The 44,752-nt window shown below is 70.6% G+C and carries 39 protein-coding genes and 1 tRNA gene; 28 read left to right on the top strand and 12 right to left on the bottom strand.

Going from position 1 to position 44,752, the window contains the following annotated elements:
- The first annotated feature begins 143 nt into the window (after positions 1 to 143).
- The 6 genes from J7I98_RS20290 (at position 144) to J7I98_RS20265 (ending at position 7,005) form a co-directional block, all read left to right on the top strand.
- The gene (locus J7I98_RS20290; protein ID WP_214922219.1) at positions 144 to 701 is read left to right on the top strand and encodes an ABATE domain-containing protein; all 558 of its coding nucleotides are present in this window, start codon (positions 144 to 146) and stop codon (positions 699 to 701) included.
- 61 nt (positions 702 to 762) lie between these two features.
- Positions 763 to 1,392 (top strand): sigma-70 family RNA polymerase sigma factor, encoded by a 630-nt coding sequence (locus tag J7I98_RS20285; protein ID WP_214922218.1) that lies wholly within the window; start codon positions 763 to 765, stop codon positions 1,390 to 1,392.
- Positions 1,389 to 2,141 carry an anti-sigma factor gene (locus tag J7I98_RS20280; RefSeq protein WP_214922216.1) on the top strand — a complete coding sequence of 251 codons (753 nt, stop codon included), beginning with the start codon at positions 1,389 to 1,391 and terminating at the stop codon, positions 2,139 to 2,141. Before J7I98_RS20285 ends, J7I98_RS20280 begins: the two co-directional genes overlap by 4 nt.
- A 96-nt stretch (positions 2,142 to 2,237) precedes the next feature.
- Positions 2,238 to 4,655: a UvrD-helicase domain-containing protein gene (locus tag J7I98_RS20275; protein WP_374225159.1), complete on the top strand. Its 2,418-nt coding sequence runs from the start codon at positions 2,238 to 2,240 to the stop codon at positions 4,653 to 4,655.
- A 388-nt stretch (positions 4,656 to 5,043) separates the two neighbouring features.
- Complete coding sequence (locus tag J7I98_RS20270; RefSeq protein WP_214922214.1) at positions 5,044 to 6,468, top strand: NAD-dependent malic enzyme; 1,425 nt, start codon at positions 5,044 to 5,046, stop codon at positions 6,466 to 6,468.
- A gap of 255 nt (positions 6,469 to 6,723) precedes the next feature.
- The gene (locus J7I98_RS20265; protein ID WP_028815325.1) at positions 6,724 to 7,005 is read left to right on the top strand and encodes an HU family DNA-binding protein; all 282 of its coding nucleotides are present in this window, start codon (positions 6,724 to 6,726) and stop codon (positions 7,003 to 7,005) included.
- Positions 7,006 to 7,425: 420 nt separating this feature from the next.
- On the opposite strand, the gene murA is transcribed toward J7I98_RS20265, so the two are convergent.
- Complete coding sequence (gene murA, locus J7I98_RS20260) at positions 7,426 to 8,766, bottom strand: UDP-N-acetylglucosamine 1-carboxyvinyltransferase (RefSeq protein ID WP_214922212.1); 1,341 nt, start codon at positions 8,764 to 8,766, stop codon at positions 7,426 to 7,428.
- A 253-nt stretch (positions 8,767 to 9,019) separates the two neighbouring features.
- Between murA and J7I98_RS20255 the strand changes: the two genes are divergently transcribed.
- From J7I98_RS20255 to J7I98_RS20210, 10 genes are all read left to right on the top strand, one after another.
- Entirely contained in the window at positions 9,020 to 9,580 is a 561-nt protein-coding gene (locus J7I98_RS20255; RefSeq protein ID WP_214922209.1) for a YqgE/AlgH family protein, read from the top strand.
- Between the two features lie 30 nt (positions 9,581 to 9,610).
- Positions 9,611 to 9,910, top strand: coding sequence for a DUF3039 domain-containing protein (locus tag J7I98_RS20250; protein WP_214922207.1), 300 nt, complete (start codon positions 9,611 to 9,613; stop codon positions 9,908 to 9,910).
- A 214-nt stretch (positions 9,911 to 10,124) separates the two neighbouring features.
- Entirely contained in the window at positions 10,125 to 11,429 is a 1,305-nt protein-coding gene (locus J7I98_RS20245) for an extracellular solute-binding protein (protein ID WP_214922204.1), read from the top strand.
- Positions 11,426 to 12,319, top strand: a complete 894-nt coding sequence (locus tag J7I98_RS20240; protein ID WP_374225158.1) for a carbohydrate ABC transporter permease — start codon at positions 11,426 to 11,428, stop codon at positions 12,317 to 12,319. Before J7I98_RS20245 ends, J7I98_RS20240 begins: the two co-directional genes overlap by 4 nt.
- A complete protein-coding gene (locus tag J7I98_RS20235; protein ID WP_214922202.1) occupies positions 12,316 to 13,149 on the top strand; it encodes a carbohydrate ABC transporter permease in 834 nt (277 codons plus the stop codon). Before J7I98_RS20240 ends, J7I98_RS20235 begins: the two co-directional genes overlap by 4 nt.
- Positions 13,150 to 13,153: 4 nt before the next feature.
- Positions 13,154 to 14,788 carry a beta-N-acetylhexosaminidase gene (locus J7I98_RS20230; protein WP_214922200.1) on the top strand — a complete coding sequence of 545 codons (1,635 nt, stop codon included), beginning with the start codon at positions 13,154 to 13,156 and terminating at the stop codon, positions 14,786 to 14,788.
- 281 nt (positions 14,789 to 15,069) lie between these two features.
- Entirely contained in the window at positions 15,070 to 15,966 is an 897-nt protein-coding gene (locus J7I98_RS20225; RefSeq protein WP_214922198.1) for a xanthine dehydrogenase family protein subunit M, read from the top strand.
- Positions 15,963 to 17,354, top strand: a complete 1,392-nt coding sequence (locus J7I98_RS20220; RefSeq protein WP_308377870.1) for a 2Fe-2S iron-sulfur cluster-binding protein — start codon at positions 15,963 to 15,965, stop codon at positions 17,352 to 17,354. The genes J7I98_RS20225 and J7I98_RS20220 overlap by 4 nt, the downstream gene beginning before the upstream one ends.
- Positions 17,351 to 19,675, top strand: a complete 2,325-nt coding sequence (locus J7I98_RS20215) for a xanthine dehydrogenase family protein molybdopterin-binding subunit (RefSeq protein ID WP_214922196.1) — start codon at positions 17,351 to 17,353, stop codon at positions 19,673 to 19,675. The genes J7I98_RS20220 and J7I98_RS20215 overlap by 4 nt, the downstream gene beginning before the upstream one ends.
- A 241-nt stretch (positions 19,676 to 19,916) precedes the next feature.
- Positions 19,917 to 21,122 carry a lactonase family protein gene (locus tag J7I98_RS20210; protein ID WP_214922194.1) on the top strand — a complete coding sequence of 402 codons (1,206 nt, stop codon included), beginning with the start codon at positions 19,917 to 19,919 and terminating at the stop codon, positions 21,120 to 21,122.
- A gap of 13 nt (positions 21,123 to 21,135) precedes the next feature.
- On the opposite strand, the gene J7I98_RS20205 is transcribed toward J7I98_RS20210, so the two are convergent.
- Positions 21,136 to 21,210 (bottom strand) — tRNA-Cys (locus J7I98_RS20205).
- A 179-nt stretch (positions 21,211 to 21,389) separates the two neighbouring features.
- Between J7I98_RS20205 and J7I98_RS20200 the strand changes: the two genes are divergently transcribed.
- The 4 genes from J7I98_RS20200 to J7I98_RS20185 all read left to right on the top strand — a co-directional run bounded on the left by J7I98_RS20200 (position 21,390) and on the right by J7I98_RS20185 (position 26,667).
- Positions 21,390 to 22,853, top strand: coding sequence for an MFS transporter (locus J7I98_RS20200; RefSeq protein WP_214922192.1), 1,464 nt, complete (start codon positions 21,390 to 21,392; stop codon positions 22,851 to 22,853).
- Positions 22,854 to 23,020: 167 nt separating this feature from the next.
- Positions 23,021 to 24,802 carry a DEAD/DEAH box helicase gene (locus J7I98_RS20195; RefSeq protein ID WP_214922190.1) on the top strand — a complete coding sequence of 594 codons (1,782 nt, stop codon included), beginning with the start codon at positions 23,021 to 23,023 and terminating at the stop codon, positions 24,800 to 24,802.
- Between the two features lie 301 nt (positions 24,803 to 25,103).
- Positions 25,104 to 25,751, top strand: a complete 648-nt coding sequence (locus J7I98_RS20190; protein WP_214922188.1) for an IclR family transcriptional regulator — start codon at positions 25,104 to 25,106, stop codon at positions 25,749 to 25,751.
- Positions 25,752 to 25,887: 136 nt separating this feature from the next.
- A complete protein-coding gene (locus tag J7I98_RS20185) occupies positions 25,888 to 26,667 on the top strand; it encodes a S16 family serine protease (RefSeq protein ID WP_214922185.1) in 780 nt (259 codons plus the stop codon).
- On the opposite strand, the gene J7I98_RS20180 is transcribed toward J7I98_RS20185, so the two are convergent.
- The 7 genes from J7I98_RS20180 to J7I98_RS20150 all read right to left on the bottom strand — a co-directional run bounded on the left by J7I98_RS20180 (position 26,594) and on the right by J7I98_RS20150 (position 31,778).
- Positions 26,594 to 27,952 carry an MFS transporter gene (locus J7I98_RS20180; protein WP_214922183.1) on the bottom strand — a complete coding sequence of 453 codons (1,359 nt, stop codon included), beginning with the start codon at positions 27,950 to 27,952 and terminating at the stop codon, positions 26,594 to 26,596. The genes J7I98_RS20185 and J7I98_RS20180 overlap by 74 nt on opposite strands.
- Positions 27,949 to 28,146 carry a hypothetical protein gene (locus tag J7I98_RS20175; protein ID WP_214922181.1) on the bottom strand — a complete coding sequence of 66 codons (198 nt, stop codon included), beginning with the start codon at positions 28,144 to 28,146 and terminating at the stop codon, positions 27,949 to 27,951. The genes J7I98_RS20180 and J7I98_RS20175 overlap by 4 nt, the downstream gene beginning before the upstream one ends.
- 25 nt (positions 28,147 to 28,171) lie before the next feature.
- The gene (locus J7I98_RS20170) at positions 28,172 to 28,774 is read right to left on the bottom strand and encodes a transcriptional regulator (RefSeq protein WP_214922179.1); all 603 of its coding nucleotides are present in this window, start codon (positions 28,772 to 28,774) and stop codon (positions 28,172 to 28,174) included.
- An 85-nt stretch (positions 28,775 to 28,859) separates the two neighbouring features.
- The gene (locus tag J7I98_RS20165) at positions 28,860 to 29,858 is read right to left on the bottom strand and encodes a glycine betaine ABC transporter substrate-binding protein (protein ID WP_214922177.1); all 999 of its coding nucleotides are present in this window, start codon (positions 29,856 to 29,858) and stop codon (positions 28,860 to 28,862) included.
- Between the two features lie 20 nt (positions 29,859 to 29,878).
- Positions 29,879 to 30,634 carry an ABC transporter permease gene (locus J7I98_RS20160; protein WP_214922175.1) on the bottom strand — a complete coding sequence of 252 codons (756 nt, stop codon included), beginning with the start codon at positions 30,632 to 30,634 and terminating at the stop codon, positions 29,879 to 29,881.
- A complete protein-coding gene (locus J7I98_RS20155) occupies positions 30,627 to 31,274 on the bottom strand; it encodes an ABC transporter permease (RefSeq protein ID WP_214922173.1) in 648 nt (215 codons plus the stop codon). Before J7I98_RS20155 ends, J7I98_RS20160 begins: the two co-directional genes overlap by 8 nt.
- A gap of 24 nt (positions 31,275 to 31,298) precedes the next feature.
- Positions 31,299 to 31,778: an Lrp/AsnC family transcriptional regulator gene (locus J7I98_RS20150; protein WP_214922318.1), complete on the bottom strand. Its 480-nt coding sequence runs from the start codon at positions 31,776 to 31,778 to the stop codon at positions 31,299 to 31,301.
- 142 nt (positions 31,779 to 31,920) lie between these two features.
- Between J7I98_RS20150 and hppD the strand changes: the two genes are divergently transcribed.
- Positions 31,921 to 33,069 (top strand): 4-hydroxyphenylpyruvate dioxygenase, encoded by a 1,149-nt coding sequence (hppD, locus tag J7I98_RS20145; protein WP_214922170.1) that lies wholly within the window; start codon positions 31,921 to 31,923, stop codon positions 33,067 to 33,069.
- 200 nt (positions 33,070 to 33,269) lie between these two features.
- Positions 33,270 to 34,202, top strand: coding sequence for a Teichoic acid biosynthesis protein C (Precursor) (locus J7I98_RS20140; RefSeq protein WP_214922168.1), 933 nt, complete (start codon positions 33,270 to 33,272; stop codon positions 34,200 to 34,202).
- Positions 34,203 to 34,232: 30 nt separating this feature from the next.
- Here J7I98_RS20140 and J7I98_RS42290 read toward each other — a convergent pair whose 3' ends face one another.
- A complete protein-coding gene (locus tag J7I98_RS42290) occupies positions 34,233 to 35,741 on the bottom strand; it encodes a lipopolysaccharide assembly protein LapB (protein WP_285438057.1) in 1,509 nt (502 codons plus the stop codon).
- 97 nt (positions 35,742 to 35,838) lie between these two features.
- On the opposite strand from J7I98_RS42290, the gene J7I98_RS20130 reads away from it, so the two are divergent.
- Together J7I98_RS20130 and J7I98_RS20125 are read left to right on the top strand one after the other, a co-directional pair.
- On the top strand, positions 35,839 to 37,206 hold the full coding sequence (locus tag J7I98_RS20130) for an FAD-binding oxidoreductase (RefSeq protein WP_214922166.1): 1,368 nt from the start codon (positions 35,839 to 35,841) through the stop codon (positions 37,204 to 37,206).
- A 178-nt stretch (positions 37,207 to 37,384) separates the two neighbouring features.
- Entirely contained in the window at positions 37,385 to 37,768 is a 384-nt protein-coding gene (locus tag J7I98_RS20125) for a VOC family protein (RefSeq protein ID WP_214922164.1), read from the top strand.
- Positions 37,769 to 37,791: 23 nt separating this feature from the next.
- Here J7I98_RS20125 and J7I98_RS20120 read toward each other — a convergent pair whose 3' ends face one another.
- Complete coding sequence (locus J7I98_RS20120; RefSeq protein WP_214922162.1) at positions 37,792 to 38,268, bottom strand: SsgA family sporulation/cell division regulator; 477 nt, start codon at positions 38,266 to 38,268, stop codon at positions 37,792 to 37,794.
- Between the two features lie 233 nt (positions 38,269 to 38,501).
- On the opposite strand from J7I98_RS20120, the gene J7I98_RS20115 reads away from it, so the two are divergent.
- The gene (locus J7I98_RS20115) at positions 38,502 to 40,352 is read left to right on the top strand and encodes an RDD family protein (RefSeq protein WP_214922159.1); all 1,851 of its coding nucleotides are present in this window, start codon (positions 38,502 to 38,504) and stop codon (positions 40,350 to 40,352) included.
- A gap of 90 nt (positions 40,353 to 40,442) precedes the next feature.
- Entirely contained in the window at positions 40,443 to 41,183 is a 741-nt protein-coding gene (locus J7I98_RS20110; RefSeq protein ID WP_214922158.1) for an RDD family protein, read from the top strand.
- Here the strand turns inward: J7I98_RS20110 and J7I98_RS20105 are convergent.
- Entirely contained in the window at positions 41,172 to 41,456 is a 285-nt protein-coding gene (locus tag J7I98_RS20105) for a hypothetical protein (protein WP_214922156.1), read from the bottom strand. The two genes, J7I98_RS20110 and J7I98_RS20105, sit on opposite strands and share 12 nt — an antisense overlap.
- 434 nt (positions 41,457 to 41,890) lie before the next feature.
- On the opposite strand from J7I98_RS20105, the gene J7I98_RS20100 reads away from it, so the two are divergent.
- Both J7I98_RS20100 and J7I98_RS20095 read left to right on the top strand, forming a co-directional pair.
- Positions 41,891 to 44,239: an immune inhibitor A domain-containing protein gene (locus J7I98_RS20100; protein ID WP_214922315.1), complete on the top strand. Its 2,349-nt coding sequence runs from the start codon at positions 41,891 to 41,893 to the stop codon at positions 44,237 to 44,239.
- A gap of 121 nt (positions 44,240 to 44,360) precedes the next feature.
- Entirely contained in the window at positions 44,361 to 44,672 is a 312-nt protein-coding gene (locus J7I98_RS20095; RefSeq protein ID WP_214922154.1) for a hypothetical protein, read from the top strand.
- Positions 44,673 to 44,752: the final 80 nt, after the last annotated feature.

The raw sequence follows: 44,752 nt of genomic DNA, 5'->3' as shown, positions 1-44,752 counted from the left end.
CCCCCCCCCCCGCCCCGCCCCCTTCCCGAACCGGCCTCCAGGGGGCGCACGTGCGGTGGGAGGGGTTCCGGGGCGGCGTGTTGGCGGGCACTCTGGGGGGACGGGACGACACCCACCGGTAACCCCGAGGCGGTGACACGCGCATGCGGTACGACTCCGGACGCGTCTGTCTGGATCTGGTAGCGACAGGGGTGCACCCCGCCGAGCAGCTCGACGACGCCGATCGGCTCCGGGAGTGGCTGGTCGGCGCCGGGCTCGTGCCCTGCACCGTGGCGCTCGATGCTGTCGACGACGGGTGGGTGCGCCGGTTCGTCGAAGTGCGGGAGTACGTCGGCGAATTGGTGCGCGCAGAGCTCGGTGGGCGGCCCGCGCCCCGCGCCCTGGAGTACGTCAACGCCCTGGCCGCCACCGCTCCGCCCGGCGTCAGGGCCGTACGTACGGCGGACGGCGTCCTCGTCAGGGCGCTCAGCGACACCCCCCAATGCGCGGCGCTGCTCGCCGCCGTGGCCCGCGACGCGGTGGACCTGCTGACCGCCCCCGCCGCCCGCGCCGGCCTGCGCCAGTGCGAGGGTGACAACTGCCGTCGCCTGTACCTCGATACGTCCCGGGGGCGCCGCAGGCGCTGGTGCTCCAGCGAGGTGTGCGGCAACCGGGAAAGGGTCGCCCGCCACCGGCGCCGCGCAGTCGCGTCACGCGCCTGAACGAAAGCCTGAAAACTTTCTTCGGATTGCGTTGAGTCGATCCGGCCGTCCTTGCGTAGTGATGGAGGAGGGAGCCACACAGGGTCTCGACCAGGAGGTTCGGGTGCGCGAGGATGCGGCCGTGGCCGATGACCGTCAGCACAGGGCTCGACATCGTTTGGGGGGACCGCGCGCCGTAAAACAGGCTCCTGACGAAGAGTTGATGCGCGCGCTCTACCGCGAACATGCCGGCCCGCTGCTGGCCTACGTACTGCGCCTCGTCGCCGGCGACCGCCAACGCGCCGAGGACGTCGTACAGGAGACGCTCATCCGTGCCTGGAAGAACGCCGGTCAGCTCAATCGGGCCACCGGCTCTGTCCGCCCCTGGCTGGTGACGGTCGCCCGTCGCATCGTCATCGACAACCATCGCAGCCGGCAGTCCCGGCCGCAGGAGGTCGATCCGTCGCCGCTGGAGGTCATGCCCGCGGAGGACGAGATCGACAAGGCGTTGTGGCTGATGACGCTCTCTGACGCGCTCGACGATTTGACTCCCGCTCACCGGGAAGCACTTGTCGAGACGTACTTCAGAGGGCGTACGGTCAATGAGGCGGCCGAAGTGCTGGGCATACCCAGTGGGACGGTCAGGTCCCGGGTCTTCTACGCACTGCGCTCCATGAAACTCGCGCTCGAGGAACGAGGGGTGACGGCATGACGACGCAGGACCGGCACTCCGAGCATGATGCCGTCGGCGCATATGTGCTCGGCATTCTGGACGACGCGGACGCCACCGCCTTCGAAGCCCATCTGGCCGGCTGCGAGTACTGCGCCGCCCAGCTGGACGACTTCGCCGGCATGGAACCGATGATGGCCGCCCTCGCCGAGTACCCGGGCCCGCCCGCGCGGCTGACCGAGCCCACTCCCCAGCTGCTCGACCGCCTCACCGACGAGGTCGCCACCAAGCGCGCGCAGAGCAGACGGCGCGGGTTCTACCTGGTGGCGGCAGCCGCCGTACTGGTCGTCGGCGGCCCGACGATCGCGGTCGTGGCCACGTCGGACGACGGTGGCGGCAGCACCATCGCGGGACCCCACCCGACCAGCCCGGCCGAGGACGCCTTCTTCAACCACATGGAGGAGAAGATCGTCGCGACCGACGCCACCACGAAGGTCAGTGCGACCGTCGGCATGGAGAAGAAGGGCTGGGGCACCCACACCGTCCTGGAGCTCAAGAACGTCAAGGGCCCGCTGAAGTGCAGCCTCATCGCCGTCGCGAAGGACGGCAAGGAGGAGACCGTCACCACGTGGGCCGTCCCGAAGTGGGGATACGGCATCCCGGACAGCACGAACAAGACGGCGAAGGATCCGCTGTACGTGCACGGCGGCGCGGCCATGAACCGCGACGAGATCGACCACTTCGAGGTCCGGACGTTCGACGGAAAGCGCCTGGTCGAGGTCGAAGCCTGACAGATCCACTCAATTCCCTGTTCCGTACAGGTGCGGTCCGGGTCCCCCTTCGCGTACGGTTGACGGCTGCCCGCAGCACGTCAGAAGGGGGCCTCGGTGGCCGTGCAGGATGCCGCTGTCGATTCCGTGGATTCCGCTTCCGACTCCTCCGAGGAGTCGGCGCGGACCCGCGAAATCGGTGTCGAACAGGATCATCTGGATCAGGTGTACCGCCGTCTGGAGGAGAAGATCCACGAGGCGGAATTCCTCATGAACGACGCCGCCAAGCGCGGCCAGGTCGGCACGCCCGGCGCGCTCGCCGAGCGTGACGCGCAGGTCTTCCGCGCCGGAATTCACCTCAACCGGCTCAACAACGAATTCGAGGACTTCCTCTTCGGACGCATCGATCTGCTGCGCGGCAAGGACGGGCAGAAGGGCCCGGACGGCGCGTACACCTCGGTCGAACCCGCCGACGACGCGGTACGCCCCGAACTCACGGCCGAGATCGCCGAGACCCTGCACATCGGGCGTATCGGCGTACTCGACGCCGACTACTCCCCGCTGGTCATCGACTGGCGCGCGCCGGCCGCCGCGCCCTTCTACCGCTCCACGCCCAAGGAGCCCGGCCGGGTCGTACGCCGCCGGGTCATCCGCTCCAAGGGCCGCAAGGTGCTCGGCGTCGAGGACGACCTGATGCGCCCCGAGCTGACGGCGACCCTGAACAACGCCCCGCTGGCAGTCATCGGCGACGGCGCGCTGATGGCCGCCCTCGGGCAGGCCCGCAGCCACACCATGCGCGACATCGTGTCGTCCATCCAGGCCGAGCAGGACCTGGTCATCCGCGCCCCCGCCGCCTCCGTCACCGAGGTCTCCGGCGGCCCCGGCACGGGCAAGACCGCCGTGGCCCTGCACCGCGCCGCCTACCTGCTCTACCAGGACCGGCGGAAGTACGCGGGCGGCATCCTCATCGTGTCGCCGACGCCGCTGCTCGTGGCGTACACCGAGGGCGTGCTGCCCTCGCTGGGCGAGGAGGGCCAGGTCGCGATCCGCGCGGTCGGCTCGCTCGTCGACGGCGCGGAGGCATCGACGTACGACGAACCGAACATCGCCCGCATCAAGGGCTCCTCGCGCATGCTCAAGGTGCTGCGCAACGCGGCACGCGGCGCCCTCGACGCGCCGCCCGCCCCCGCCCCCGCCGATGAAGGACAGCTGGCCTTCGGCGAGGAGGAGCCGCAGGAGTCACAGGCAGCCGCGACCCCGGACAGGCTGCGCGTCGTCGCCTTCGGCGCCCGCGTGGAGCTGAACGCCGACGACCTGAGCCGCATCCGGCACAACGTCCTCAGCGGCACGGCCCCCGTCAACCTGCTGCGCCCCCGCGCACGCAAGCTGCTGCTCGACGCCCTGTGGTCCAAGTCGAGCGGCCGGGGCCGCGCTGCCGACTTTTCACGAGGGGACCCCGAACTGGTCGCCGAGCTGCGCTCCGGCTTCGACGACGACATCTCGACCGAGACGGAGTTCATCGACTTCCTCGACGCCTGGTGGCCCGAGCTCACGCCGCGCCGGGTGCTCGCCGCCATGGCCGACGAGAGGCGCCTGGGCCGCTGGGCCCGCCGCGTACTGAACCCGCGCGAGACCCGCCAGCTGGCCCGCTCCCTGCGCCGCCTCGACGCGGAGGGGCAGGGTCCGCTGTCCGTCCACGACGTGGCGCTGCTCGACGAGCTTCAGACGCTGCTCGGCACCCCGGCCCGCCCCAAGCGGAAGCGCGAGTACGACCCTCTCGACCAGCTCAGCGGCCTCGAAGAGCTGATGCCGCAGCGCGAGGAGACGCAGTGGGAGCGCGCCGAGCGGCTGGCCCAGGAGCGCACGGAGTACGCGCACGTCATCGTCGACGAGGCGCAGGACCTGACGCCCATGCAGTGGCGGATGGTCGGCCGCCGTGGCCGGCACGCCACCTGGACGATCGTCGGTGACGCGGCACAGTCCTCGTGGTCCGACCCGGCCGAGGCGGCCGCGTCCCGCGACGAGGCCCTCGGCGCCCGGCCGCGCCGCAAGTTCACGCTCACCGTGAATTACCGCAACCCGGCCGAGATCGCCGCCCTGGCGGCCAAGGTCCTGGAGCTGGCCATGCCGGGCATGGAGTCACCGGCCGCGGTCCGCTCCACGGGCGTCCAGCCGCGCTTCGCGGTCGTACGGGACAAGGACGTCGCCACGGCCGTGCGGGAGGAGGCACAGCGCCTTCTGGAGCGTGTGGACGGCACGGTCGGCGTAGTCGTCGCCATGAACCGGCGCGCGCAGGCCCGCAAGTGGCTCGCGCCGCTGGGCGAGCGCGTCGTGGCGCTCGGCAGCCTGGAGGCGAAGGGCCTGGAGTACGACGCGACCGTGGTCGTATCACCTGCGGAGATCGCGGAGGAATCCCCGGCGGGCCTGCGGGTGCTGTACGTGGCGCTGACGCGCGCGACGCAGCAGCTCACGGTCGTTTCGGGGGAGCGCGACAAGCCGGGTGCGGACGGGGTGCCGGCACTGCTGCGGGACTGAACCGGGGTCAACGTGCGCTTGGGGGAATCACTTGCCGGGGTGGTTTGTTAGCCTTGCTGTGGCACCGGCTCGATCCAAGCCCCCGGGCCCAACCTTCGTCGCTACGAGCGACCACTTGCCGCGAGGCGAGCATGGCGGGTCGGTGCCACCTGAGCACTTAGTACGTACACCACTTGGTACGTACATACAGAAGAGGTCCGCAGCACCCACGGGTGTCGCGGACCTCTTCTGTTTCACCTGCACTTCTCGTATGGTGGAAAACAGTTTCCGAAAACAAAATGACCGCATTACCTGCTACCCGCAGGTAGGTGGGACCATCGGAAGGCGTCGCCGGGCAACAGCCACGGTCGCGCAGCAATGAAGCTAGGGAAAGCAGAGGAAGTCGGCCATGGCAACGGCGCCCAGCGTCTCGTACTCGATGACGGTCCGGCTGGAGGTCCCCGCGAGCGGGACCGCGGTCAGCCAGCTCACCACGGCCGTAGAGTCCCACGGCGGGTCGGTGACCGGCCTCGACGTGACCGCATCCGGCCACGAGAAGCTGCGGATCGACGTCACGATCGCGGCGACCTCGACCGCGCACGCCGACGAGATCGTCGAGAACCTGCGCGACATCGAGGGTGTGGTGCTGGGCAAGGTCTCCGACCGTACGTTCCTGATGCACCTCGGCGGCAAGATCGAGATGGCGTCCAAGCACCCCATCCGCAACCGTGACGACCTCTCGATGATCTACACGCCGGGTGTCGCCCGCGTCTGCATGGCGATCGCCGAGAACCCCGAGGACGCCCGCCGCCTGACCATCAAGCGCAACTCCGTCGCAGTTGTGACGGACGGCTCCGCAGTGCTCGGTCTCGGCAACATCGGCCCGATGGCCGCACTGCCGGTCATGGAGGGCAAAGCGGCCCTCTTCAAGCGCTTCGCCGGCATCGACGCGTGGCCCATCTGCCTGGACACCCAGGACTCCGATGCGATCGTCGAGATCGTCAAGGCCATCGCCCCCGGCTTCGCGGGCATCAACCTCGAAGACATCTCCGCGCCCCGCTGCTTCGAGATCGAGGCCCGCCTGCGCGAGGCCCTCGACATCCCCGTCTTCCACGACGACCAGCACGGCACGGCCATTGTGGTGCTCGCCTCGCTGACCAACGCGCTGCGCGTGGTCGGCAAGGCGATCGGTGACGTACGGGTCGTCATGTCCGGCGCGGGCGCGGCCGGTACGGCCATCCTCAAGCTCCTGATCGCCGCGGGCGTCAAGCACGCGGTCGTCGCCGACATCCACGGCGTGGTGCACGCGGGCCGCAAGGACCTCGTCGACGCCGCCCCCGAGTCGCCGCTGCGCTGGATCGCCGACAACACCAACCCGGAGGGCGTCACCGGCACCCTCAAGGAGGCCGTCGTCGACGCCGACGTCTTCATCGGCGTCTCGGCCCCGAACGTCCTGAACGGGGACGACGTGGCGGCCATGGCGGACAACGCGATCGTGTTCGCGCTCGCGAACCCGGACCCCGAGGTCGACCCGGCAATCGCCCGCGAAACCGCGGCAGTTGTGGCCACCGGGCGCTCCGACTTCCCGAACCAGATCAACAACGTGCTGGTCTTCCCCGGCGTCTTCCGAGGCCTGCTGGACGCCCACTCCCGCACGGTCAACACGGAGATGATGCTGGCGGCGGCCACCGCCCTCGCCGACGTCGTCACCGAGGACGAGCTGAACGCCAACTACATCATCCCGTCCGTCTTCAACGACAAGGTGGCGGGCGCCGTCGCCGGAGCCGTCCGTACGGCCGCAACGGCAGACGCAAAGGCCGACTCGGCTCTGTGACGGGCCCCACGTCCGCCTGACATCCGGCGCGTCGCGGGATGCAGGGCCCTAAACGCCCCTTTAGGGTGGCGGACCATGAGCCTTGCGGCCCTCCGGAGGGTGCCGGATTGGCTTTCCCGCCGCAGGTGGGGGCAGGATGCGTATTCGGGCGCGAGGGTCTTACGACAGACCCGGGTCCGGGGACTGTCCGAGGGCCCTGGCAGCATCGGCTTCGATCTCACGCCTTACAGGCAAGAAGAACACGGGAGTAACAACATGAACCGCAGTGAGCTGGTGGCCGCCCTGGCCGACCGTGCCGACGTGACCCGCAAGGACGCCGACGCCGTTCTGGCCGCTCTCGCCGAGACCGTCGGCGAGATCGTCGCCAAGGGCGACGAGAAGGTAACCATCCCCGGCTTCCTGACCTTCGAGCGCACCCACCGTGCCGCTCGCACCGCTCGTAACCCGCAGACCGGCGACCCGATCCAGATCCCGGCCGGCTACAGCGTGAAGGTCTCCGCGGGCTCCAAGCTCAAGGAAGCCGCCAAGGGCAAGTAACACCCAAGGCAGACCCGAAGGGGGCGTTCACCCGGAATACGCCGGGCGGCCGCCCTCTTCGCGTTTCTGAGGCCGTATCAGGGCCTGGGCCGGGTCAGGGGTCCACGGAGGCGGTACGGGCCCGTACGGGCCTGCTCACGAGCCGCCTGAACGACTGTCAGCTGCGATTGTGTGTCGGGAGGTTTGAGCGTCGGCAAAGTGGTGAGGAGCCGTACGCAGACTCAGACCACCAGGAGTTCACCGTGCGCGATGCCAGTCAGACCCGCCCCAGCCTCTCCCTCCTGCTCGTGGGCGCGGCCCTGCTGATCGCGACGCTCGCCGCCGCCGGCATTCACTGAGTACGGCGAAGGGGCGGCCACCCGATGACCGGGTGGCCGCCCCTTCGCCGTACGCGTGGGAAAACTCCGCGTGGGAAAACTCTCAGACGAGCGCTCCGCCCGGCAGTTCCACCTTCGCGCCGAGCTCCATCAGCTTCTCCATGAAGTTCTCGTAGCCGCGGTTGATCAGGTCGATGCCGTGCACCCGCGACGTGCCCTGCGCCGCCAGCGCCGCGATCAGGTACGAGAAGCCGCCGCGCAGGTCGGGAATGACCAGATCCGCGCCCTGGAGCTTCGTCGGACCGCTGACGACCGCCGAGTGCAGGAAGTTGCGCTGGCCGAAGCGGCAGTCGGAGCCGCCCAGGCACTCGCGGTACAGCTGGATGTGCGCGCCCATCTGGTTCAGCGCGGACGTGAAGCCGAGGCGCGACTCGTACACCGTCTCGTGGACGATGGACAGGCCCGACGCCTGCGTCAGGGCCACGACCAGCGGCTGCTGCCAGTCGGTCTGGAAGCCGGGGTGCACGTCCGTCTCCAGGGCGATCGCGTTGAGCGGGCCGCCCGGGTGCCAGAAGCGGATGCCCTCGTCGTCGATCTCGAACGCGCCGCCGACCCGGCGGAACGTGTTGAGGAACGTCATCATCGAGCGCTGCTGGGCGCCGCGCACGTAGATGTTGCCCTCGGTGGCGAGCGCCGCGGACGCCCAGGAGGCCGCCTCCAGGCGGTCCGGGAGCGCGCGGTGGTTGTAGCCGCCGAGCGAGTCGACACCGGTGATCCGGATCGTACGGTCGGTGTCCATGGAGATGATCGCGCCCATCTTCTGCAGTACGCAGATGAGGTCCTCGATCTCCGGCTCCACGGCGGCGTTCGACAGCTCGGTGACGCCCTCGGCCAGAACGGCCGTCAGCAGCACCTGCTCCGTCGAGCCGACCGACGGGTACGGCAGGCGGATCTTGCAGCCGCGCAGCCGCTGCGGGGCCTCCAGGTACTGGCCGTCCGCCCGCTTCTCGATCGTCGCGCCGAACTGGCGCAGCACCTCGAAGTGGAAGTCGATCGGCCGGCCGCCGATGTCACAGCCGCCCAGGCCCGGGATGAACGCATGGCCCAGCCGGTGCAGCAGCGGGCCGCAGAACAGGATCGGGATGCGCGAGGAGCCCGCGTGGGCGTCGATGTCGGCGACGTTGGCGGACTCGACGTGGGACGGGTCGAGGATCAGCTCGCCCGGTTCCTCACCGGGGCGGACCGTCACGCCGTGCAGCTGGAGGAGTCCGCGTACGACGCGCACGTCACGGATGTCGGGCACGTTGCGCAGTCGGCTCGGACCGCTGCCGAGGAGCGCGGCGACCATCGCCTTCGGCACCAGGTTCTTCGCGCCGCGGACGCGGATCTCGCCCTCGAGCGGGGTGCCGCCGTGGACAAGCAGTACATCGTCAGTGCCGGTCATGGATCTCGCGTTCCGGAGTGGTCGGACAGGTGGCCAGTGAAAAGAGTAAGGGGCGACTACCCCTGTGCCATAAGGCCGAGGGGGGTGCGCGTATGTCATGAATCAGACACAACACTCTCCGCACAGCGGCCTCTGCGGAGGGTGACGTTCCGGGGGTGCGCGCTCCCGCTGCTGCAGTGCGCCCTGAGCTGCGCACGCTTACGCATCGCCGTCCGCTCCCCCCGGAGGGGGAATGTGCGGGATCATGTGTCGCATGACGGAGGTGTCCTCGCTCACAGGGCGGCTGCTGGTGGCCTCACCGGCCCTCGCGGACCCCAACTTCGACCGCGCGGTGGTGCTCCTCATCGACCACGACGAGGAGGGCTCCCTCGGCGTGGTCCTCAACCGCCCGACCCCGGTCGGCGTCCGCGACATCCTGCTGCCCTGGGCGGCGCTCGCGGGCGACCCGGACGTCGTCTTCCAGGGCGGCCCGGTCTCGCTCGACTCGGCGCTGGGGGTGGCCGTGATCCCCGGCGACGAAGGGCCGCTGGGCTGGCGCAGGGTCTACGGCGCGATCGGCCTGGTCGACCTTGAGGCCCCGCCGGAGCTGCTCGCGGCGGCCCTCGGCTCGCTGCGGATCTTCGCCGGGTATTCGGGATGGGGGCCCGGCCAGCTGGAGAACGAACTGCGCGAGGGTGCCTGGTACGTCGTCGAGTCGGAGCCCGGGGATGTGTCGTCACCGGAGCCGGAGAGCCTGTGGCGGGCCGTACTGCGCAGGCAGCGCAGCAAGCTGGCGATGATCGCGACGTACCCGGACGACCCGAGCCTGAACTGAACGCGCCGGGGGTGAGTACGCTTGGATGCCATGAGCACTCTTGAGCCCGAGCCCGAGCGCGGGGCAGGTACGGGGACCCTCGTCGAACCGACGCCGCTGACCTCGCACGGCGACGGAGACCACGAGCGGTACGCCCATTACGTCCAGAAGGACAAGATCATGGCGAGCGCGCTCGACGGTACGCCCGTCGTGGCGCTCTGCGGCAAGGTCTGGATCCCGGGACGCGACCCGAAGAAGTACCCGGTCTGCCCGATGTGCAAGGAAATCTTCGAGTCCCTGGGCGCCGGTGGCGACAAGGACAAGGGCGGCAAGGACAAGGGCAAGAAGTAGCCCTGTAAGCAGTCCCTGCTCCACCCGTGACGGCCCCCGGGGCGCGCTGAGTGCGCGCCCCGGGGGCCGTCCGCGTTGCACGGGGTGCTCCCGCCGGTCACAGAGTGGTTGAGACCTCTTGTCGGGGTGGGGGACCGCCCCTAATCTCCTGCGTGTTGTGCAGTACGAAACGCTCGTTGCGTATGTTGCAACGCCGACCCGCAGGGGATTTCGGATGAAGCTTTCTGCCCGCATTGCCGCCCCGGTCACCGCACTTGTCCTGGCGGGCCTCACCGCCACCGCCTGCGCCCCGCAGACCTCCGACAACAGCGCCGAGCGGGACGAGAAGAGCGGCACGCTGCGTGTCTGGCTCTTCCAGGAGGTCGCCAACACGCCCAAGGAGGAGGTCGTCGACCGCGCCGTCGACGCCTTCCGCGCCCGGCACAAGGACGCCGAGGTCGAGATCGAGTACATACCGGTCGAGACCCGCGCCCAGAAGATCAAGGCCGCCTTCAACGACCCGAAGAGCGCCCCCGACCTGATCGAGTACGGCAACACCGACACGGCCGGCTACGTCAAGGACGGCGGACTCGCCGATGTCACCGAGGAGTTCGCGGCCTGGAGCGAGGCCAGGGACACCGACCCGACGGCCCGGCAGTCGGTGACCGTCGGCGGCAAGGTCTACGGCGCCCCGCTCTTCGTCGGCGTACGGGCGTTGTACTACCGCACCGACGTCTTCAAGGACCTCGGCATCAAGCCGCCCAGGTCCCAGGCCGAACTGATCGCCGCCGCAAAGAAGATCCGCAAGGCGAAGCCGGAGCTGTACGGGCTCGCGGTCGGCGGCGCGTACACGTACGGCGCGATGCCCTTCATCTGGGCCAACGGCGGGGAACTCGCCGAGGAGAGCGGCGGAACGTACACGTCCGCCATCGACAGCCCCGCCGCCCAGAAGGGCATCAAGGCGTACACCTCGCTCTTCGGCGGCGACAACTGCCCGGCCGCCAAGTGCGCCGAGATGGGTGGCAACGACACCGTCACTGCCTTCGCCTCGGGCAGGGCGGGCATGGCGATCGGCGGCGACTTCAGCCATGCCGCGGTCGAGGCGGGCAAGGTGAAGGGGAAGTACGCGGTGGTGCCGCTGCCCGGCGTCAAGTCCGGCGAGATCGCGCCGGCCTTCGCGGGCGGCAACAACCTCGGCGTACTCAAGAGCAGTTCGCACCGCACGCTCGCCGTCGACCTGATGAAGCAGCTGGCCGGGAAGAAGACGCAGGGCGAGCTCTTCGACGCGATGGGCTTCCTGCCGACGTACACCGATGTGCGCGAGGACGCCGCGGAGAAGGAGCCGTTCGTCGAGCCCTTCATCGCGACGCTCGCGGCGGGCGCCAAGGCGGCTCCGGCCTCGCCGGGCTGGGCGCAGATCGACTCCTCGCTCGTCCTGCCGACGATGTTCCAGGAGGTCGTCAGCGGCCGTAAGGACGTGGCGGCGGCCTCCGGCGACGCGGCGAAGAAGATGAACGACGCGTTCGGCGCGGCAGGTTGAGCGCGACCGTGCGGCGAGGCCCCGGCGGGACGCCCTGGCTCTACCTCGCGCCCGCCCTGGTCGTACTCGGCGGCCTGCTCGTCTACCCGATCTACCAACTCGGCCTGATCTCCTTCCTGGAGTACACGCAGGCGCAGGTCAGCGGCGGCGAGCCGACCACCTTCCAGGGCTTCGGCAACTACACGACGCTCTTCGGCGACCCCCAGTTCTGGCAGGTGCTGCTCGCCACCGTCGTCTTCGCCGCCGCTTGTGTGATCGCCACGCTGTCGGTCGGCTGCACGCTGGCCGTGCTGCTGACACGCGTACGCGCGCTGCCGCGCCTCGCGCTGATGATGGCCGCGCTCGGCGCGTGGGCGACCCCGGCGATCACCGGGTCCACCGTCTGGGTGTTCCTCTTCGACCCGGACTTCGGCCCCGTCAACAAGGTGCTGGGGCTCGGCGACCATTCGTGGACGTACGGGCGCTACAGCGCCTTCGCGCTCGTACTCCTCGAAGTGGTGTGGTGCTCCTTCCCGTTCGTAATGGTGACCGTGTACGCGGGCATCAGGGCCATCCCGGCGGAGGTGCTGGAGGCGGCGTCCCTGGACGGGGCATCGCAGTGGCGTATCTGGCGGTCGGTCATGGCGCCGGTGCTGCGGCCGATCCTGGTGGTCGTCACGATCCAGTCGATCATCTGGGACTTCAAAATCTTCACCCAGATCTACGTGATGACCAACGGCGGCGGAATCGCCGGCCAGAACCTCGTCCTCAATGTCTACGCGTACCAGAAGGCCTTCGCGTCTTCCCAGTACAGCCTGGGCTCGGCGATCGGCGTCGTCATGCTGGTGATTCTGCTGGCCGTCACGCTCGTATACCTGCGGCTGTTGCGACGCCAGGGAGAAGAACTATGAGTGCTGTACGCCGACCCTGGCGGCTCGCGGCGGAGGCGTCCGCGCTGCTCGTCGCGCTGGTCGTGGCCTTCCCGCTGTACTGGATGGTGCTTTCCGCCTTCAAGCCGGCGGGTGAGATCCAGTCGACGGAAGCCAGCCCCTGGACGCTTTCGCCTTCGCTCGACTCCTTCCGGCGCGTCTTCGAACAGCAGGAATTCGGCCGGTATTTCCTCAACAGCCTGCTGGTGGCATCGGTCGTGGTCGTCGCGTCCGCACTGATCGCCTTTCTCGCGGCGACGGCGGTCACCCGCTTCCGGTTCAGATTCCGCACCACGCTGCTGATCATGTTTCTCGTCGCGCAGATGGTGCCGATCGAAGCACTGACGATCCCGCTGTTCTTCCTGATGCGCGACTTCGGACAGCTCAATACGCTCGGCTCGCTGATCCTTCCGCACATCGCCTTCTCGCTGCCCTTCGCGGTGTGGATGCTGCGCGGCTTCGTGAAGGCCGTCCCCGAGGCGCTCGAGGAGGCGGCGTACATCGACGGCGCGAGCCGCTCCCGCTTTCTGTGGCAGATCCTCTTTCCGCTGGTCTTTCCCGGCCTGGTCGCCACGAGCGTCTTCTCCTTCATCTCGACGTGGAACGACTTCCTCTTCGCCAAGTCGTTCATCATCAGCGACACCTCGCAGTCGACACTTCCGATGGCACTGCTGGTCTTCTTCAAGCCGGAGGAGAACGACTGGGGCGGGATCATGGCAGCCTCGACGGTGATGACCGTCCCGGTGCTGGTCTTCTTCGTACTCGTACAGCGACGCCTGGTCTCCGGACTCGGCGGAGCGGTAAAGGACTGACGTGATGGACCTCATTCCCGCGCCCCTCGGCTACCAGGGCTTCGGCAGTACGGACGGCTTCCTCCTCGACCGGAACACCGTGGTGGACGCGCAGCCCGGTACGGAGGGCGTCGCGCGCTGGCTGAGCAGCACGGTCGGCGCAGCGACAGGGCTGCCGCTGGCACCGGGCACGGCCGGGGCGGCGATCCGCCTGCGGATCGCCGCCGGGAGCGCGCGTCCGGAGAGCTACGCACTGCACGTGAACGCCGACGGCGTCACCCTCACCGGCGGCGACGCGGCCGGAGTCTTCTACGGCGCCCAGACCCTGCGCCAACTCCTCGGCCCCGACGCCTTCCGTCGCGCACCGGTGAACCCCGGCCGCGTGTGGAAGCTGCCGAGCTGCGCCGTCGAGGACAGTCCCCGCTTCGGCTGGCGCGGCCTGATGCTCGACGTCTCACGGCACTTCATGCACAAGGACGGCGTCCTGCGCTACCTGGACCTCCTCGCCGCCCACAAGCTCAACGTCTTCCACTTCCACCTCACCGACGACCAGGGCTGGCGCATCGAGATCAAGCGCCACCCCAAGCTGACGGAGACCGGCGCGTGGCGTGCGCGCACCAAATGGGGCCATCGGGCATCGGAGTTGTGGACGCAGACACCGCACGGCGGTTACTACACGCAGGACGACATCCGCGAGATCGTCGCGTACGCCGCCGAGCGGCATATCACCGTCGTCCCCGAGGTCGATATCCCGGGCCACTCGCAGGCCGCCATCGCCGCATACCCGGAACTCGGCAACACGGACATCGTCGACACCTCCCAACTCGCCGTCTGGGACACCTGGGGCATTAATCAGAACGTACTCGCCCCCACTGACAACACCCTCCGCTTCTTCGAGGGCGTCTTCGAGGAAGTCCTCGCCCTCTTCCCCTCCACCTTCATCCACATCGGCGGCGACGAGGCGCTGAAGGACCAGTGGAAGAAGTCCCCGGCCGCCCAGGCCCGTATGCGTGAACTGGGCCTGACCGGCGAGGACCGGCTCCAGTCCTGGTTCATCCGGCACTTCGACACCTGGCTCACCGACCGCGGCCGCCGCCTCATCGGCTGGGACGAGATCCTCGAAGGCGGCCTGGCGCCCGGCGCCGCCGTCTCCTCCTGGCGCGGATACGCGGGCGGGATCACCGCAGCCCGGGCAGGCCACGACGTCGTCATGTGCCCCGAGCAGCAGGTGTACTTGGACCACCGCCAGGACGGCGGCGCGGACGAGCCGATGCCCATCGGGTACGTACGCACGCTGGAGGACGTCTACCGCTTCGAGCCCGTACCGCCGCAGCTCGCGCCCGAAGAGGCGCGTCACGTGCTCGGCACCCAGGCCAACGTCTGGACCGAAGTGATGGAGAACCGGAGCCGCGTCGACTACCAGACGTTCCCGCGCCTGGCCGCCTTCGCCGAGGTCGCCTGGTCGGACCTGCCGCCGTCCGCCGAGCGCGATTTCGCCGGTTTCGAGGCGCGAATGACAGGGCACTACGCCCGACTTGACGCACTGGGTGTCGAGTACCGGCCGCCGGGCGGCCCGTTGCCGTGGCAGAAGCGTCCGGCCCCCAATGGGTTGACAGCGAGCCTCGGACGCCCGATCGAGGGGTCGCCCCCAAACGTGTGAGCCGGGCGGGAAGGTATGGGCCGTACCACGCCGGGGCTGGGACCGTGGAGGTCCTGGCCCCGGCGTAAGTCGCACAAGGCCGCTGAACAGTGGCAATTCGCACTCAACGCCAATGAAGTGCGAAACCGGACCTATGCCCTGGTCGGGGACGAGAGTCCCCTAGTGGACCCTCGCGTCGGTCAGTTCTCAAGATGTGCCAGAGTTGCCACGTCCGGGCTGTGAGCACGTACCGTACGGCGCAACAGGCGGGACAGCCGGGACACCGGGAAGGGGCAGCTGGCTTGACCACGCACGCACCGCAGGCGGCGCAGTCCGTGACGCTGCCGGCCTCGCTCGACGAGGCCGTGGCGGCGCTCACCGCCATGCCTGCCGCCGTGCCCGTCGCGGGCGGTACGGACCTGATGGCCGCCGTGAACTCCGGGCAGCTGCGGCCATCGGCCCTGGTCGGACTCGGCCGCATCAGCGAGATCCGCGGCTGGCAGTACCAGGACGGACACGCGCTGCTCGGCGCCGGCCTCACGCACGCCCGGATGGGAAGGCCCGACTTCGCGGCCCTCATCCCGGCACTGGCGGCGGCCGCGCGCGCCGCGGGCCCGCCCCAGATCCGTAACGCGGGAACGCTGGGCGGCAACATCGTCACCGCCGCCCCGACCGGCGACTCCCTGCCCGTCCTTGCCGCCCTGGAAGCGACGCTCGTGATCGCCGGACCCGGTGGCGCACGCCGCGAGATGCCCGTCTCCCACCTGCTGGCCGGCCGCGAGATGCTGGGCCCGGGCGAGCTGATCGGCTTCGTGCGCGTACCGCTGCTACACGCCCCCCAGGTCTTCTTCAAGGCCACCGGCCGCACCGGCCCCGGCCGCGCGTCCGCGTCCGTTGCCCTGGTCCTCGACCCCGCGCACCGCGAGGTGCGCTGCGCGGTGGGCGCCATCGCGCAGGTGCCGCTGCGGCCACTGGAGGCGGAGCGCTGGATCGCCTCGCTGATCGAGTGGGACGCGGACCGCAAGCTGGCGCCCGAGGCGTGCACGGCCTTCGGCGAGTACGTCGCGGCCGGCTGCATCCCGGACCCGCCACCGGCGGCGGACGGGTCGGAGCCGCCCCCGCTGCCACCCGCCGTACTGCATCTGCGGCGCACCGTCGCCGCGCTGGCCCGACGAGCGCTGGGGAGGGCACTGGCGTGAGCGAGAACGAGAACCCCCGGACGCCGGGACCCGCGAACCCCGGCGGCTGGCAGCCGATCCCGCAGGGCGGCGAGTACGACGCGGAGGCCACGGCCTTCGTGCAGCTGCCCGAGGGCATGACGGGCATGGGGGCCGCGACCGGCACGGGCGACCCGCTGGCCGCCCCCGGCCACGACTACGTACCGCCGCAGATCACGGTGGCCCCGGGCGCTGCCACCGACCCGGGCGCGACCGGGACGTGGATGGCGCCGCCGGTGCACGGCGAGATGCGCTGGCCGGAAGCGGAGGGATCGCAGCCCCCTGCCCAGGCTCCCGCGCACGACCCGGGCGCGACGGGCCAGTGGTCCTTCGAGGCGGCGGAGGAACCCACGCCCGCCCGCGCCCCCGTACCGGCGCAGGCACAGGCACCCGCGGCCGAGCTCACGGGCCAGTGGACCATCCCGGTGGCAGACGGGGATCTCCCGGACGAATCGGGCGAGTTTACGACCTCCGCACTCGCCGCCGCCCAATGGGGCGCCGCGCCGCCGGCGACCCTGCCGGGCGGAGCGACCGCGCCATGGGCGAGCACGGCGAACACGGCGGACGCCGGGGCGACGCTGCCGGGCGGGGCAACCGCGCCCTGGGCGACGGCCTCGAACGACGCCGAACCGGAGCCGGAGCCCGAGCCGGAGTCCGAACCCGAGGCGGCACCGGAAGCCACAACGGAACCGGGACAGGAACCGGAGCAGGGACAGGGGCAGGAACGGGAACAGGACCCCGAGCCGGACCCCGTCTCCGACTCGGCCGCCGCGCACAGCGAACACCCCCACGCCTCCTACGTCCTGCGCGTGAACGGTGCCGACCGCCCCGTCACCGACGCCTGGATCGGCGAGTCCCTCCTCTACGTCCTGCGCGAGCGCCTCGGCCTCGCCGGTGCCAAGGACGGCTGCTCCCAGGGCGAATGCGGCGCCTGCGCCGTCCAGGTCGACGGCCGCCTGGTCGCCTCCTGCCTGGTGCCCGCGGCCACAACCGCCGGCAGTGAGGTCCGTACGGTCGAGGGCCTGGCCACCGACGGCGAACCGTCCGACGTCCAGCGAGCCCTCGCCAACTGCGGCGCCGTCCAGTGCGGTTTCTGCGTACCCGGCATGGCGATGACCGTCCACGACCTGCTCGAAGGCAACCATGCCCCGAGCGACCTGGAGGCCCGCCAGGCCCTCTGCGGCAACCTCTGCCGCTGCTCCGGCTACCGAGGTGTCCTGGAAGCCGTACGCGAGGTCGTGGCCGAGCGCGAGGCGTCCGCCGCCCCCGCCGCTGCTGCCCCCGAAGAGGTGGCCCGCATCCCGCACCAGGCGCCCCCAGGGGCCGGCAGTGTCCAGCAGCCCCACCCGCACGACGGAGGCATGGCGTGAGCCACGACGCGGCCACCGCGACCACCGCGACCAGCGCACCGGCAGTCGACGGGTCCCCGCCCGAGCAGCCCACCCACGGCCTCGGCGCGTCCCTCCCGCCGGCCGATGCGCGTGCGAAGACCGAGGGCACGTTCCCGTACGCGGCCGACCTGTGGGCCGAGGGCCTGCTGTGGGCGGCCGTGCTGCGCTCCCCGCACGCCCACGCCCGTATCGTCTCGGTCGACACCTCCGGCGCGTCCGAAATGCCGGGTGTACGGGCCGTGGTGACCCACGACGACGTGCCGGGCGACCCCGCACACGGCCGAAGCGTCGCCGACCGCCCCGTCTTCGCCTCCGACCTGGTCCGCCACCACGGCGAGGCGATCGCGGCAGTGGCCGCCGACCACCCCGACACAGCCCGTCTGGCGGCCGCGGCGATCGTGGTCGAATACGAACTTCTGGACCCGGTCACCGACCCGGAGCAGGCCTTCGCGGCCGAGCCGCTCCACCCCGACGGCAACCTGATCCGCCACATCCCGCTCAGCTTCGGCGACCCGTCGGTCACGGGCGAAGTGATCGTCGAGGGCCTGTACCGCATCGGCCGCCAGGACCCCGCCCCCATCGGCGCGGAGGCGGGTCTCGCCGTCCCCCGCCCGGACGGCGGCGTGGAGCTCTACACGGCGTCCACCGACCCGCACACCGACCGCGACCGGGCGGCGTCCTGCTTCGGCCTGGAGCAGGAGCGCGTCAAGGTAGTGGTGACGGGCGTCCCGGGCGCGACGGGCGACCGCGAGGACGGCAGCTTCCAGATCCCGCTGGGCCTGCTGGCGCTCAAGACCGGCTGCCCGGTCAAGCTGGCGGCCACCCGCGAGGAGTCGTTCCTCGGCCACGCCCACCGCCACCCGACCCTGCTCCGCTACCGCCACCACGCGGACGCGGAAGGCCACCTGGTCAAGGTCGAGGCCCAGATCCTGCTGGACGCCGGCGCGTACGCCGACGCGTCCTCCGAATCGCTTGCCGCCGCGGTGGCTTTCGCCTGCGGCCCGTACGTCGTCCCGCACGCCTTCATCGAGGGCTGGGCCGTCCGTACGAACAACCCCCCGTCCGGTCACGTCCGCGGCGAGGGCGCTCTCCAGGTCTGCGCTGCGTACGAGGGCCAGATGGACAAGCTGGCGGCAAAGCTGGGCCTCGACCCGGCGGAACTGCGCCTGCGCAACGTCATGGCCACGGGCGACCTGCTGCCCACCGGCCAGACCGTGACGTGCCCGGCGCCCGTCGCGGAACTCCTGCGCTCCGTACGGGACTTCCGCCTCCCCACCCTCCCCAAGGACACCCCCCAGGACGACTGGCTGCTGCCGGGCGGCCCCGAGGGCGCGGGCGAACCGAGTGCGGTGCGTCGGGGCGTCGGCTACGCGCTGGGCATGGTGCACATGCTCGGAGCGGAGGGCGCGGACGAGGTCTCCACCGCCACGGTGAAGGTCCACGACGGCGTGGCCACGGTGATCTGCGCCGCGGTGGAAACCGGCCAGGGCTTCTCCACCCTGGCCCGCCAGATCGTCCAGGAAACCCTGGGCATCGAAGAGGTCCACGTCGCGTCGGTCGACACGGACCAGCCCCCGGCGGGCGCGGCCACGCACGGTCGGCACACGTGGGTGTCGGGCGGAGCGGTGGAGCGGGCGGCCAAGATGGTCCGCACGCAGCTCCTCCAGCCGCTGGCGCACAAGTTCGGCATGTCCACCGAGCTGCTGCAGATCGCGGACGGCAAGATCACGTCGTACGACGGTGTCCTGTCCACCACGGTCACCGAGGCCATGGACGGCAAGGAACTCTGGGCCACGGCCCAGTGCCGCCCGCACCCCACGGAGGCCCTCGACGAAACGGGCCAGGGCGACGCCTTCGTGGGCCTGGCGTTCTGCGCGATCCGCGCGATCGTCGACGTGGACATCGAGCTCGGCTCGGTACGGGTGGTGGAAATGGCGGTGGCCCAGGACGTGGGCCGCATCCTGAATCCGGCGCAGCTCGCGACCCGCATCGAGGCGGGCGTGACGCAGGGCGTGGGCGCGGCCCTGACCGAGAACCTCCGCACCCCCCGAGGCCTCGTCCGCCACCCGGACCTCACTCATTACGCACTCCCGACCTCCCTCGACGCACCGGACATCCAGATCGTGAAGCTGGTCGAGGAGCGCGACGTGGTCGCCCCCTTCGGCGCGAAGCCGGCCAGTGCGGTCCCGGCGGTCACGTCCCCGGCGGCGGTCGCATCGGCGGTACGCGCGGCGACGGGCCGCCCGGTCAACCGCCTGCCGATCAGGCCGCAGGCAGCGGTCGCCGTTCCCAACCCGTAGGGACGGGGGCGAACGGGGGTGTCGGTGCTCCGGTGGCTGCTGTTCTGCGCCGCGGAGACCACCACGCCGTCGCCTCCGCCGCACGGGCCCCCGACGGCCCGGTATGCGCCGACGTGAAAGTGGCATACGTCTGGGCAGAGCATCAGGAGTAGTCCCGCGCGGTCCCCTTGTCCCGGCGCGCTGGTCCAGCCACGATGCGACCGCAGCGGCGACTCTCGAACTCGGATGCGTGAGGGGTCTCATGAGCGATACGACCACACGAGGCGTGAGCCGGCGCGGGTTCGGGCTGCTCGCCGGTGCCGGTGCCGCCGCGGCGCTCACCCGGGGGGACGCGCAAGCCACCGTCGCGCTCACCCGGGCGGACGCGCAGGCCGCCCCCACCCCGGCCCCCGCCCGACGCCGCGCCTACCTCGGCACCTACACCACCCAGCCGGGCGGCGGCACCGGCATCGGGCTCGCCGCGTACCGGCCGCGCAGCGGGGAGCTCGCCTCCACCGGGGTCCTCCCCGGCGTCTCCAACCCCTCCTTCCTCGCCCTCTCGCCCGACCGCAGGACCCTGTACGCCGTCGACGAGCGCGCCCGGGGAGCCGTGACCGCCGTGCGCGTCGGGCAGGCCGGACCGCCCGAGGTGCTGGGCGAGAGCCGCGGTACCGGCGGCGCCGACCCCTGCCACCTCTCCGTACACCCCGGCGGGCGCTTCCTCCTCACCGCGAACTACACCGGCGGCAGCGTCTGCGTGCACCCCATCGGGCGCGGCGGCGTGCTCGGGGAGGCCAGTGACGTCGTACAGCACACCGGTTCCGGGCCGGATCCCGCGCGGCAGGAAGGGCCGCACGCGCACATGGTGGTCAGCGACCCGGGCGGGCGGTACGTCCTCGCCGTCGACCTCGGCACCGACTCCGTCCACACCTACCGCCTCGACCCGCGCACCGGGCGGCTCCACGAGCGGGCCCGCGCCGCGATGAAGCCCGGGGCGGGCCCGCGGCACCTCGCCTTCCACCCGTCCGGCAGCTACGCGTACGTCGTGAACGAACTGGACAGCACCATCGCCGTCTGCGCCTACGACCGGCGCGCCGGGACCCTCACTCCCGGCGCACCGCTGCCCACCCTGCCACCCGGCACCGAGCCCACCGAACGCAACTACCCTGCCGCAGTGGTGATTTCACCGGGCGGACGCTTCCTGTACGTGTCCAACCGCGGCCACAACAGCATCGCGACGTTCGTCGTCGAGTGCGGTGGGGCGGCGGTGCGGCTGGTGTCCGTCACGCCGTCCGGCGGCTCGTATCCCCGGCACATCGTGCTGGATCCGTCCGGCACGCTGCTGTTCGCCGCCAACCAGAAGTCGGGGACGGTCACCGTCTTCCGGCCGGACCGGGCCACGGGACGGCCGGATCCGGTGGGGGCGGCGTTCGCCGCGCCGATTCCGGTGTGCGTGCTGCCGGTGTAGCGACGCGGTTTCGTGGAGGCCGTGATCGGAATCGAACCGACGTAACTTGCTTTGCAGGCAAGCCCCTGAGCCACTCGGGCACACGGCCGTGTGCTGGAACTCCTCGAACGTAAGCGGCCGAGCGCGCCGCCTCAAGGGATCCGTGCGGGGTGCAATGCGACTGCCATGCCGCGTTCACACACCGCCGCCGGTCGTACGACCAAAGGCCGACGCCCGGCCCTCCTTGCGACAGGGCTCATTCGCCGGTACGCCCCTTACTCTGGGCGAATGACCGCCCTGGAGCCGCGCGACGCCGAGGTCGCGCCCGAAGCTGCTGAGATACCCGGCGTCCCCGCGGAGAACAGCGGCGTCCTGGGCAAGACGCACCGAGCCCTCAGCATCGGCATCATCGCCGTCGTCCTGCTCATCGCCTTCGAGGCGACAGCCGTCGGCACGGCCATGCCGGTCGCCGCCCGCGAGCTGCACGGGATCTCCCTCTACGCCTTCGCCTTCTCCTCCTACTTCACCACCAGCCTCTTCGCGATGGTCCTGTCCGGGCAGTGGGCCGACCGGCGCGGCCCCCTCGGCCCCCTCGCCACCGGCATCAGCGCCTTCGGGGCCGGGCTGCTGCTCTCCGGAACCGCCGACGCGATGTGGCTGTTCATCCTCGGCCGCGCCGTCCAGGGACTCGGCGGCGGGCTGGTGATCGTCGCCCTGTACGTCGTCGTCAGCCGCGCTTATCCGCAGCGCCTGCAGCCCGCGATACTGGCCGCCTTCGCCGCGAGCTGGGTCGTCCCTTCCGTCGTCGGGCCGCTCGTGTCCGGGACGGTCACCGAGCAGCTGGGCTGGCGCTGGGTGTTCGTCGGCATCCCCGCCCTGGTCGTCTTCCCGCTCGCCATCGCGCTGCCCGCGATACGCCGCATGGCAGCCGGACCCGCAGACCCCGACGCGCCCGTCCCCGCCTTCGACCGCCGCCGCATCCGGCTCGCGCTCGGCATCTCGCTGGGCGCCGGGCTGCTCCAGTACGCCGGCCAGGACCTCCGGTGGCTGTCGCTGCTCCCGGCGGCGGTGGGCGGGGCGCTGCTCGTGCCCGCCGTCCTGGGGCTGCTGCCGCGCGGCACCTACCGGGCGGCGCGCGGGCTGCCTTCGGTGGTGCTGCTGCGGGGGATCGCGGCCGGGGCTTTCATCGCGGCGGAGTCCTTCGTACCGCTGATGCTGGTCACCCAGCGCGGGCTGTCCCCGACGCTGGCCGGGCTCTCGCTCGCGGTGGGCGGTGCGACGTGGGCGTCCGGTTCGTACGTACAGTCGCGGCCGCGCATGGAGCCGTACCGGGAGCGGATGGTGTCCGGCGGCATGGTGCTGGTCGCCGCGGCCATTGCGACCGCGCCGAGCGTACTGATCCCCGCCGTCCCGGTGTGGGTGGTGGCGGTCGCCTGGGGAGTCGGCTGCTTCGGCATGGGCACGGTCATCGCTTCGACCAGCGTGCTCCTGCTCAAGCTCTCGGCCCCGGAAGAGGCGGGCGCCAACTCCGCCGCCCTCCAGATCTCCGACGGCCTGTCCAACGTCATGCTCCTCGCCATCGGCGGCGCGGTCTTCGCAGCCCTGGGCGGCGGAGCGGTGGGCGCGGCCCATGCGACGACCTCGGCCTCCGGCTCGCACCCGGCGGCCTTCGCGGCGGTGTTCCTGCCGATGGCCGGGGTGGCACTGGCGGGGGCGTGGGTGGCGACTCGGCTGCGCGTGCGGGACGCGTAAAGACGGGACGCGTAAAGAGTCGTAAAGAGTGTCGCGGTGTGAGGTGGGTCCCAAACGGCGGACCGCCCGGGGCCGTTCAGGCGGAACGCAACCGGGCCACCGGTAGGGTGGCCCGGTTGTCGTACGTACCCCTTGTGCCGCCCCCGAGAGCCCCTGAACCGGAGACCGTGACTACTACCGCCTCCCACCACCTCTCACCCGCCTTCCCCGGCCGCGCCCCCTGGGGCACGGCCAACAAGCTGCGTGCCTGGCAGCAGGGGGCGCTGGAGAAGTACATCCAGGATCAGCCCCGCGACTTCCTCGCCGTCGCGACGCCCGGCGCCGGCAAGACGACCTTCGCGCTGACGCTCGCTTCGTGGCTGCTGCACCACCATGTCGTGCAGCAGATCACCGTCGTCGCGCCGACCGAGCACCTCAAGAAGCAGTGGGCGGAGGCGGCGGCCCGTATAGGCATCAAGCTCGATCCGGACTACAGCGCCGGGCCGCTGAGCAAGGAGTACCACGGGGTCGCGGTCACCTATGCCGGTGTCGGCGTACGGCCGATGCTCCACCGCAACCGGTGCGAGCAGCGCAAGACGCTCGTGATCCTGGACGAGATCCACCACGCCGGTGACTCCAAGTCCTGGGGCGAGGCCTGTCAGGAGGCGTTCGATCCGGCGACCCGGCGGCTCGCCCTGACCGGTACGCCCTTCCGCTCCGACACGAACCCGATCCCCTTCGTCGCGTACGAGGAAGGGAACGACGGCATCCGGCGGTCCTCCGCCGACTACACCTACGGGTACGGGAACGCCCTCGCCGACGGTGTCGTGCGGCCCGTCATCTTCCTCTCCTACAGCGGCAACATGCGCTGGCGCACCAAGGCCGGTGACGAGATCGCCGCCCGGCTCGGCGAGCCGATGACCAGGGACGCCATCGGGCAGGCGTGGCGCACCGCGCTCGCGCCGACCGGTGAGTGGATCCCCAATGTGCTCGCTGCCGCCGACACCCGGCTGACCGAAGTGCGCAAGGGCATCCCCGACGCCGGCGGGCTCGTCATCGCGTCCGACCAGGACACCGCACGCGAGTACGCCAAGATCCTCAAGAAGATCACCGGGGACCGGCCGACCGTCGTCCTGTCCGACGAAAAAGCCGCCTCGAAGAAAATCGACCAGTTCAGCGCGGACGGCTCCCGGTGGATGGTCGCGGTCCGTATGGTGTCGGAAGGCGTCGACGTACCCCGGCTGGCTGTCGGGGTGTACGCGACGACCATCTCCACGCCCCTCTTCTTCGCGCAGGCCGTCGGGCGATTCGTGCGATCACGGAGGCGGGGCGAGACCGCCTCGGTGTTCGTTCCTACGATTCCTATGCTTCTCGAATTCGCCAATGAGATGGAGGTCGAGCGGGACCACGTCCTCGACAAGCCCAAGAAGGGCAGCGACGACGAGAACCCGTTCGCCGAGGAGGACAAGCTCCTCGCCGACGCCGAGAAGCTGGAGGACGAGGAGACCGAGGAGCAGCTGCCCTTCGAAGCACTGGAGTCCGACGCCGTCTTCGACCGGGTCCTCTACGACGGCGCCGAGTTCGGCATGCAGGCCCACCCGGGCAGCGAGGAAGAGCAGGACTATCTGGGGATCCCCGGGCTGCTCGAACCCGACCAGGTCCAGCTCCTCCTCCAGAAGCGGCAGACCCGGCAGATCGCGCACAGCCGCCAGAAGCCCGCTGCCGAGGCCGACCTCCTGGAGAAGCCGGCCGAGGCGCGTCCCGTCGTCACCCACAAGCAGCTGCTGGAGCTGCGCAAGTCCCTCAACACGATGGTCGGCGCGTACGTCCACCAGACCGGCATGCCGCACGGCGTCATCCACACCGAGCTGCGGCGCGTGTGCGGCGGACCGCCGAGCGCGGAGGCCACCGCGGGCCAGTTGCAGGAGCGGATCAAGAAGGTCCAGGAGTGGGCCACCCGCATGAGGTGATGCCCCCAAGGCACCCCCGGGCCCCCTTTGTGCGTACGCATGAAGCGGGGCCCGACGCACGTCCGGCCGGGAACGGTCCCGAATGGGCATCAATTGACCTTCCGCGACCGGATTCTGGACGAGGGCTTCCGCTGAGCGGAGTCGATCGCTACCTTTCCGGCAACGCACACGCCCCGTGGCAGCGCCGCCGCGGAGCGCAGCCGGTGCCATGGCCTGCCGGCGGCCTCTGCGCGCGACGCCGACGGGACCGGCGCCGCAAGCGTGAGAGAGCCGCCGCACTCACCACAGAGGAGAGGGCGTCGTGACCGCGGAAACCTCCCAGACGCTCGACCGGGGACTACGTGTCCTCAAGCTGCTCGCCGACACCGACCACGGTCTGACCGTCACCGAGCTGTCGAACAAACTCGGTGTGAACCGCACCGTCGTATACCGGCTGCTCGCGACCCTGGAGCAGCACGCGCTCGTACGCCGCGACATAGGCGGACGTGCCCGCGTCGGCCTCGGCGTGCTCCGCCTCGGCCGCCAGGTCCACCCGCTCGTACGGGAGGCCGCGCTGCCCGCGCTGCGTTCGCTCGCCGAGGACATAGGTGCCACCGCGCACCTGACCCTGGTCGACGGCGCGGAGGCGCTCGCGGTCGCGGTCGTCGAGCCGACGTGGACGGACTACCACGTGGCGTACCGCACAGGCTTCCGCCACCCGCTGGACCGGGGCGCGGCGGGCCGGGCGATACTCTCCGCCCGCCAGGGCGCCCTCGCCGACGGCCAGGACGGCTTCACGCTCACCCACGGCGAGCTGGAGGCGGGCGCGAGCGGCGCGGCCGCGCCGCTGGTCGGGGTGACGGGCCTGGAGGGCAGCGTCGGCGTGGTCATGCTCGCCGACACGATTCCGGAGCGGGTGGGACCGCGTGTGGTCGACGCGGCTCGCGAGGTCGCCGACGCTTTGCGGTGAGGGCACGGTCGTCGGCCGAAGGCCGGCGCAGCGACTCGATGCCCGCGGAGCGGTGCGAGAGGCGCATGGGAGGTGGGTCGCTTTGCGGTGAGGGCGGGGAAGAAGTTAAGGAGTGCGCTCCCGTTAGATTGGGGGCGTGCTCTCACGTCTCTCCCGTACCAGCGTCCTCGCCCTCTGCGCGGCCCCCGTCCTCGCGCTCACGGCCGTGGCCGCCTTCGCGCCCCTGCCGTATGTCCTCGCGCAGCCCGGCAGCACCGCGAACGTCCTGGGTGAGGACAAGGGTGAGCCGGTGATTACCGTCACAGGGGCGCCGGTCCGCAAGACCACCGGGCAGTTGCGGATGACGACGATCGTGGCGACAGGGCCGTCCGTCGACATCGACCTCGGGCAGGTCGTCGACGCATGGTTCAGGACGGACCGGGCCGTCATGCCCAAGGAAGCGGTCTACCCCACCGGCGGCAGCGACGCCGAGATCGCCAAGCACAACATCGCCGAGATGGAGAAGTCGCAGAACACCGCCGTCGACGCCGCCCTCGCTCACCTCGGCAAGAGCAAGGACCAGGTGAAGGTCCACCTCGAGCTCGCCGACATCGGCGGTCCCAGCGCCGGGCTGCTCTTCTCCCTCGGCATCGTCGACAAGCTCGACGGCGGCGACCTGACCGGCGGCCGCAACATTGCCGGCACGGGCACGATCACCTCCGACGGCAAGGTCGGCGAGGTCGGCGGCGTACCGCTCAAGACGCAGGCCGCCAGGCGCGACGGGGCGACGGTCTTCCTCGTGCCGAAGGGCGAGTGCTCGCAGGCTCAGGCCGAGCTGCCCGACGGGCTGCGCCTGGTGCCCGTCACGACGCTGAAGGACGCGGTGCAGGCGCTTCAGGCGCTGGGGCAGAAGGGCGGGAAGGTCCCGAGCTGCTGACGGGCGGCGGCTGTACGGAGTGCATCTCGCGGTCGGTCTCGCGGTTCATCTCACGCCAGGACGGGAAGAGCAGCGGGCTGAGAGTGGCGAGGAAGTAGACGCCGCCGAACAGCAGCAGCGCGGGCACGAGCCCCGTTCCGTCGACAAGGAGGCCCGCGGCCAGTCCGCCGAGCGGAATGGCCAGTTGGCAGCCGGCTGTGGTGATGCCAGCGACCCGGGTGCGCAGTTCCAGCGGCACGCGTTCGTACATGACCGTGGTGAGGATCGGGTTGAGTGTCCCGACGGCGAGTCCGCCTGCGGCCAGCGTCACGGCGAGCGGCGCCGTGCCGTCCGTCAGCGCGGCGACCACGAAGCGCGGCACCTCGCCGATCAGCAGGGCCGCGGCGAAGACGCCGCGGCGCGGGAAGCGGTCGCCGAACGCCCCGTACAGCAGCGCGCCCAGAAGTGCCGCGCCGCCGAAGATCGCACTGAGCAGGCCGAGTTGGGTGGCGCCGCCCAGGTTCTCCTTTGCGTGTACGGGTAGCAGGACCGAACTCCAGCCCTGATTCAGGCCGTTGGTCAGCATCACGATGAGGATGACGGCCAGCAGCAGCCGGTCCCGCCGCGCCACGAAGCTGTAGCCCTGGCGCAGTTCGGTGCGGTACGTCGCGAGTGAGACGGAGGTTGCGTTCTTGACCGGCTCGGCGGCCCGTACGCCCCGGACTCCGGCGGCGACGAGGAGCGCCGACAGGGCGAACGTCACCCCGTCCAGCAGCAGCACGGCCTCCGCGCCGAGCAGGGCGATCAGTACGCCCGCCAGTGAGGCCCCGACCATGCGGGCTCCGCTGGAGGCGGCCTGGAAGAGGCTCGCGGCGCGGGTGAGCGTGGTGTCCGCGCGCTCGGCGAGGTCGGGGACCAGGACGTGGCGGGCGGTGGTGCCGGGGGTGGCGACGAAGCCGCTGATGCCCATGAGGACGCACAGCATCCAGAATTCCAGCGCGCCCGCGTAGAAGAGCAGCGGGATCGCGGCGACCGAGATGCCGCAGATCAGGTCGGTGGCGATGCTGACCCGGCGGCGGCCGAGGCGATCGATGACCGGCCCGCCGACGAGCGCGGAGAGGACGACCGGCAGGGTCGCGCAGAAGGCGACGACGCCGGCCCGGCCCGCGCTGCCGGTGGCCTGGAGCACGAACCACGGAACCCCGATGAGGGTGAGCGAATTGCCCACCGTCGAGATGGTCTCGGCGGCCAGAATGGCGGCGAGCGGCCGCCGGTCGCGTGGAGACGGTCCCCCCTTTGCGGTCATGCGATACGGGCCGGTCGCACCGAGGGCTGGTGCACGAGGCGCAGGCCCAACTCGACCATGATCCAGCCGAGTTGAGTACGAAGGCGGTGGGCGGGGCTGTTCGTGGGGCGGGGGAGGCGGGCGTACTCCGCGGCCTCCTGTTGGAGTTCGGCGGCGCGCAGGGTGTGCAGCTGGAGATGTATGTCTGAGTACACGGCGGTGACTTCCTTTCAGTCCGTTTCAGTCCGTGGCGCGGCGCGGGAAGGAGTGCGTGTGGATGCGGACCTGGGCGGATCCCTCGGCGGTCAGTCCGCGGTAGCTGTCGATCAGCTCGCGCACCTTGTGGTTGAGCTCGCTCAGCTGCTCGGCGGTGAGCTGCAGCGTGAAGTCGCTCAGGTCTGCGCTCCTGGCCCACTCCTCGGGCCATTCGCGCGAGGTGCCGAGCCAGGTGCCGACTTCCTGGGTGTGGATGTTCGCGAGCTCGTGCAGGAAGAGGTCGGCTGCTCCGCGCACCGCTGGGTCGGGGCTGTTGTGCAGCTCCGGGCTGAAGCTGATCCCTTCCTGCGCCGCCTTCCACCACCGCTCGCGGCCCTTGCCGCGCTCGGGGTCGTCCTCGACGAACCCGTGCGTGGCGAGCTGGCGCAGGTGATAGCTGGTGGCGCCGCTGGACTCGCCGAGGCGCTCGGCCAGTTGGGAGGCGGTGGCGGGGCCGTAGTGGCGGAGGGTCTTCAGTAGCTGGATGCGGAGGGGGTGGGCGAGGCCGCGCAGGGAGCGTGCGTCCAGTACGCGCGTGTCGGGTTCTTCGAACTCTTTGCGTTCTTTGGGGACTTCGGGTTCGGCCATGACCTCCACTCTAGACTTGCGAAGGTTTCGTTGCAAAGGGTCTTTTGCAACAAAGTCTTTGCAGGGGCCTCTTCGTGTACGTCGCCTAGCCCGCGCTGATGAAGCCCTCCCTCACCAGCCACTCCTTCGCCACCGAGTGCGGATCCTCCCCGCCCGCGTCCACCCTTTCGTTCAGCTCCCGCGCCACCGTGTTGTTCAGCCTCTTCGTGATCGGGCCGAGGACGTCCGCCATCGCCGGATACCTCTTCAGCGACTTGCTGTTGATCTCGGGGGCCGCGTTGTAGTTGGGGAAGAAGCGCTTGTCGTCGGCCATCACCGTCAGGCCCGTCGCCTTGATGCGGCCGTCGGTCGTGAACACCTCGCCGTATGTGCAGGAGCCGCCCTTCGACACCCGGGTGTAGACCGTCCCGCTGTCCATCGTCGTGACGCCGCCCGCCGGGACGCCCATCGCGTACGCCTTCTTCATGCCGTTCAGCCCGTCGGCCCGCGCGGCGAACTCGTTCTCCACGCACAGCGTCACCGCCGACGGGTCCTTCTTCGACAGCGCCGCCACCTCCGACAGCGTCTTCGTCCGGTACTTCTTCGCGTTCGCCGGGCTCGTCGCCAGCGCGTACGTGTTGTTCAGGGCGGCCGGCGGCAGCCAGGTGATGCCGTTCTTCAGGTCCGCCTCGCGCACCGCCTGCCACTGCTGCCGCGGATCGGCGAACGGCCTGTCGCTGCCGAGGTAGGTGGTCCACGCCGTGCCCGTGTACTCGTACATCACATCCGCGTCACCGCTCGCCACGGCCTCGCGGGCACCGACCGTCCCCTGGATCCCCGTCCTGTCGAGTACGTCCGCGCCCGCCGCCTCCAAGGCAAGGGCGAGGATCTGACCAAGAATCAGCTGCTCGGTGAACTCCTTCGACGTCACCGTCAGTTCGGCGCCCTCCAGCGGCAGGCCCCTCCCGACCGACCCCGGCTTCACGTCGTCCACCAGCGGGCTCCCGTCGGCCAGCCCGCACCCGGCGACCGCCGCGCCCACGGCCAGGGAGGCAGCCAGCAGGCGTGCAGCGTCGTCGCGTGTACGCCCTATCAGCCGCCTCATCCGCCGCCCCATCCACCGTCTCATCGGCCCGCCTCCGGCCCACGCGGCCGCAGCAGCAGTTCCGCGATCGATGCCAGCCAGTCCACGAACAGCGCCAGCGCCACCGTCAGGACGCAGCCCAGGACCAGTACCGGCATCCGCTGTTCGGTGATCCCGGTGGCCATCAGGTCACCGAGACCGCCGCCCCCGACGAAGGTGGCGAGTGTGGCCGTGCCGACGTTCAGGACCAGCGCGGTCCGTGCGCCCGCGAGGACGAGTGGGACGACGGCCAGGCCCTCCAGGGGCGTCGGTTCGTCCGCCTTCAGACGGGCGACGGTGCCGGAGAGGACCGGCAGGACGGCGTACAGGGTGATCCCGGCCAGCGCCGCCCACTCGCCGGCGCCCAGCCAGATCACCAGCAGCGCCAGCAGACCGATCGCCGGTGTCGCCCGCCAGATGTTCGCGCAGGCCGTCAGCAGTGGCGCGGCGCGGCGTGCGCCGGGGCGGGTCAGCAGGATGCCGAGCGGGACGGTGATGGCGAGCGCGAAGACGGTGGAGATCACGGTCAGCCGGACGTGCCCGCTGAAGCGGAGCCACACATTGCCGCCGCCCAGCGCGCTGCGCGACACGGGGTCGAGGTCGGCGTGGGTGTACGAGAGCCAGGTCGCCAGCAGCAGCGCCACGAGAACCCCCGGCACGACGACCAGCCTCTGCCAGGTCACGCGGTGCGGCAGCAGCCGTGCGGCCGGGGCGGTCGGAAGAGCGGCGGCGACCGACTCGTCCCTGGTCTCAGACACGGACCCTCCTCGGGATGGTCAGGCGCCCGACCAGCACGTACACGGCGTCGAAGATCAGAGCCAGGGTGACGATGCCGAGCGTGCCCGCGAGCACCTGGTGGGTCGCGTTCCTGCTGCCCGGGGAGGAGAGGCCGCGGAAGATCTCATGGCCGAGGCCGGGCCCGGAGACGTACGCGGCGATCGCGGTGATGCCCATCAGCAGCTGCGTGGAGACCCGGATCCCGGCGAGGACTGGCGGCCAGGCGAGCGGCAGTTCGATCCGTGCCACCCGGGCGAGGCGCGACATGCCGATGCCCTTGGCGGCGTCGACGAGGGCGGGATCGACGCCCCGCAGCCCCACGATCGCGCCGCGGGCGACGGGCAGCAGCCCGAACAGGGTGAGCGCGACGACCGCGGGCGCGAAGCCCGGACCCACGACCGGGATCAGCAGGCCGATCACGGCGAGCGAGGGGATCGCCAGGACGGTGGAGGCGGTCGTCGTGGCGAGGTTGCCCGCCCACTCGCTCCGGTATGTCAGGGCGCCGATCAGGACACCCAGCAGGGTGGCCACGACCATGCACTGGAAGACCGCGCTCGCGTGCTGGTAGGCGTCCGTCAGCAGCTGCTGGTGGCGACTGCCGAGGTACTCCCAGAAATCCACGGGCCACTCCTCGGTCCTCGGACGTCAGGACGTGCCGGACGCCTGCTCCACGAGCGGAATGATCCGCAGCGGAACGGGATTTTCCATGACAATCGCCGTGGACGCCCGCACGATGCCATCAAAACCGACAACCCGGTCGATCACACGTTGAAGATCGGCATTGGAGCGGGCCACGAGGCGGCACAGCATGTCGCCGTGCCCGGTGGTGGTGTGCAGCTCCAGCACCTCGGGGACGGTGGCCAAGTGGGCCCGTACGTCGGCGCCCTGGCCCTGTTTGATCTCCAGCGTCGCGAAGGCCGTCACCGGATAGCCGAGCGCCGCCGGATCGACGTCCGGGCCGAACCCGCGGATGACTCCATTGGACTGAAGCCGGTCCATCCGCGCCTGTACGGTCCCGCGCGCCACCCCGAGCCGCCGGGACGCCTCCAGCATCCCGATCCTCGGCTCGCGCGCGAGCAGCACGATGAGCCTGCCATCCAGTTCGTCGATCCCGTCCGTGGGCATGGTCGCCGCCGCCTCTCGGTCCCTGCTCTTCGAGTGGTCATCCTGTACAGATAGCCCCTCCATACTGTCCATTCACTGTGCAGATTGACCAGCCCTTCGTCGAACTATTGCGCAGCCTGCGATACGGAGAGACTCTGCCGCCATGACTGAGACAACGCACCGGACCACCCCCAGCACCGCGCGCGAGGCCGATCCCTTCCCGGTCAAGGGAATGGACGCTGTCGTCTTCGCCGTCGGCAACGCCAAGCAGGCCGCGCACTACTACTCCACGGCCTTCGGCATGAAGCTCGTCGCTTACTCCGGACCGGAGAACGGCAGCCGCGAGACCGCGAGTTACGTCCTGACCAATGGCGCCGCCCGCTTCGTTCTCACCTCCGTCATCAAGGCCACCACGGACCACGGCCGTTGCCTCGCCGACCACGTTGCCGAGCACGGCGACGGCGTCGTCGACCTCGCCATCGAGGTCCCGGACGCCCGTGCCGCGTACGCCTACGCGGTGGAGCACGGCGCACGCGGCATCGAGGAGCCGCACGAGGTCAAGGACGAGCACGGCATCGTCGTCCTGGCCTCCATCGCGACGTACGGCAAGACCCGCCACACGCTGGTCGAGCGCGGCCGCTACGACGGCCCGTACCTGCCGGGCTTCGTCGCCGCGAAGCCCATCGTGGAGCCGCCGGCCAAGCGGACCTTCCAGGCGATCGACCACTGCGTCGGCAATGTCGAGCTCGGCAAGATGAACGACTGGGTCGCCTTCTACAACAAGGTCATGGGCTTCACCAACATGAAGGAGTTCGTGGGCGACGACATCGCCACCGAGTACTCCGCGCTCATGTCGAAGGTCGTCGCCGACGGGACCTTGAAGGTCAAGTTCCCGATCAACGAGCCCGCGATCGCGAAGAAGAAGTCGCAGATCGACGAGTACCTGGAATTCTACGGCGGCGCGGGCGTCCAGCACATCGCCCTCGCCACGAACGACATCGTCGCGACCGTACGCTCCATGCGCGCGGCCGGTGTCGCCTTCCTGGACACCCCCGACTCGTACTACGACACCCTCGGCGACTGGGCGGGCGAGACCCGCGTGCCCGTGGAGACGCTGCGCGAGCTGAAGATCCTCGTCGACCGCGACGAGGACGGCTACCTGCTGCAGATCTTCACCAAGCCGGTCCAGGACCGGCCGACCGTCTTCTTCGAGATGATCGAGCGGCACGGCTCGATGGGCTTCGGCAAGGGCAACTTCAAGGCGCTCTTCGAGGCGATCGAGCGCGAGCAGGAGAAGCGCGGCAACCTCTAGCCGCAATACGCATTTGGGGCACCCGCCGGCGCCGTCCCGGGCCGGTGGGTGCCCTTTCGGCGCACCGGTGCCGGAGCGGCCCGCGGTCCAGCGCCCGGTGGGAGCCGGCGACTTCGGGTGAGGTGTGGCTCCGCGCTGCGTGCGCGGTGCCACGCGCCCTGACCCGTGGGGGCCGTGGGTCGCTATCGTGAGTCATGGCCATGACGAGCATCAATGCGAGCACGAGCGACGAACGCATCGACTTAGCAGTGCCGTCGACGAGATGGCACTGGAAGAAGCCGCTCAGACACACCACGGTCCTCCAGTCCTTCGCCTTCGACGACTCCAGGCAGCGGCTGTACGTCGTCCAGGTGATGCAGGGCGGCATAAGACTCGCGGGCGAGTCGCGGGAGTACACCGGTACGGAGCGTCGCCAGCGTGGCGACATGTGCCTGAACCAACTGGACTTCAGCGGCAAGCGGTTGGGGCACATGTATCTGCTCGGGCACGGCCACGGCGTGGGTATGGGTGTCGAGCGGGACGCGGCCGGGGCGACCTGGATCTGGACCGAGTCGGACGGGCGGGTCGCGGAGTCCGGAGCGTTCGGGCGCGGCATCACGCGGTTCCGTTTCGTGGACCGGCAGGTACGCCGCAGCTCGGCGGAATCCACTCGCTACCCGGTCGCCGGCTCCACCGCGAACCAGCCGTCCGTGGACATGAGCACCAAGCGCATCGCAGTCCGCCACCGCATCGCGGGCAAGGTCCGCTACCGGGTCTTCTCGCTCGGCCGCGCGGTCGCGGGCGACTTCACGAAGCCGCTCCACGACTTCGCCCAGGCCGCCGCGCACCCCGACCCGGACGCCGACTTCCAGGGCTTCGCCCTGCACGGCAACTACCTCTACCAGCTGGCGGGCGATCCGTACGGCCCCGGCAATCCCCCCTCGGGACACGGCAATACGTACGTCTCCTGCATCGACATAAGTACGGGCAAGCTCATCCAGCGGTCCCGCACGGAAGCGGGCTACTCGCTCGACTACCGGGAGCCGGAGGGTCTGGCGGTACGGCGTACGACGAGGGCGCGGTTGTGCATGGGGTTTGCGTCGGGGGGAGTGGGGGAGCGGCGGTACTCGATCTACTACAAGGAGCGGAGGTAGCGGGATGGGTGCGTACGCGCCGCAGGCGCCCTAACCCTGCGCCGTCGGCACCGTATTGGCGCGGCCGTACACATCCCGCGGCCCACCCTCCGCCGGCTCACCCAGCGCCCCCAGCGCCTCCCGTGCCCTCGGCGCCAGCAGCGGCGAGAACGACGGATTCACCCGCAGCGCCTCCTCCAAGTGGCGCCGGGCCGCGCCGTCCTTGCCAAGGTGCTTCTCGATCGCCCCCAGGTGGTACAGGAACACCGCATTGCGCAGCCCCTGATCCGTCGCCTTGCGGGCGTACTTCAGCGCCTCCTTGCCGTCCGACTCACCCTCCCGGTACAGCGCCCACCCGAGCGCATCCGCGACGTACGCATTCGGATGCCGCTTCCACTCCGCCCGCAGCCGCGCAACCGCCGCCCCCGGGTCACGGTGGTCCGCATCCAGGAGCCCGAGCAGCAGCACACCGGAGCCGGCACCGGAACCGGGACCGGAGCCCGAGCCGGTGCCCCCACGCGCCGCCCCCAACGCCACCCTCGCCCGCACCAGCGTGTACTGCTCCGCCGCCTCGTCCGCCTTCCCCCGCGACTCCAGCAACTCCCCGTACTCCAGCCCCAGCTCAGGCACCGGCAGAGCAGCCAGCGCCGCCCGGTACATGTGCTCCGCCTCGTCCGTCAGGCCCAGCGACGCCAGCACCCGCGCGCGGCCCGCCAGCGCCCGCCCGTGGCCGGGGACGACCCCGAGCGCCGTCTCGTAGTGGCCCAGCGCCTCCTGCGCCTCGCCGCGCTCCCACGCCAGGTCGCCCATGCGGTTCAGCCCGGCCGCCTTCTCCGCCGGCGTGGCGGCCAGCGCCGTCGCGTCGGAGAGCGTTGCCGCCGCGTCCTCCCGCCAGCCCCGGTTCCAGTACACCTCCGCCGACAGCCGCCCCACCGTGTACCCCGGCCCCGCCCCCAGCGCACCCAGCTTCTCCACCGCGCCGGCGGCCGCCTTCTGGTCGCCCAGGCGGCTGTACGCGTCGCTCAGCACGGCGTACGCCGTCCAGCGCTGCGGTGAGCGCGCCCGTACCATCTCGCCGTAGTGCTTCGCCGCCCGGTAGTCGCCCCGCTCATGCGCCAGCGCCGCGAGCCCGACCAGCGCGTCCAGGTTGCCGTTCGCCTCCGGCCGTACGGAGAGCGAATGCCGCAGGGCCCGCTCCGCGAGCGGATAGTCCCCCGGGTCGCCCGTCCACCGGCCCCGCTCCAGATAGGCGGAGCCGAGCACGGCCCAGGAGCTGTCGTCGTGGGGGTGCCTGCGCAGCCACGTCCGGCGGTCGCCGATCAGCGCGCCCAGGTCGGAGGCAGAGGCCGGACTGCCCGCCCCCACTGCCCCGACGGCTGCCATCGCCCGGCCGACGGGCCCGGGCGGGGGCGGCGGGCCCTGGTTCCCCGCCACCAGTACGAGCGTCAGCAACCCCGCGGCCACTGCGACCAGCACCGCCGCGCCCGCGAGCACGGCGACGGTGGACCGGCGGCGCTTCACTGGCTGTGCCGTCTGCTGTGCCGTCTCCATGGCGATCATGCGATCACTCTGCGGCAGTACGAAGAGCACACCCGGCCGTGCGAACCGGATCGCTGACGGGTTCACACCGATGGCCCCCGAGTGCCAGGCTGGGACCATGGACGATCTTCTCGTACAGCTGCGTGCGGGCCTCCCCGACGACGCCCTGATCACCGACCCGGACATCACGGCCTCGTACGCCAACGACATGGCGAGCTTCTGCGAAGCCGGCACACCGGCCGTCGTCGCCCTGCCACGCACCGTCGAGCAGGTCCAGCACATCATGCGCACCGCGACCGCGCTGCGCGTTCCCGTCGTCCCGCAGGGCGCCCGTACGGGCCTCTCCGGCGGCGCGAACGCGACCGACGGATGCATCGCCCTGTCCCTCACCAGGATGGACCGCATCCTGGAGATCAGCGCCGTCGACCGGATCGCGGTCGTCGAGCCGGGCGTCATCAACGCGGTCCTGTCGCGCGCCGTCGCCGAGCAGGGGCTCTACTACCCGCCGGACCCGTCCAGTTGGGAAACGTGCACCATCGGCGGCAACATCGGCACGGCGTCCGGCGGCCTGTGCTGCGTCAAGTACGGCGTGACGGCCGAGTACGTCCTCGGGCTCGACGTCGTACTCGCCGACGGCCGCCTCCTGACCACGGGACGGCGTACCGCCAAGGGCGTCGCAGGCTACGACCTCACCCGGCTCTTCGTCGGCTCCGAAGGCAGCCTCGGTATCGTCGTCAAGGCCGTGCTCGCACTCAGGCCCGCCCCGCCCGAGCAGCTCGCACTCGCCGCCGAGTTCCCGTCCGCGGCCGCCGCCTGCGAGGCCGTCTGCGAGATCATGGCGCGCGGCCACGCCCCGTCCCTCCTCGAACTCATGGACCGTACGACCCTGCGCGCCGTCAACAAGATGGCCAACATGGGACTCCCCGAGTCCACCGAGGCACTCCTGCTCGCGGCCTTCGACACCCCCGAGCCCGCCGCCGACCTCGCCGCCGTCGGCGCACTGTGCACCGCGGCCGGCGCCACCGAGGTCGTGCCCGCCGAAGACGCCGCCGAGTCGGAACTGCTCCTCCAGGCACGGCGGATGTCGCTCACCGCGCTCGAAGCCGTCAAGAGCGCGACGATGATCGACGACGTGTGCGTACCGCGCTCGAAGCTCGGCGCGATGATCGAGGGCACCGCCGTCATCGCCGAGAAGTACGACCTCACGATCGGCGTCTGCGCGCACGCGGGCGACGGCAATACGCACCCCGTCGTGTGCTTCGACCATGCCGACGAGGACGAGTCGCGGCGCGCTCGCGAATCCTTCGACGAGATCATGGCGCTCGGCCTGGAACTCGGCGGCACGATTACCGGCGAGCACGGGGTCGGCGTACTCAAGAAGGACTGGCTGGCCCGCGAACTGGGGCCGGTGGGATTGGAATTGCAGCGCGGCGTCAAGGCGACTTTCGACCCGCTCGGCATCCTCAATCCCGGCAAAATGTTCTAGGGGGTGTCCGGTTGGTCTCCGTGCGTGCCAAGCCCCGCGACGCCGCGGAGACCAATCGGACACCGCCTAGGACCGCTGCGGCTTGTGTCGTACGACGAAAGCCCGATTTCGCGGACACGGCAGTGCGCATAGCGTGAGAGGGCAGGCCAAGCAGCAGCCACCTCAACGAGGAGGAACCGTGCCCGCCCGTCTCGACCACACCATCGTCCGCAGTCGCGACCGCTTCGCCGCCGCGCAGTTCCTCACGGAGCTGATCGGGGCCCCGGAGGCGAAGCCGTTCGGCCCGTTCGCCAGTGTCTCGCTGGAGAACGGCGTCACCCTCGACTACCTCGACGACGACAGTGAGCGCATCGTCTCGCAACACCTGGCGTTCCTGGTCCCCGACGACGAGTTCGACGAGATATTCGCCCGCGTGAGGGAGCGCGAGCTCCCGTACTGGGCCGACCCGTTCCACCAGGAGCCGCAGGAGATCAACCACCACCATCAGGGCCGCGGCTTCTACATCGACGACCCCGACGGCCACTCCATCGAATTCATCACGCACACGTACGTGATCGACTAGGGGAGCCGGACACCCCCTGGGCCTCACGCCTCCCCGTCCTGCGATTCGTCGGACGGCCAGGGGTCCCGCAGCCACAGATCGTCGGCCGGCAACGGCGCGAGCAGCTCGGCGAGCGCCTCGTCGATCCCGAGCTGCTCGGTCTCCGTCCCCGGCGGGACCATCAGCAGCGTCCGCTCCAGCCAGGCGGAGACGGCCACGGACGGCGCCTCCAGGAGGGCGTCGCCGTCGGGCGACGTCAGCGCCATGCAGATCACGCTGCGCGAGTCGATCTTGGTCGGCCAGATACGGACATCGCCGTGGCCGCACGGCCTGAACACGCCCTCCACGAGCAGCTCGCGCGCGAAGGTCCAGTTGACGGGAGTGTCGGAGCCGATGTGGAAGGCGACGTGCACGGCGTACGGGTCGTCCGTGCGGTACGTCAGCCGGGCCGGGACGGGGATGCTGCGCTCGGGCGACAGCACCAGGTTGAGCTCCAGTTCGCGTTCCACGACGGTGTTCATGTGGGTGCCTTCCTCTCCTCCGGTACGGGGCCCGGGACCGGGCCTCACGGGAAGAGAGGGGCTTCCCCGCGCTCAATTACGCGACTTTCACCCACTGCTTCAAGAGCTCTGCGTACGGCCGGAGGGATGCCCGGAAAGGAGTGCTTCCGGCGGGAGGGGCCCGGCGCGCCGCGGCGGTCTGATAGATGTGGACCCCGATAACGAGGCCATCGACTAGATACGGGACCACGGTGATGAGCGCCCCCACCCCGGCCAACGGCGACAGCAGCCCCACTCCTGGCTACTATCCCGACCCGTCCATCCCCGGATATGTCCGGTTCTGGAACGGGGCCGCGTGGGTGCCCGGAACCAGCCGCCCCGCGCCCTCCGACGGCGAGGCGATGCCGCCCCCGCCGGGCGGCGCCACGCCCGCTGCGCCCTCCGCACCGTCCACGCCGTCCGCGCCGTCTCCGGTGGAGGAGACCGGCCCGCTCTTCTTCGACGAGGAGCCCGAAGGCGCGCACCTGCACGGCAACGCCCCCGAACCGGCGTCGGCCTGGCAGGCGGACACCTCCCGCCAGACGGGCTTCGGCGGCGAACGCGACCGCCGTGTCTCCTGGGGCTCCTCGCAGCCGGACGCCACGTCGGGCGACCCTCGCCGCGGGACTCCGTCCCAGGGCGCGGGTGACCCCCGCGCAGGGGCGTCCGACACCGGCAACCGGCGCAGCGGCGGCGATCACGACCCGCGCGGTACGGGCGACTCGGCGCCGCAGCAAGGGGCAGGCGGCGCTTCGGCCTCCGGTTCCGGTGGCGGTACGCAGGACCCGGCCTCGGGCGACCCCAGCCGGGGTGCACTGCCGGGCGTACGCAAGCCCGGACAGGCGCAGCCTCCCGCCGACGGTACGGTCGCGATCCGCGCCCTGCGCCAGGGCGCGACGGAGGCCGCCCGCACGACCAGGGCCGACGGCACGATGGCGATCAGGACGATGACCCCGGGCGCCAAGCAGCCCCAGACCCCGGGCCGCCCCACCCCTCCCAACCCGTCGCCTCAGAACCCGGGCCAGGGCCGGCCTCCGGGCCAGAACCCCGGTCAGGCGCAAGCCCCTGGGCAGGGCCAGAGCCCCGATCGGCCGCACGTCCCGGGCCAGGGCGGGCCCCACACGTCCGGCCAGAACCCGGGTCAGGCGCCCGCCCAGGGCCGCCCGCACGTCCCGGGTCAGGGCCAGCCCTCGGGGCAGCCTCACGCCACAGGCCAGGGCCAGCCGCAGGCCCCCGGCCACGCCCAAGGCCCCAGCTGGGCCCCGGCCGCCGGCCAGGGGCAGGTGCCGGGCCAGGGGCAGACCCCCCGTCAGGTCCCGGGCCAGGCACAGGGACAGGCACAGGCCCCCTCCACCGGCCGCGCTGCGGCTCCCGGCCAGGCGCAGCAGGGGCAGGGCGCCCAAGGCGCCGCTGGGGGCGCCCCCGTGGCGTCCGGGGCCGGTGGCGGCGCCGCCTCGTGGGCGCAGCAGGTGCACCAGCTGGCGCAGCCGGATCAGGGCGCGTCCGCCGCGGAACCCGTCGTGCCCTGGAAGCCGCCGGTCAGCGACCCGTTCCTGCAGGCCGCCCAGGCCCAGGCCGCGGCGAGGCCCGCCGGGCTCGGCAAGCGGCTGGCCGCGCGACTCGTCGACACGGTGGTCCTCGGGGCCGTCGTCGGCCCCGTCGCCGTACCGTTCGTATCGAAGGCCGTCACACACGTCGACGGCAAGATCGAGGCGGCGAAGCTCTCCGGCGAGACCGTCACCGTATGGCTGCTCGACAGTACGACCGCCGGATACCTCGGCATCGTTCTCGCCGCGTTCCTGCTCTTCGGAGTGGTCTACGAGGTGCTGCCGACCGTCAAGTGGGGCCGTACGCTCGGCAAGAAGCTGTGCCGTATGCACGTGCGGGACATCGAGGCGCACGAGCCCCCGGCCTTCTGGGCGGCGCTGCGGCGCTGGCTGGTGTACGGCGTGCTCGGCGTCCTCGCCGTCGGTGTCGTCAACGCCATGTGGTGCCTGTTCGACCGCCCGTGGCGGCAGTGCTGGCACGACAAGGTGGCGCGTACGTTCGTGGCGAGCGACAGCTGACGGAGAGTGAGGCGGGGGCGCAACCCGCCCCATCCCCCGAACGGCACCCGACCGGATGCGGACGGCGGGCGGTCGCGGTCGACTGCGGTTATGAGCACCGACCAGCCGCCGCCCGGCCAGCCGTCCGATGACGACCCGTTCCTCAAGAAGCCGCCGCAGGAACCGCCGTCGGGCGGAGCGGGAGGACAGGGCGGCGCGGGCGGACCCGGGGGACCGTATGGACCAGGCGGACCAGGCGGACCGGGCGGCCCCGCCGGTCCTGGCGGCGGCGGCCCGTACGACGGCGGTCCCTACGGCGGCGGCCCCCCGTACGGCACCCCGCCCCCGCCCTACAGCGGCGGCGCCGCCGACCCGCTGGCCGGGATGCCGCCGCTCGCCCCCCTCGGCAAGCGCATCGTGGCCCGCATCATCGACGTACTGATCGTCGGTGTCCCACTGTCCCTACTCGGCTGGCTGCTCGGCATGTTCGACGCCTACAACGGCGACGACTGGGACGAGATCTCCACCCAGATGACCGGCGGCGAGGCACTGGCGTGGCAGCTCATCACCATGGCCGCGTACGTTGCGTACGACGCCTACATGACCACCAAGAGCGGCGGTCAGACCGTCGGCAAGCGGCTCATGAACCTGCGCGTCGCGATGCTCAACAGCGGCATGGTCCCGGAGACCAGTGCCTCACTTCTGCGCTCCGTCGTGCTGTGGGTGCCTGCCCTGGTCTGCTGCTTCTGCCTCTGGTGGCTCATCAACCTGGTGATGGTGCTGGTCGACAAGCCCTACAAACAGGGGCTGCACGACAAGGCGGGCAAGACCGTGGTCGTGTCAACCACGTGAGTGCGTCGGCACCCGCGCCCCGCTGACCGCCTCGGAGACGGCCGTACGGTCCGGCGCAGGACTCGCACTCCCGCGAGTCGTACGCCGCACCGTACGCGCCGTCTTCGGCATGGGAACGGTCAGTGCGACCAGCACTCCGAGGGCGAGCGCCGCGAGCGCGATGACCGCGATGCCGATGCCGGAGGCGGTCTGGGAGAGGAGCAGCATGGCGAGCGTCGAGAAGATGACGGTGGCCGAACCGTAGGCACACTGTGCGGCAGTCGGACGCGGCATGGCGATATCCGTCCTCGGAGCAGCGATAGGGAGCAAAAGGGGTCTCTCGACCGGGCAACCGGGTCGCACTGTCAAGCGACTCTACGACGGTGACTGCCCGCACGGAACCGGCAGTAAGCGTGACCTAACCCACGGTGCCGGTGCATCGGGGGCGCACGGAGTCATTCCGTATCTCATCAGGTGAGATCGACGCGCCCTTCGAACCTGATCGAAAGTGTCCGGAATGCGGAAGTGGAAGTCTGCATAGTGCACTTGGGCTGCTCAAGTCAAGATCTGTCTTTTCTTCGGCAAGTCCGGTCGGATGTCGTCACTTGAGACGCGTGTCGCGCCCGGAACCCCTCACTTACGGTCCGTGTGACGCGGCCGCGGGGGAGGACATTCATCAAGTGACCACCAACAGAGGGCGGATCAGAGCCGCCGCCGTAGTCGTGGCCATGGCCGCGACCGCCGCGACGGCATCGGCATTCGCCACCGCTCAGGCCGACGACAAGTCGGCCGGCTCGGCAGGCATCGAGCGTCGTGACCCGGCGCCGGCCAAAGACCATGTCGAGCACGATCTCGAAGGCCCGTTCAGCGAGCAGCAGGACGCCGAGCGCCAGGCTGCGCTCGAACAGGTCATATCCGGTGACGCCACGGTGCAGCGCCGCGGCGGCTCCAAGGTCGTGAAGCTCGACGACAAGAAGTACGTCGAGCTGGGCCGGGAGAAGACCGACAAGATCTTCACGATCCTGGTGGAGTTCGGCGACAAGGTCGACAACGCCACGATGTTCGACCCGGACGGCGACGGACCGAAGCCGCCCGTGAAGAAGTACGGGGGCGAGGCCGGGCCGGCGCACAACCGGATAGCCGAGCCGGACCGTGCGCAGGACAACTCCACGGCCTGGCAGAAGGATTACAACCAGAAGCACTTCCAGGACCTGTACTTCGGTACGGGCAAGGGCAAGGACTCGCTCAAGACCTACTACGAGAAGACCTCGTCCGGCCGTTACTCGGTCGACGGTGAGGTCTCCGACTGGGTCAAGGTCGACTACAACGAGGCCCGTTACGGATCCAACTACTGCGGCAGCAGCAACTGCTCCAACGTGTGGGACGCCGTCCGCGACGGCGTGACCGCCTGGACCGAGGCCCAGAAGGCCGCCGGCAAGAGCGACGCCGAGATCAAGGCGCAGCTCGCCAAGTACGACCTCTGGGACCGCTACGACTTCGACTCGGACGGCAACTTCAACGAGTCGGACGGCTACATCGACCACTTCCAGATCGTCCACGCGGGCGAGGACGAGTCGGCGGGCGGCGGCGCGGAGGGCGAGAACGCGCTCTGGGCGCACCGCTGGTACGCGTACGGCACGGACGCCGGCAAGACCGGCCCCGCGAACAACCCGGCCGGCGGCGCCCAGATCGGCAAGACCGGCATCTGGGTCGGCGACTACACGATGCAGCCCGAGAACGGCGGCCTCGGCGTCTTCGCCCACGAGTACGGCCACGACCTGGGCCTGCCCGACCTGTACGACACCAGCGGCAAGGGCGACAACAACGTCGGCTTCTGGTCGCTGATGTCGGCCGGTTCCTGGCTCGGCAAGGCCAAGAACGAAATCGGCGACCTGCCGGGCGACATGACGGCCTGGGACAAGCTCCAGCTGGGCTGGCTCGACTACGACAAGGCCAAGGCCGCGAAGAAGTCGACGCACAAGCTGGGCGTCTCGGCGTACAACACCAGGAACCCGCAGGCGCTCGTCGTCGAGCTGCCGAAGAAGCCCGTCACCACGACTGTCGTGAAGCCCGCCGAGGGCTCCAAGCAGTGGTGGAGCGACATGGGTGACGACCTCAAGAACACCCTGACGCGCTCCGTCGACCTCACCGGCAAGGCCAAGGCCGGTCTGTCGCTGCAGGGCTGGTGGGACATCGAGGCCGAGTACGACTGGCTGTACGCCGAGGTCTCGACCGACGCGGGCAAGACGTGGGACGCCGTCGACGGCACGGCCGACGGCAAGGCGCTGCCGCGCGACGCCGCCGACAAGCCCGGCCTGACCGGTGTGGGCGGCGCGTACAAGAAGCTGGCGTTCCCGCTGGACGCGTACGCGGGCAAGAAGATCGACCTCCGCTTCCGCTACCAGACCGACGGCGGCGCGGGCGGCAAGGGCTTCGCGGCCGACGCCATCACGGTGACCGCGGACGGCGCCCCGCTGTTCACGGACAACGCCGAGGGCGACGACAACGGCTGGACCGCCAAGGGCTTCTCGCGCATCGGTGAGTCCTTCACCAAGGCGTACGAGCAGTACTACCTGGCCGAGAACCGCCAGTACGTGTCGTACGACAAGACCCTCAAGGCCGGCCCGTACAACTTCGGCTTCGCCACGACCCGTCCCAGCTGGGTCGAGCACTACCCGTACCAGAACGGCCTGCTGGTCTGGCTCTGGGACACCTCCCAGAAGGACAACAACACCAGCCAGCACCCCGGTGCCGGTCTGATCCTGCCCGTGGACGCGCACGCCAAGCCGCTGAAGTGGGCGGACGGCAAGCTGATGCGGAACAAGATCCAGACCTTCGACTCGACCTTCAGCAAGTACCGGACGGACGCGTTCACGCTGCACAACGCGGACGTGCCGTTTGAGCTGAAGTCGCAGAAGGGCGTCCCGGTCTTCGACGACCGTAAGGGGACGTACTGGTACAAGGAGAACCCGACCGCGGGTGTGGATGTCACTGACACCAACACCAAGATCTCGATCGTCAGCGAGCCGAAGAGTGGCTCGACGATGACGGTGAAGGTCGGCCCCTCCGCCAAGTAATTCGTATAACCGCAGGTCAAAACATGATCGGCCGTCGCCCTCTAGCGGGCGGCGGCCGTTCACGTTTAGATGCTCTTGCCCAGCTCTTATTGACACGACGTCTTACGGGGGATTGACAGGCATGTCCGGTGGTTTTGTGCGGCTCCCTGGCGGCAGTGTGGTCGTCGCTCTGACCCTGCCCAGCCCAGGGGGCGACGACGGCAAGGTCCGCGTCCTGGTCCACTCCGCGAACCGAGCCCGTGCCCTGACCAGGCTGCGGAATCTCGGACTGCGCGCCGTCTACCTCCGGGGCAACGCCCATCCCCCGACGCTGGACGAGATCACGGCGGTCCTGCACCATCCGGACGGCCTGCTGTGGCGCGCGGCGCCGCAGACGACGTCGGAGCTGTGGCACCCGATACGGGCGCTGCTCAGACCCGTACGCCCGGCGTGAGGGCGCGTTAGGCCCGGCTGGACGCGTGGGCCGGGCGTGAGGACAGGCACGCCCGGCGTGAGGACCCGTAGGCCGGGCGT

It is taken from the genome of Streptomyces sp. ISL-98, from assembly GCF_018614055.1.
Taxonomy (GTDB): Bacteria; Actinomycetota; Actinomycetes; order Streptomycetales; family Streptomycetaceae; genus Streptomyces; species Streptomyces spiramyceticus.
The sequence above is the reverse complement of the archived record's forward strand: the minus strand, read 5'-3'. Positions and strand labels throughout refer to the sequence as shown.

What these genes read in the sequence shown, in the direction of transcription:
- J7I98_RS20235 (WP_214922202.1), top strand. Translation starts at nt 12,316, where the DNA reads ATGAGTGCTGTACGCCGACCCTGGCGGCTCGCGGCGGAGGCGTCCGCG.
- J7I98_RS20095 (WP_214922154.1), top strand. Translation starts at nt 44,361, where the DNA reads ATGTCCGGTGGTTTTGTGCGGCTCCCTGGCGGCAGTGTGGTCGTCGCT.
- J7I98_RS20230 (WP_214922200.1), top strand. Translation starts at nt 13,154, where the DNA reads ATGGACCTCATTCCCGCGCCCCTCGGCTACCAGGGCTTCGGCAGTACG.
- J7I98_RS20150 (WP_214922318.1), bottom strand. Translation starts at nt 31,778, where the DNA reads ATGCCCACGGACGGGATCGACGAACTGGATGGCAGGCTCATCGTGCTG.
- J7I98_RS20100 (WP_214922315.1), top strand. Translation starts at nt 41,891, where the DNA reads ATGGCCGCGACCGCCGCGACGGCATCGGCATTCGCCACCGCTCAGGCC.
- J7I98_RS20200 (WP_214922192.1), top strand. Translation starts at nt 21,390, where the DNA reads ATGACCGCCCTGGAGCCGCGCGACGCCGAGGTCGCGCCCGAAGCTGCT.
- J7I98_RS20265 (WP_028815325.1), top strand. Translation starts at nt 6,724, where the DNA reads ATGAACCGCAGTGAGCTGGTGGCCGCCCTGGCCGACCGTGCCGACGTG.
- J7I98_RS20280 (WP_214922216.1), top strand. Translation starts at nt 1,389, where the DNA reads ATGACGACGCAGGACCGGCACTCCGAGCATGATGCCGTCGGCGCATAT.
- J7I98_RS20290 (WP_214922219.1), top strand. Translation starts at nt 144, where the DNA reads ATGCGGTACGACTCCGGACGCGTCTGTCTGGATCTGGTAGCGACAGGG.
- J7I98_RS20210 (WP_214922194.1), top strand. Translation starts at nt 19,917, where the DNA reads ATGAGCGATACGACCACACGAGGCGTGAGCCGGCGCGGGTTCGGGCTG.
- murA (WP_214922212.1), bottom strand. Translation starts at nt 8,766, where the DNA reads ATGACCGGCACTGACGATGTACTGCTTGTCCACGGCGGCACCCCGCTC.
- J7I98_RS20165 (WP_214922177.1), bottom strand. Translation starts at nt 29,858, where the DNA reads ATGAGGCGGCTGATAGGGCGTACACGCGACGACGCTGCACGCCTGCTG.
- hppD (WP_214922170.1), top strand. Translation starts at nt 31,921, where the DNA reads ATGACTGAGACAACGCACCGGACCACCCCCAGCACCGCGCGCGAGGCC.
- J7I98_RS20130 (WP_214922166.1), top strand. Translation starts at nt 35,839, where the DNA reads ATGGACGATCTTCTCGTACAGCTGCGTGCGGGCCTCCCCGACGACGCC.
- J7I98_RS20250 (WP_214922207.1), top strand. Translation starts at nt 9,611, where the DNA reads ATGAGCACTCTTGAGCCCGAGCCCGAGCGCGGGGCAGGTACGGGGACC.
- J7I98_RS20255 (WP_214922209.1), top strand. Translation starts at nt 9,020, where the DNA reads ATGACGGAGGTGTCCTCGCTCACAGGGCGGCTGCTGGTGGCCTCACCG.
- J7I98_RS20180 (WP_214922183.1), bottom strand. Translation starts at nt 27,952, where the DNA reads ATGACCGCAAAGGGGGGACCGTCTCCACGCGACCGGCGGCCGCTCGCC.
- J7I98_RS20120 (WP_214922162.1), bottom strand. Translation starts at nt 38,268, where the DNA reads ATGAACACCGTCGTGGAACGCGAACTGGAGCTCAACCTGGTGCTGTCG.
- J7I98_RS20105 (WP_214922156.1), bottom strand. Translation starts at nt 41,456, where the DNA reads ATGCCGCGTCCGACTGCCGCACAGTGTGCCTACGGTTCGGCCACCGTC.
- J7I98_RS20110 (WP_214922158.1), top strand. Translation starts at nt 40,443, where the DNA reads ATGAGCACCGACCAGCCGCCGCCCGGCCAGCCGTCCGATGACGACCCG.
- J7I98_RS42290 (WP_285438057.1), bottom strand. Translation starts at nt 35,741, where the DNA reads ATGATCGCCATGGAGACGGCACAGCAGACGGCACAGCCAGTGAAGCGC.
- J7I98_RS20115 (WP_214922159.1), top strand. Translation starts at nt 38,502, where the DNA reads ATGAGCGCCCCCACCCCGGCCAACGGCGACAGCAGCCCCACTCCTGGC.
- J7I98_RS20285 (WP_214922218.1), top strand. Translation starts at nt 763, where the DNA reads ATGGAGGAGGGAGCCACACAGGGTCTCGACCAGGAGGTTCGGGTGCGC.
- J7I98_RS20270 (WP_214922214.1), top strand. Translation starts at nt 5,044, where the DNA reads ATGGCAACGGCGCCCAGCGTCTCGTACTCGATGACGGTCCGGCTGGAG.
- J7I98_RS20245 (WP_214922204.1), top strand. Translation starts at nt 10,125, where the DNA reads ATGAAGCTTTCTGCCCGCATTGCCGCCCCGGTCACCGCACTTGTCCTG.
- J7I98_RS20140 (WP_214922168.1), top strand. Translation starts at nt 33,270, where the DNA reads ATGACGAGCATCAATGCGAGCACGAGCGACGAACGCATCGACTTAGCA.
- J7I98_RS20170 (WP_214922179.1), bottom strand. Translation starts at nt 28,774, where the DNA reads ATGGCCGAACCCGAAGTCCCCAAAGAACGCAAAGAGTTCGAAGAACCC.